Here is a 57,671-nt window from a genome sequence, read left to right as displayed (position 1 = left end):
CCTTAATACCTTGCGCCAACGTTTCATGATTAAATTCATTATTACGGACACGCAAGCTATAGCGAGGCTGTCCGGCATAAATGGCATCTGCGCCATAAGCGAATGCGTAACGCATGTTTTTCAAAGAGCCGGCAGGAGAAAGTAATTCTGGAGTAAACATAGTTTCTTAACGTTCTCGATCTGAGTTCAAGTCAGCCCTTACCCATGCATTATCATTACTAAGGGTAAGGTTTAAAGGGGGGGATTTTAACGCTTATTTTGTCGTTAGCACAAATATATTATGGGAATATAAAGAAAGCAGAAAGCGCGCCGCGGATACGGCGCGGGTCATCATTGTATCTGTTAATTTTGTTTGGTCAGGTCACGAATGCTTTCTGTTGGTCCAATTTTTATGACAGATTGCACACATTTCTTTATGCTTGCTTCATTAGTGTGAATTTCACTAATAGCAATAACTTGATGGTTTCGGGCTTTCAGGACAAAATAAGGTTTGCCCGATTTGTTCTTTTTCACTTCATGGCGAGCCTTATCGGGAGAATTAACTTGCACAGAGTGAATGCCTTTATTAGCGGCAGCTTTGGTGGTATACATTTCACTGCTCAGAATAATGTCACCATTTGCCGCGACCAGATTGAAATAAAATTGCCCGTTCTTTGCTTTCTTAAGATCATAATGCCCAGTAGCCATAAGAAATTCTCCTGATTGGGTAATTATTAGCTTAAGTTTAGCCTGAATTTTGTACAGTCAAAGGTTTGATGAGAAAAAATTATTCCTTGCCCCACTATTTTATAGGGTAGGATGACTATTTTGTCTTGGTCGAACTACTTCCCAATTGGCGGTTACACGAATATATTACAATCTCTCTCGGAGATAACGACACATTGTTGTAATCAAATTCAGCCTATTATTAGGAGTTCTCCATGCCAGTAGCTATTTTGGCTCTAGCCATAGCGACATTTGGGATCGCTACAACCGAATTCATTGTCGCTGGTTTACTTCCTGAAATCGCAACTGAATTTAGTATTTCAATACCAACTGCAGGGTATATGGTAACCAGTTATGCGCTTGGTGTATTTGTTGGCGCACCTGTGTTAATCATATTAGGGCGGCGCATAGAAAGGAAAAAGATGCTTTCCATGTTAATGATATTATTTATTATCGGAAATGCACTGACTGCCTTTTCCCCGATATTTTATCTGGCAATTATTGGCCGAATTGTAGCCTCCTTAACCCACGGCGCTTTTATGGGAATAGGGGCGATTATTGCTGCTGAACTCGTGCCAGAAAATAAAAAAACCACCGCGATCGCCTTTATGTTTAGTGGAATGACATTGGCTAATTTGGTTGGAATACCGCTTGGAACATGGATAGGAAAAGCGATTTCCTGGCGCGTGACTTTTGTAATAATTACCGTTATTGGTATTATCGCATTAGTTGGGATTTTGAAATTATTACCTAAGTTCGATCAGAAAGCGCCTATCAGTATTAAAAAGGAATTGCTGGCTTTCACCAATATCCATGTTCTTTTGGCTATGGGGATCACTGTCTTAGGCCCAGCCGCATTTTTTACAACGATTACCTATATTGCACCATTAATGATCAATATTGCAGGATTCTCTGAAAGTTCAATAACATGGCTTTTGCTGGTTTTAGGTTTGGGATTTTTCTTTGGCAATATTGTGGGTGGAAAACTTGCAGATAAAGCAATGATGCCATTGTTGTATTGGACATTAGGACTACAATCCTTAATTTTATTTATTTTCTGGCTTTATGGTAACAATCAATTCATTGCTTGTTTGAGCCTATTTTTAATGGCGGCATTAGGTTTTGCTACCGTATCGCCAATCCAGCGTCTGGTGATGGATAAAGCTCAAGAGGCTGGTGCACCTAATCTTGTCTCCTCTGTCAATATTGGATTCTTTAATCTGGGCAATGCAGTTGGTGCATGGTTGGGGGGTGTAATTATCGCCTCTCATTATGGCTATACTTCCCTTAATCTGGCAGGAGGGTTATTAGCCTCTCTGGCACTGTTATTAGCCGTCATTTCAGGTTTGCTTGATGCGACGGATTAAGATTTTTAGTGTTTTTTTATTAAGGAGACAAACCACCATGACATTCACTGAAAAACAGCAACACTGGGTGGCCATCATTAACTGACAACTTTTCCTAGTTGATAGCCTGCACAAGATTGTGGAACTACCGCCTGCCGGTGAATCCAAAAAAAGAGTGTCAGGCACTGGGGGTCTTTTTGCCTTTGTTCTGATGATGCAAATCCAAGGAAGGAATGGAATTGATTCATAGACTCTCCAAGTAAAAATCCGCCTTCATAGAAGCGGATTTTTACTCAGTAATGGTAAATTGTTCTTGGTTGCGAAAACCCGATAGCTTTCTTGGATTAAATCACTATTTATTCCAGATCTTCTTAATTAACTAATTATTATTGGCTAAATGAAAGGAGTAGGGTGAGAGCATGATTGCTTAAATTAAAAAAATGAATGACATATAGATTATTTTGATAGCGAGACACCTTTGTTTTTTAAACTTAATCACAATCTTGTGTCGATTATGTTCATAAAGCGTTTACGCTTTCTTCCAGACGAAAGGAAAAACATTATTAAAGTTAAGATATACATAACAATTAATGAGTGTTATACATTCTTTTGCAAAACAAAAATAATAATTTACAATAGATATATATTAAATTACGATTTAAATCTTGAAAGAAAAATAATCTTCTTTTATTTTAAATTTTTATCTTTGTTTTATTCATTAACAAATTAAGATTAATACATTGATTTAATTGATTCTATTATAGAACGAGATTTTTTAGTTTAATCTATACTAATGCACATGTGGATAATATTCATTAAGGTTATAGATCAAATATTCTTTTAAAAAACAACTGAATGCTATTTCAATTTATTTTAACTAGGAAATACAACATGAACAAAATAAATGAAGGTTTGGAAGGTGTAGCAATAGGGACTTCGAAAATCACCTTTATTGACGGTCTTAATGGAACATTGATATACCGAGGGTATCGAGTCGAAGACATTGCGAGTAAATATTCATTCGAAGAAGTGGCATATTTACTATTGCTAGGTAAGTTTCCTGAACCAGAAGAATTAATTGTATTTTCTAAAAAAATGTCAGAAGCCCGTAATCTACCAAAATGGGCCTATCAAATAATGGATCTCATCCCTGAAAAAGCTAGCTATATGGCTGCCTTAAGAACCATATTATCAGCTATGCCAGTGAAAGATCACAGTTATCCACCCGAGCTGGAGGAAGCTATAAAATTGATTGCCGCAGTTCCAGTGATAATTGCATATTTATTCAACAAAAGAAAAGGGAGGCAATTCAGGGAGCCTGATATGTCTCTTGGTCATGTTGAAAATTACCTTTATATGCTCTTAGGAGAAAAACCATTACCTGAAAAAATTAAGTTACTGGAAACATATTTGATACTTTCAATGGACCATTCAATCAATGCTTCTACCTTTACAGCCCGTGTAGTTACTTCTACAGAAGCAGACTTAACCTCTTCTATTGTAGCAGCAGTCAGTGCATTGATTGGCCCTCTTCATGGTGGGGCACCTTCTAAAGTTGACACCTTGCTCGATGAAATAGGATGTATTGAGAATGCCGAATTTACTATTAAGCAAAAGTTAGCACATGGTGAACGGATAATGGGATTTGGTCACCGTGTTTATAAAATATATGACCCACGGGGCGCTGCATTACGGTCTATATGTGAGAAATATAAAAAATTTGATCCCCTGCTTCAGTTAGGATTAGAAGTAGAACCTATTATTGTAAAAATATTAAAGGAGGAAAAACCTGGACGCGATTTATATACGAATCTAGAGTTTTGGGCAGCCGCTGCATTGCGTGTGTCTGGATTGGAAAGTGGTCTATATACTCCTACTTTTTGTCTTGGACGCATCGTGGGATGGAGCGCTCATATTATCGAGCAAGCAGGTAAAAACAGACTAATACGTCCAACTATTCTCTACACGGGGTCCATTCCAAAAGAGTCGTAGAGGAACAACGAAATTGGAATGGAATCCGTTATACTACACAAAAAAATCAAAACCGTGTATATATGAGAGGCATCCCTGTATGGCTATTAATTTAGGGGAACAATCTAATAATATTATAAAATCGTAAATTATCACTAAAAGCTGCAAAAGCGAATTGTGGGGTTGCCTTAGGTTCTATAGTTGAGGTTTATGCTATCAGGTAAGGCGGTGCAGGCTACTAGTGCATATTATATAAAAATAAAAGATCCTAGTAATGATAATCATAAGAAAGTATTAGAATGGCTGCGTAAAAGTTTATACTCAATACTACAAGATGTTAATTCGATAAGACTCTCAACGTAAGGGTAATTGGGGGGACGCAGATTCCCTCGAAAAGTTCACTCCCCCAACTTCTTCAGCTTCAGAATTGACCAGTGGCTCAACATGTTCCAGCATACGATACAGATTCAATAAACCGCCTTGATTTCCAAAAACATAGTTTCCTGATAATTGGATATGGCGCTAGGCTACAGGAGAGAAGCAAGCGATTTGGTTGACGGCTTTCTGATATTTTTCTATTAATGCAGACAGTAGTGCTAACTTGTAATAATACTGTTTTCTATAAGTCTGGCGCACTCGTCCCACTCATCGATTTGATAATCATTTCTACCTTTTTACGGAACGCCCCAAATGTCAATCAGGTGATCCCCTGCACGATCTGTTACCGTGGAATGTGAACATCAGCAACATCATGTAAACTGCACGGCTTAATTGAGCTTCACATCAAACGACAGATTTCCGCTTCCCAGCGATAACCCAATCCATAAATGGAACGGATAAAAGATTTGTCTCCATCCAGTTGCTCTAGTTTTCTCCGTAAATTTTTAATGTGGCTATCAATAGTACGGTCATTTACGATGCGATGATCGTTATAAAGGTTATTCAATAGTTGATCACGGGAAAACACACGCCCTGGTTGGCTGGACATAATTTTGAGCAAACGGAATTCAACGGGCGTTAATTCAAGTACTTGTTCAAAGTAACGCGCCTGAAAATGGTTTTCATCAATAGCGAGTGCACCTTGCTCACTGATGATATCTTTCGGACGGTAGCAACGGCGCAAGATTGTCTTTACTCTGGCTACTAATTCCCGTGGGCTATAAGGCTTGCAGATATAATCGTCAGCCCCGATTTCCAGGCCGAGCAGACGGTCAATTTCTTCCGTTTTTGCGGTCATCATCACAATCGGGATATTTGAAAATTTACGTAGCTCCCGACAGATCGACAATCCATCAAGACCGGGCAACATAAGATCAAGCAAGATAATATGAGGATGGTATTTTTGTACATGAGCGATGACTTCATCACCACGCTTGAGCCATTGGGTTTGGTAATCTGCGGATTGTAAATAATCAACCAGCAGTTGCCCCAACTTTGGTTCATCTTCAACGATGAGGACAGTATATTGTGTAAGGTGTGTACTCATTGTGTTTCAAGTTCAGACGATTTAATCAGCGGTAATTCTACGTGAATTTTAATACCACCTAAAGATGAGCTTTCCACGCGAATTATTCCATCATGGGCTTCAACAATGTTATAGCAAATCGCCAGTCCAAGTCCTGAACCTCCGCTTGCGCGGTTACGGGAGGATTCGCAACGATAAAAACGTTCAAAAATATACTGGCATTGTTCAGCAGTCAATCCGGGAGCACTGTCCTGCATATCCAATATCCATTTTTGCTGATTTGAATATCCACAAATGATTACCTTTCCATGCTCATTGGTGTAACGCAGGCTATTTTCCAGCAAATTATGAAATAACTGTGTTAGCCGATTTGGATCAGCAATCAGTGTTACGTTTTCTTTTAAATTCAATTCTAAAGTGATTTGCTTATCCGCAAAACGGCCATGATAATTCGCTACAGAGATTTGCAGTAATTCACTGACATTAACAGGCTCTTTTCTATAGGCTAGTGAACCACGATCAGAAAGAGATAATAAATGCAGATCGTCTACCAGCTTTGTTAGGGTTGTTACTTCCACAAGCAAGGAATAGAGAGTTTCCGGTGTTGGTTTCCGTACACCATCTTGTAAAGCCTCCAGTTCACCACGCAGAACAGAAAGTGGAGTACGCAGCTCATGGGAGATATCGGCCATATAATCACGGCGCATCTGTTCATTTTTTTCCAGAGTGCTGGCAAGTTGGTTAAAATCCATTGCCAATTTACCGATTTCATCTTTACTGGATGGAATAACACGGACACTGAAATCGCCTGCTGCAAGTTTATGTGTCCCTTCCACTAGTCGCTTAACCGGTCTTAAGAGGCCACGGGAAAGAAAAAAAGTGGCGATCAGTGCCAATAAAGTGGAAAAACCGACAATAGTCCAACTGGTGAATTGCTGCTGGTGGGCAAAGCTAATATCAGCCTGACGGGTAATTTTGTCTGATGCACTGACAATTACCCAACCAACAATATTATTTTTATAGATGACCGGCTCACGATAACTTTCCGTTGGAATGTCATTAGAATGCCCAACCAAACGATTCATATGAGTATCCACAACCCAAAATTGGGGACGCCAACCATGATGTTTGATTTTTTGATAGGGATTATCACTCTGTTCAATCGTGCGGATAATTTGGAATATCGCGCGATCATTTTGGATCAGAAAATGCCAGTTGCCATGTTGCTGGTATTGTTCTGTCAATGCTTGTGCCAGCATATTCGCCCGATTTTGGCTATTTTGTTTGATATAGCCCATAAAACCGTGCTGAAAGCTGAGGTAAATGCCCCAGTGCATTGTGATCAATACCAGCATACAAGTGGCAAAAATGGCCAGAAAAAGTTTGCTGCTGATACCCATTTTTATCCTGAATTTCATTCTGGCTCAGCTATTTTGGGTCGACTATCTGAGAGGACATTGTTTTGCGAAGGCGCCGTTTTTCACGTAATCGGTCAAAAAACAGATACACAACCGGAGTGGTATACAACGTGAGAAGCTGGCTTACCACCAGGCCACCAACAATCGTGATCCCCAGCGGGAAACGTAATTCTGCACCATCCCCATTGCTCAATACCAAAGGTAAAGCACCAAACAGGGCAGAAAGCGTTGTCATCATAATCGGGCGGAATCGCAATAAACAGGCCTGAAAAATGGCTTCTTGGGTGCTGAGTTTGCCATTTCGTTGAGCTTCAAGGGCAAAATCCACCATGATAATGGCATTTTTCTTGACAATACCAACCAATAGCATAATCCCAATCATGGCGATTAGGCTGAATGGTGTATTGAACAGTTCCAAAGCCAACAAAGCACCTATACCCGCAGAAGGCAGGGTAGAAAGGATTGTCAGAGGATGAAGATAACTCTCATAGAGTACACCGAGCACCAGATAAACAGTGACTATAGCAGCCAGGATCACCAATAATTGCGAACGTTCACTTTGTTGAAAGTCCTGTGCTGTGCCGGCAAAAGAGCTACGTACTGCTGAAGGAACGCCCAGTTCTGTTATCGTTCTTTCTATTGCACTGATTGCATCAGACAGCGTATAGCCTGGCGCCACATCAAAGGCAATGGTGGAAGAAGCCGAAAGTTCCTGGTGATAAACATCCAATGGTGCATTGGCAGGACGCCATTGGGCAAAGTAGGAAAGAGGAATGCGTTCTCCTTTGCTATTAATGACAAACATTTTCTCTAATGCACTGGGATCTTGGTTATATTGCGGTGCCACTTCCATGACCACTTTATATTGATTCAAAGGGGAATAAATCGTGGAAACTTGCCTCTGCCCAAAGGCATTGTTGAGCAGATTATTTGCCTCAGCAACATTGATGCCTAAACGGGCCATTACGTCACGATCATAGGTAATCGCTATTTCGGCGCCTTTAGCTTCTTCATCTTCATCGCCGTTGACATCCACCAATTGAGGCAATTTTTCCAATGCTTTTTTGACGATAGGACTCCATTTGCGCAGTGCGTCAAAATCATCTGACAGTAAATTAAACTGGTAAGTCGATTTGCCGCCTCGTCCTCCGCTTCTTAGATCCTGAACAGGAACTAAATATAGGCGTGCTCCCGCTTCATTGGTCAGTTTGCTTCTTAAGCGGGTGATAACTTGTTGGATACTTTCACTACGCTCTTTTAATGGCTTTAGTGAAACAAACATAAAGCCCGTATTGAGGCTGTCACCACCGGTGAAACCTACGACATTATCCACGGTTGGATCATCATCGACAACCTGCATAAAGCGTTTCATTTTTTCCCGCATGGCTTGAAATGAAATGCTTTGGTCAGCAACCACAAACCCTAACATTTTTCCGGTATCTTGTTGCGGGAAAAACGTTTTTGGAATGCTGATATAGAGCCAGATATTCAAAGCGATAATGCCAACCAATGCCAACAATACCCAGCGAGTATGATTGAGTATCCATTTCAATGAGCGGGCATAGCCTTGTTGAATTCTCAATAAAACCTTACCAAATCCCCGTGTCTGCTTCTGGACATTTTTAGGTGTAGATTTGAGCAGATGTGCACACATCATCGGGGTTAAGGTCAGTGAAACTAACAGAGAAATCCCAATGGCAGTTGCCAGGGTAACAGCAAAATCCCGGAATAATCGGCCAAGTAATTCATCGATCAATACAAGGGGAATAAATACCGCAACAAGTGACAAGCTCATAGCCAGCACAGTGAAACCAACTTCTCTGGTTCCCTTGAGGGCAGCCTGCATGGGGGTTAAGCCCGCATTCAAATGACGGGAAATATTCTCCAATACCACAATGGCATCATCGACAACAAATCCGGTGGCAATGGTTAATGCCATCAACGAAAGATTATTGAGGCTGAAACCACATAAATACATGGCGGTAAAAGTACCAATGAGCGACACCGGAACGGCAATTGCTGGAATCAAGGTGGCTCGGGGAGAACGTAAAAACAGGAACACAACCAGAATCACCAAGGCGACGGCAATAGCTAGTGCACGTTTTACTTCTTGCAAGGAAGCCTGAATAGTCGGTGAGCGATCCTGAGCGACGTTGAGCTGAATATTGGCAGGCAAGGAGGCTTGTAGGGCAGGGAATTGATCACGAATGCGTTGCACGGTTGAGATGATATTTGCACCCGCTTCGCGGCGGATAATAAGCACAATTGCAGACTTATTCCCAGACATGCCTGCGGCGCGGATATCCTCGACAGAGTGCTTAACATTTGCAACATCCTGCAACCTGACAGGTGCTCCGTTATTATAATGGACAATAATCGAACGGTAGCTGTCAGGTGTTTTCAATTCATCATTGGTGCGTAGCTGCCAAATATGGTTATTGGTATCAACATGGCCTGTCGGCAGCCGGACATTAGCATTATTGATGGCATTACTGACATCGTTAAGAGAAACACCTTGGTTGAAGAGCGCATTAGGGTTTAGTTCAACACGTATAGCGGGTAACGAACTACCACTGACACTGACTTTGCTGACTCCTTCTATCTGAGAAATCTTTTGCGCCAATCGGGTAGAAGCAAGATCATACAGTTGGCCCTCACTATAATTGTCTGAGGTGAGGCTTAAGATCATGATCGGGGCATCTGATAGATTAGCTTTATAATATCCCGGTTTTTTTGGCATACCTGAAGGCAACAAACTTTGAGCGGCATTGATGGCAGCCTGGACATCTCGTGCTGCGCCATTGATATCCCGGTTGAGATCAAATTCCAGGTAAATATAAGAACTTCCCAATGAGCTGGCAGAAGACATCTCTTTTACCCCAGCTATCCTGCCTAATGCGCGTTCCAGTGGTGTTGTCACGGAAGATGCCATTGTTTCTGGTGATGCACCAGGCATAGAAGCGTGAACCGTTATCACGGGAAAATCAACTTGTGGCAGTGGCGACACAGGAAGCAGAACAAAACTGAGTGCACCACATAGGGTGATAGCTAAACTCAGCAATGTGGTGGCAACTGGCCGCTGGATAAATAGGGCGAAGAATTTCACAACGGCTCCTGATGATTAACTGAGGATTTATCCAGTTTTACCTGATTATCTTTCTTATTCTTTCGGCCATAGTGTGCTAACTGGTCAAATAACAGATAAATCACAGGGGTTGTGAACAAGGTTAGGATTTGGCTCATGATCAGGCCTCCCACCATACTGACGCCTAACGGACGGCGCAGCTCTGCACCAATACCGGTGCTCAACATCAGTGGCAATGCGCCCAGCAGTGCTGCCATTGTCGTCATCAAAATTGGCCTGAAACGTAACAGACAGGCTTGGTAAATAGCTTCATAAGGGGTCATCCCTTTTTCCCGCTCTGCGGCCAGGGCAAAATCGATCATCATGATGGCGTTTTTCTTCACAATGCCAATTAAGAGAATGATGCCAATGATGGCGATAATATCCAGCTCGTACCCGCCAACCATCAAAGCTAACAATGCGCCAACTCCCGCGGTAGGCAAGGTTGACAAGATAGTGACAGGGTGAATAAAACTTTCGTACAAGATACCGAGTACGATATACATGGCGACGACGGCCGCCAAAATCAGCCAAAGGGTATTACTGAGCGCATCCTGGAACGCCAACGTTGCTCCCTGAAACTGTGTAATGATGTCTTTCGGCATTTGGATGGTTTGTTCTGCCTCTTTGACGGCATTGACAGCTTGTTCAAGGGATGAACCTTTCGCTATGTTGAATGAAAAAGTGGCCGCAGGAAATTGTTGCAGATGGTCGATAGACAAATTCCCTAACCGTTGTTCAACCGTGGCAATGGTATTGAGAGGTATCATTTTGCCATCATTACTGGTCAGATAAAGATTGTTTATTGCTTCCAGCCCCGATGAATTTTTCGTATCTTGCTCAAGGATAACGCGATATTGATTTGACTGAGTGTAAATAGTTGAAATCAGGCGTTGGCCAAAAGCGTTATACAACGCATTATCTACAGCGGCCATAGAGATCCCAAAGCGGCTAGCCATATCCCTATTCACATTGAGGTAGGCTACTAGCCCCTGATTTTGCCAATTGTTACCGATATCCACCAATTCTGAACGTTGTTTTAGGGCATGTTGCAATTTTGGAACCCAGACAGCGAGTTCATCGAGCGAAGTGGCTTGCAACGTAAATTGGTATTGCGTGCGCGATAACTGGGTATCAATGGTCAAATCCTGGGTGGGTTGCAGGTATAACTTGACGTCGGGAACTTTAGCAATTTGCGCTTGCAGGCGTGGGATCACCTCGTCAATACGGTCGTCACGCTCCTTGAGCGGTTTCAACGTGATTTGAAGACGTGCATTATTCAATGTTGGATTGCTACCATCGACACCAATAAAGGTGGTGACATTGTCCACAGCAGGATCTTTTAATAGCAGGGTCGTAACTTGCCGTTGCTTATCTGCCATTGCGTTGAATGAGATAGATTGTGGTGCTTCCAGTGTGCCCTGAATCAGGCCATTGTCCTGAAGGGGAAAGAATCCTTTGGGGATCATGATGTAAAGTAGGGCAGTCAAAGCCAACGTACCGAATGCAACACCAAGTGTCATCCAGGGATGGTTCAACACCCGTTTCAGGAAGACAGCATACACGGCAATCATGCGTTCAAAGAAGCGTTCGCACGCTTGCTCGAAGCGATTGTGTTTAATATTAGCTTCGGGTTTCAACATCCTTGCACACATCATCGGCGTTAACGTCAATGAGACAACGGCAGAAATTAAAATAGCGACAGCAAGGGTAATAGCGAACTCCCTGAACAGCCGGCCAACGATATCCCCCATAAATAGCAGAGGGATTAAGACGGCGATCAATGAGAAAGTCAGGGAGATAATCGTAAAACCGATTTCTCCTGCCCCTTTTAGCGCCGCTGCCAGTGGTTTTTCTCCTCGCTCAATGTAACGGGAAATATTTTCTATCACCACAATAGCGTCGTCCACCACGAAGCCGGTTGCAATAGTTAATGCCATTAAGGTGAGGTTATTGACGGAGAAGCCGAAAAAATACATCACGGCAAATGTGCCTACCAGTGAAAGCGGTACGGCGATACTTGGGATCAAGGTTGCCGTTACATTGCGCAAAAACAGATAGATCACCATGACGACCAGCGCAATAGCCAGCAACAGTTCAAATTGCACATCTTTGACTGAATGACGAATTGAAACAGTACGATCTGTCAGCATTTCCACATTGACAGATTTGGGCAGGCTTTTGATCAATTCTGGCAACATGATGCGAATATTATCTGTAGTCTCAATAACATTGGCTCCAGGCTGGCGCTGGACATTGATGACGATGGCAGGTTTTTCATTCGCCCATGCGCCCAATTTGCTATTTTCCACTCCCTGTTCAATGGTGGCGACATCACGCAAGCGGATCGGCGCATCATTTTTATAGGCCACGATTAAATTGCGATAATCATCGATAGATTTCATCTGGTCATTGGAGGATATGGTAATAGAGCGAGTGGGGCCGTCAAAACTGCCTTTTGCCGAATTCACATTCGCTTTCATGATGGCAGAACGGATAACGTCGCTGTCTAATCCTTGGGCAGCCAGTGCTTGTGCATTCAATTTCACGCGTACAGCGGGGCGTTGCCCTCCTGCCAACGTCACCAAACCGACACCACTGACCTGAGAAATACGCTGGGATATGCGTGTTTCCACCATATCTTGTACCTGGCTCATCGGCAGAGCATCAGAGGTTACGGCCAGCGTCAATATAGGTGGATCAGCCGGATTAACTTTGCTGTAAATGGGAGGATAAGGTAGATCATCGGGCAATAGATTACTGGCTGAATTGATCGCCGCCTGTACATCTTGCTCTGCCACGTCTAAGGGCAATGAGAGCTGAAATACCAACGTGATAACAGAAGCTCCACCGGAACTTCTGGATGACATTTGTTTTAAGCCGGACATCTGACCAAACTGGCGTTCCAGTGGCGCAGTGACAGCGGATGTCATCACATCTGGATTGGCACCAGGATACAGTGTTACCACCTGAATAGTGGGATAATCCACTTGTGGCAATGCAGAGACTGGTAACATCCGGTAACCCATTAGCCCGGCCAGCAAGATTGCAATCATAAACAGTGTCGTGGTAACAGGGCGCAGGATAAACAGGCGGGATGGCCCTCCGCCGGTCATTGGAGAATCAGATTGCATCAAGAGTTCTCCATCTTACCGTTTGATTGCTCTGAGTTTTTCTTATTTTGATCCGTATCAAGAGCTTCAATTGTCAAGGGTTTGACAACCTCGACCTTGGCACCTTCGGTCAGGTTATCAATACCATCAGTGACGACACGTTCGCCTGCTGACAGTCCACTATTGATGACTGCCAATTGGTTATCTTGCAGGCCTGCAATAACCTTATGTTTACTGACTTTATTCTCTTTATCCACTTTCCAGACGAAATGACCGCTATTTCCCATTTGTAATCCAGCCGTAGGGATCACGACGACATTGTTCAGTGTATTGATTTTCATCTGAATATTGACGAATTGATTAGGGAACAACACATTATCTTGATTATTGAATTGAGCCTTCATCTTGATCGTGCCAGTAGTAACATCAATCTGATTATCGATACTGATGAGTTTTCCTTGTGCCAATTGCTGCTGATTGTTGCGATCCCACGCAATAACAGCCACTTTTTTGTGATCTTTTTGTGCCTTTAATACAGCACTAATATCGTTTTCAGGTAAGGAAAAGACAACATCAATAGGATCAACTTGTGTAATGACTACGATTGGCGTTGCTCCTCCACTGGATACGTGGTTGCCGATATCAATGCGTTTTAACCCGACGCGACCGGAAATCGGTGCGGTAATACGGCTATATGCCAATTGTAGTTTGGCTTCATCGATATCTGCTTGATCGGCTTGTAAGCCGGCTTCACTCTGGCGAACCAAAGAAATTTGTTTATCCAGCTCTTGCTGAGAGATAAGTTTACTTCTCGCCAATTGCTGAAAACGGAGCAAATCTTGTTTAGTGTTAGCCAATGTTGCTTGATCTTTGGCAGATTGCCCCTGTGCCCTTGCCAGTTTGACTTGGAAAGGACGAGGATCGATTTCTGCCAGTAAATCCCCTTTTTTGACGTATTGACCTTCATTAAAATGCAGGGCGATTAACTGACCTTCCACCTGGCTAGTCACCGTGACGGTATTGGCCGCCAGAACTGTTCCTAATCCTCCTAAGTAATGGGGTATCGATTTGATTTCAGCCGTTGCTACTTGTACTGGTGGTTGAGCGGAATTAAGTTTTGATTCGGAATGCTGAGAGCCACCATCTGATGAAGGCGTGTTAAAATATTTCCACGCAAAGAAAACGACCCCGATGATCACGGCTAGCACCGCAGCAAGTCGGAAAAAGTAGGAACGGCTTTTGTTATTCATTTGCTCGACATTCTCTTAGTGTTGTGGCGGTGACAAATCATACGGCATCTTGATGCTAAATTAGATGCAAGAATATATTATTAGTGTAACCAACAGGAATTCGTCAATAATGAAGAAAATGTGGAGGTTATGTCAAAAAGATAATGTTTATGGTAGTGATTTTTCATGGTATTTGTGATGGGGTATCCAATAGGGCACAGGGAATTATGCAATAAATCATCAACATTATTAATGGTGTCAATTATAAAAACATTAGTTTCTATTATTTATATGGCGGAAACGCCCTTAATTCAATTAAAAAATGAGTTAAACCAAAAATAGCGTTGCCAATCCCAAAAAGATAAAGAAGCCGCCAGTATCGGTAATTGCAGTAATCATGACACTGGAGCCGATGGCGGGATCTCTTCCCAATTTCATCATAATAAACGGAATCAAGACGCCCATCAGTGCGGCCATCAGTAGATTCAATATCATCGCCATTGTCATGACTCCCCCCATAGCAAGGTCACCATAGAGCAGATAAGTGATGACGCCCATGATCCCTCCCCAAATAATGCCATTGATAAAGGCAACACCAAGTTCCCTTAATAGCAGGTAAGAGAAACTCCCTGTCTGGATTTGATGCAGGGCGAGTGCACGGACGATCATGGTGATGGTCTGGTTACCGGTATTGCCGCCAATGCCTGCGACGATAGGCATTAAAGTTGCAAGAGCGACAAGTTGGGATATGGTATGCTCAAATAGCCCGATAACGCGTGATGCCACAAATGCGGTGCACAGATTGATGGCAAGCCATGTCCAGCGGGTTTTGACGGCCTGGCCAACAGGCGCAAAAACATCTTCTTCGCGACTTAATCCCCCCATGCGGCGAATATTGGTATCCGTTTCTTCACTCAAGGTATCAACAATATCTTCAACAGTCAGGCGTCCCATTAGACGTCCGTTATTGTCGACCACAGCGGCAGAAATCAGGTCATAACGTTCAAATGCACTGGCGGCATCTTCACCTTTTTGCTCCGGTAAGAAAGTCACGGTATCCGTATTCATGACTTCGGAAACCAATTTATCCGGTACGTTGGTCAGCAAAGTGGTGAGAGGCAGCTCTCCCTGTAGGCGATTTTTGCGGTCAATAACAAAAATTTTATCTGTTGTTTCAGGAATGGTGTCTCGGGAACGTAAAAAGCGTTGCACGGTGCCGAGTGTCACGTTGCCTCGCACTGTCACGAACTCGAAATCCATCATCTGGCCGATGCTGTCTTTGTGATACTGCAATACTTCTCGAATACGATTGCGTTGACCCGGCTCTAAATAGGTCAGCAAGCGTCGAGTGGTGTCACGGGGAAGGTGTTCTGCGATATAGGCTTGTTCATCTACGTGCAGTTTACCGATAGCACGTAACAATTCAACGTCAGTCATATCCTTGATCAGGTTATCCCAAACAGGAATGGAGGCTTCGACTAAAACCTCACCGCGCTGGTTATTGTCAATCAAACGCCATAGAGCGAGGCGTTCATCATAAGGTAAGGCTTCCAGAATGTCGGCAATATCGGCAGTATGCAATCTGGCCAGTAGCGCACTGACTTCCTCTATTTTCTCCAATAACTGTTCGTCACTGATTGCTGAATGTTCATCAGCCTGACCTAATAATGTATCGACAAATAGCTTATCGTGGGTAAATAGGAAAAGCAGGCGTTGACGAATATGTGCCAGTTTTCGGGAATGCTGATTGGCAAAAGTTAGATGATCAGGTGTAAAGGTCGGTTGTGACATAGTAAACCTTTAAAGGTAGAAAATAGGGCTAACAATCGGCGATTGTAATAATATCGCCATAAATTTGACAGCTATTGGGTATTATATTCTATTTTCGAACCACTTAGCGGCGTCACCCATTGCTGCTGGGTTTGCTGATGATGCGCCAATGCTGCCATAAATGAATAGATAAAGCGTCCAAAGAAAATAAAGAAGCTGATAAACAGTACCAATTTTATAATTTGAACAGTTTTCTTTTTCTTTTTCATAACGCGATATCGTTAAGTCGATTCCTCTTCAATGTGTAAATGCCAGCCAGCCACATCATTCCAATAGCTTTGTTCTTGCTCCAAATCGAGCAACACAAGTGCGTTTTGTTTTAGATAGTTTTTAGGTAAGTAGAGCATCCAATGACTATGATCCGTTTTTAGCCTTAGTGTCTCCGGTGTCGTGGTAGCCTGGCGTTGGTTATTCAACAAGGTTGCCAATCGCAATATCTTAAGCATAGGAAGATACTGTTTTTTCTTAAACAGATAGAAGCGAGGGTGTTCATGTATTTTAACCGCTTTACGATGGTAACGTACCAGCGTTGCCAGCAACAGTTGCTGTTCTTGGGTAAATCCGGGTAGATCGGTATTTTGCAGGATGTAAGCTGAATGCCTTTGTAATCCACTCAGATTGATGCTTAAACCGACTTCATGCAGCATGGCCGCCCACAGTAGAATAGATTCCAGTTGAGGATGGACGCGTTTGGGATTTTGTTCTGACCATTGGTCATAAAGATTTTTGGCGGTGCTCCAAACGCGGGTTGCTTGTTCTCGATCGATATTATAATGTTCGGCAAGGCTTTTGGCCGTGCGTTGGCGAATATCTTGATGGCGGAAACGATCTTCCATTTCATACAGTACACCTTCCCGCAATGCGCCATGAGACAAGCGTAATTCCTGAATATGCAAAGCATCAAAAATACCGCACAAGATTGACAACCCAGGCACAAACGTTTGTTTACGGTCATTGGATAATCCCGGCAATTCCAGCGCATTGAAATTTTTGTATTTCAGGACACGTTTCACCAGCATGTTTAGGCGCTCTGGGGTAATCAGGCCATCTTTCTCACCCAGTTCGACCAACAGTTCATGTATTGCCTTGATCGTCCCTGACGCCCCTAAAGCAAAATCCCAGCCTTTTGCCCGAAATTGCCAGACGAGGTTTTCCAATTTTTGCGCTGCCTGGAGTCGTGCTTTGCGAAAATTATGCTCATTAATGATACCGCCGGGGAAGAACTGGCGGGAAAAACTGACACACCCCATACGACGACTTTCAATCAACAGGGGTTCAAAGTCTTCACCAATGACCAACTCCGTCGAGCCGCCACCAATATCAATCACCAGTTTCCGACCTTTTTCCGGCTGTGTATGCTCAACTCCCATGAAAATCAGGCGAGCTTCTTCATGGCCAGAAATAATTTCAATGGGATAGGGGATCACTTCTTTTGCTTGTTGCAGAAATTCTTGTACGTTGGTCGCTTCACGTAAACTATGCGTTCCCACCAAACAGACATTACCTGCGGAAAAACCTTGCAACCGTTCAGCAAACAGAGCGAGGCATTTCAGGCCTCGGTTGATGGCTTCTTCGCTTAACTCGTTCTTGCTGTTTAAACCATCGGCAAGATAAACCCGTTTCTTTAAACGCCCGATAACCTGCAATGCACCGTTTACAATACGGGCGATGACCATGTGAAAGCTATTGGAACCCAAATCAATCGTGGCAATTTCTTGCGGTTTGGGCATTGGGGTATCGTGTTTCAATGGCATAGATCAGGCCCTTGGTTCCGGTTGTTCAAGGTTTTTCAAATAATCATAAACAGCAAGCTGAGCGCGGATTTTACGCTTATTTCCTCGCGGAACATAGCGATTGCTCAATTCCTTATCAATATATCGTGCTTTGACGGTATCACTGAATTGCAGTTCAAGGATATCCATAACTTGTTGTTTTAGCCTGGGGTCGAGCAGACAAACTGCCACTTCAATGCGATAGTCAATGTTACGGGTCATCCAATCGGCTGAAGAAAGAAAAATTTTTTCGTTGCCTTTGTTGGTGAAAACATAAACACGATCATGTTCCAGAAAACGATCCACAATGCTGGTGACTTGAATGTTTTCACTAAATCCAGGTTGGTTGGGAACCAAAGAGCACATACCTCGTACCAGAATGCGGATCTTGACACCCGCTTCAGAGGCATCATACAGACGGTTCACTAATTCCTTATCCACCAGATTATTGATTTTCAAAGTGATGCCTGCCAGTTCACCGGCTTGTGCATTTTCAATTTCTTGGGTAATCAATTGATTGAGCATCGCCCGCGAATTTTGGGGCGATACCATTAAATTATCAAATGTGACAGGGCGATAAGGGTTTTCAATAAAGTTAAACACGCGGCGAACTTCATTGGTGACTTCAGGTTTGGCGGTCAGCAGAGAATAATCGGTATAGAGCCGCGCTGTTTTTTCGTTGAAATTTCCCGTACCAATATGGGCATAACGGATAATTTCTTCCCCTTCCAGACGCGAAATGATGAAGAGTTTTGCGTGAATTTTCAGGCCAGGTGCGGAGAAGATAACATGTACACCAGCTTCAGTGAGACGTTTTGCCCAGTGAATGTTAGCTGCTTCGTCAAAACGTGCCTGTAATTCAACCACGACAGTGACTTTCTTGCCGTTGTAGGCGGCGTGGATCATGGCATCAATAATGCGTGAGTCTTTTGCGACGCGGTAGATATTAATCTTAATCGAAAGCACACTGGGATCGAAAGAAGCCTGACGCAGCAATTCCAGCACATGTTCGAATGTGTGGTAAGGGTAATAAAGCAGCACATCTCTTTCACGGATAGCGTCGAACCCGTTGCGGAAATGGTCGAACCAGGTATGGCGCAGCCGCGGCATAGGTTTATTTTGCAGATTCCGATTGCCTTCATTGGGAAATTTGATGAAATCTTTAAAGTTATGATAACGGCCACCGGCAATCACCGAGTCATCATTGGATAACCCCAGCTTGCTCCGCAGTAGTTCCACCATTTCATCAGGCATATCACGCTGATAAACAAACCGTACAGGTTCCGCTGTCAGTCGCTGTTTCAGCGTGGAAGACATGAGTTCCAGCAAGCTGGATTCCATCTCTGTTGCCAGATCATATTCGGAATCGCGGGTCATTTTCATCGAATAGACGTTTAAGGTATCGTAATCGAAGAACCCTTTGAAAATTTCATCCAGTGTGTAACGCAAAATATTATCAAGTAATATCATTGACTTGCGTTTTTTTGGCATCTCCGGAGGCAGGTTGACGAAACGCGGAACTTTATCTGATGGAATTTCCAACAAAGCATATTGTGTTTCTTGCCCGCGAATAATTTCAACAGCCAGATAGGTGTAATCATCTTTGAGAAACTCAACTAAATTAGTTTCTGGATTGATGACGATTGGCGTGATATGTGGCCGCAAATGTTGGCGAAAATATTGCCGCAACCAGATCTGTTGATTCGGGGATATCTGCCGTTCATTGATCAAGAAAATCTGGTTACGAGCCATTTCCAGCAGCAAATCGTTATAGAGAGCATCGAACTCTTGATCGATTTTGGCAACCTTAGTCTGGATCTTTTTCAACAATTGGCGGGCAGCAGTGGCTGAACCTCGCTCTTCACTGATAAGAATACGCCGCTTTACATCAGCAAAGCGCACTTTATAAAACTCATCTAAGTTGTTGGAGTAGATCCCTAAAAACCTCATTCTTTCAATCAGCGGGTTACTTTTATCAGCCGCTTCCTGAAGTACACGTTCGTTGAAAGAGAGCCAACTGAGTTCTTTCTCGTTATAAAGACGATCGTGGGACATTACTACTCCTTTCTACTCCATTGGGTTTTCCACTTAGTTTAATGATTGGTGTTTAACGAGTCGATGTGCTGATTTGGGCTTCATGGGTTTTCCTGGCGAAATAGTGGTGCTGGAAAGTACACATCCTGATAGCGGTATGATAAGAGCCGTTGACGAAAAATTCATCGATTAATTCACCTTCAGTATAGAATCCCAATTTATTGTATATATGAATGGCTTTCACATTCTCTTTATCAACAATCAGATACAGCTTGTAAAGATTTAAGACAGCAAAAGCGTATTCCATCACAAGTTTGACGGCTACCGCTGCGTAACCTTGTCCTTGATAAGCAGGGGCGATGATAATCTGGAATTCTGCACGACGGTGGACATAATCAATCTCGACCAGTTCCACCAACCCGACTTTGGAGTTCAGGCTTTCGATAATAAAACGGCGCTCGCTTTGGTCATGAATATGCTTGTCATAGAGGTCGCATAATTCGACAAAGGCCTCATAAGGCTCTTCAAACCAGTAGCGCATAACACTGGCGTTATTATCGATTTGATGAACAAAAGGAAGATCTTCCCGTTCAAGAGGACGTAAATTTACCGATGGATTTTCCGAACCACTGGACATTGGATACCTCAGTGTTTTGTAGTGAAATCGATAGGGTTTAACTTCAAGATGCGTGTGATTTATCCCCGTGAAGCGGGGGAGAAATCACGTTTCATAGCGTGTCGTAAATTGCAACTTGCAGTTTAATGCGTATAAATATATTTGATATTGAATAATGTTCGAATAAATAATAATTGCAAGATAAATCAATCTAAAATAGCAACTTACAGCAAAGTGTTACTGGAATATAGCAGTTAAAAAAGATTATAACAAAATCTGCTAACACAGAGCTGTAAGTTGAAGTCAGCGGGTTAACTTATTCTGATGCATAACCTTGTGGTGGCAGAACCTTGCCATCCATCATTGCGTTATTGCCTTCCATTATCAAACGTTGATCTAAAAACCAGCTAATAACCAAAGGATAAATATGGTGTTCCTGGGTTTGTACACGCCCGATAACGTCTTCTTCTTTATCTTCCGCAAAAATGGGCACTTTAGCCTGTAAAATAATCGGGCCACCATCTAATTCTTCAGTAACGAAATGGACGGAAGTGCCATGTTCTTTATCACCATTTTTAATGGCTTTCCGATGGGTATGCAGCCCTGGGTATTTAGGCAAAAGGGAAGGATGAATATTGAGCAGGCGTCCATAATAGTGTTGGACAAATTCGGGCGATAAGATCCTCATGTAACCGGCTAAAACCACTAAATCGGGTTCATATTGGTCAATGGCTTTGAGTAGGGCGATATCATAATTTATACGATCTGCATAAGATTTTGGATTGATAAAGTGGGCAGGAATATCTGCTTGTTCAGCACGTTGCAGGCCATAGGCATCGGCATTATTACTGAAAACCGCAGCAATATATCCATTAATTCGGTTTTGCTGGCAGGCGTCTATGATGGATTGAAGATTGCTGCCATTGCCGGAGATTAAAACGACAATTTTTTTCATAACGGGTTTTCACTGAAGAAATTCATTGATTAATCTGTGCTTCATTTTTCAAGCTACAGCCCATAAAGCTGTAGCTTGAAAGCAATCAGACAAAATGTTTATTTTGTAATAACGACAGGTTGCTCATCGGCATTTAGTTCAGTAATTGTACCAATTTGCCATGCATTTTCGCCTGACGCGGTCAGATACGCAATGGCTTGTTCTGCCTGAGACTGAGGAAGGGCAATTATCATACCGACTCCGCAGTTAAATGTGCGGTACATTTCATGCTCGCTGACATTGCCGGCTTGTTGTAACCAGGTAAAAATCGCCGGCCATTGCCAACTGTTAGCATTGATTCTGGCCTGCATGTTTTCTGGCAGAACACGCGGAATATTTTCCCAAAAGCCGCCGCCAGTCAGATGTGCAATCGCATGAACATCAATTTTTTCAATCAGCTCCAGAATAGATTTGACGTAAATTTGGGTTGGGGCAAGTAAGTGATCGGCAAGGGGTTTTCCTTCAAGCTCAGTAGTTTCAGGATCTGCCTGACTGACCTCAAGAATTTTACGAATTAAAGAATAACCATTGGAATGTGGCCCGCTGGATGCAAGTGCAATCAGGGCATCACCGGTCTGAACCTGACTGCCGTCAATAATTTCCGATTTTTCAACAACACCAACGCAAAAACCCGCGACATCATAATCTTCACCGTGATACATACCGGGCATTTCTGCTGTTTCACCACCGACTAATGCACAGCCTGCTTGTTTGCAGCCTTCTGCTATGCCCGTGATGACACTGGCGGCGGTATCGACATCCAGTTTGCCGGTAGCATAGTAATCAAGGAAGAAAAGAGGTTCGGCGCCTTGTACAACCAGATCATTGACACACATAGCGACCAAATCAATGCCGATAGTGTCATGACGTTTCAAGTCCATGGCCAGACGCAGTTTGGTTCCAACGCCATCTGTACCGGAAACCAACACCGGTTCACGATATTTCTGGGGCAGGGCACATAATGCACCGAAACCACCTAATCCTCCCATCACTTCGGGGCGACGGGTCTGTTTTACGACACCTTTGATACGATTGACTAAGGCATTACCAGCATCAATATCGACGCCAGCATCTTTATAACTAAGAGAGGTTTTGTTGGTCACTGCGTAGCTCCCAGGCGGTTGCATTTTTACGAATAAACAGAACGGCGATAATTCTAACAGCCTAAGCAAACGTTTGCGATAGCTTTATATTGGTTTCCTGTTAGATCAGGATCGAAGAAAATAACTCGTTAGTGATAAAAATTGATAGATTGGTGGTGGTTTGATGCTGAAAAGGAGTTATAATCCCGCGATTTTTTTATCTACCGGCTATTAGGAGAAACCCATGAAGATCGTTGAGGTTAAACACCCGTTAGTTAAACATAAACTTGGCCTGATGCGAGATCATGATATAAGCACCAAACGCTTCCGTGAACTGGCCTCAGAGGTAGGTAGTCTTCTGACATATGAAGCAACTGCTGATTTGGAAGTCGAGAAAGTCACCATTGATGGATGGTGTGGTCCGGTAGAGATAGATCAGATTAAAGGGAAAAAGATTACGGTAGTCCCTATCCTGCGTGCGGGTTTGGGCATGATGGATGGTGTACTGGAAAATATCCCTAGTGCACGGATCAGTGTTGTTGGCGTCTATCGTGATGAAGAAACACTTGAGCCAGTGCCTTATTTTCAGAAATTAGTCTCCGATATTAATGAACGCATGGCATTGGTTGTCGATCCAATGTTGGCAACCGGTGGCTCTATGATAGCGACCATTGATTTACTGAAAAAAGCAGGATGCCCTGTCATTAAAGTGTTAGTTTTGGTTGCTGCGCCGGAAGGGGTGGCTGCTTTGGAGAAAGCTCACCCTGATGTTGAATTGTATACCGCGTCAATTGATAACCATCTTAATGAACATGGATACATCGTCCCTGGTTTAGGGGATGCAGGCGATAAAATATTTGGCACTAAATAACATTGATAGCCGGCTGGAAAGTCGGCTTTTTTTGGTTTCTAGCAAGGTGATACAAGAGGACATCAATCATGACTCGTCGAACTATTGGAGTAGAAGAAAGACCTCCTTTGGCACAGACTATTCCTTTAAGTTTGCAACATCTATTTGCCATGTTTGGTGCAACTGTTTTGGTTCCCATTTTATTTAAAGTTAATCCGGCGACAATTTTGTTGTCCAATGGCATTGGTACATTACTGTATTTAGTCATTTGTAAAGGAAAGATCCCAGCTTACTTAGGCTCCAGCTTTGCTTTTATTTCGCCTGTATTGTTGTTACTGCCTTTGGGATATGAATTGGCATTAGGTGGATTTATTGTCTGTGGTTTGTTGTTTTGTTTGGTGGCCCTGCTTGTCAAAGTTGCAGGAAGGGGATGGATCAATGTGATGTTTCCTCCGGCAGCGATGGGCGCGATTGTTGCCGTGATAGGCCTGGAGTTGGCAGGTGTTGCTGCTGATATGGCGGGGTTGCGTCCAGCGGCAGGTACTGAAATTAATATGACTAACCTGACCATATCCATGGTTACGCTGGGTGTGACTATTTTGGGATCGGTGATATTCCGTGGCTTTATGGCGATTATTCCGATTCTGATTGGTGTCTTGGCTGGATATGCGCTGTCATTTTTTATGGGGGTTGTAGATTTAACCCCAGTACGCGAAGCGCCGTGGTTTGCATTGCCGACGTTCTATACTCCGCGCTTTGAATGGGTTGCCGTTATGACAATTTTACCCGCGGCGCTGGTGGTAATTGCTGAGCATGTAGGTCACTTGGTGGTAACGGCAAATATCGTACAGAAAGATTTATTGAAAAATCCAGGTTTGCATCGTTCAATGTTTGCCAATGGTTTTTCAACGATGATTTCGGGTTTCTTTGGTTCAACACCTAATACGACTTATGGTGAAAATATTGGTGTCATGGCGTTGACCCGCGTATATAGCACATGGGTGATTGGTGGCGCTGCGGTAATGGCAATCTTGCTTTCCTGCGTTGGTAAATTGGCGGCAGCAATCCAGATGATCCCAATTCCAGTGATGGGGGGTGTTTCACTATTACTATATGGTGTGATTGGTGCATCAGGCATTCGCGTTCTGATTGATTCGAAAGTTGATTACAGTAAGGCGCAAAATTTGATCCTGACTGCCATTATTTTGATTATTGGTGTCAGCGGCGCGAAAATTCAGATCGGTGCAGTAGAATTGAAGGGCATGGCGCTTGCAACTGTTGTGGGAATTAGTTTAAGCCTGTTTTTTAAACTACTCAGTTTTATTCGGCCAGAAGAGCCATATATTAACTCTTCTGTGGAATCAATCAGAAATGATAAGAAGAGTGAAGTAGTAAGGTAAAAGATATTAATGAAAATTATTGGAAAGGGTTTTTCTAAAGCCCTGGCTATTTAAAAAATTATTTTCTCTATCATTTTACTTTGTCATTTATAACGCTAAATTTTTTCTTTACAGACAATATCTATTGTTAACTTTCATCGAAAATAAGTTAAGATGGATAATGCAAAATTTTTGGCAATATAGTCTATTTTTACTTTTGGTTTTTATTTTTTACTATTGCCAATATTGCTTATTGATAGTAATGGAATTACCAGATATATACGCATTAAACTTCAAGTTGTAATTTACAACACGCGATGAAACCTGATTTCTCCCCCGCCTCGCGGGGAGAAATCACGTGCATCTTAAAGTAAAATTGGTATAAGAATTTTTACTCTAGGTTATTCTAACTTAAGAAAGAAATAGGTGTTGTTTTGTGACTGGTCGTAAGTTATCCATTTTATGGGGAAATATGCTTTAATGATAATCTCCTACTTTAAACAAAGCATTCGTTTCATTTATAGAGACTTTTTGTGGTAGACTTAGCACTGTTCGTTATCCATTCTGTTTGAGGTGCTTCTGAATACACCGTCGCAGCTTTCATTACCATTATATTTGCCCGATGATGAAACTTTTGCCAGTTTCTTTGCAGGTGAAAATACTTCCTTATTAGCTGCAATAAAATTGGCTATTAGTCAGTCGCATGGCAGTTATATCTATTTTTGGTCCCGCGATGGCGGGGGTAAGAGTCATTTGCTTCACGCAGCCTGTGCCGAATTGTCCCAACAGGGAGAAGCTGTAGGGTATGTACCACTAGATAAACGCGCCTATTTTGTTCCTGAAGTCCTTGATGGGATGGAACATTTATCATTAGTGTGTATCGATAACATTGAGTGTATTGCTGGTGATCAGGAATGGGAGATGGCCATTTTCAATCTCTACAACCGCATCGTAGAAATTGGCCGAACTTGTCTTTTAATCACTGGTGATCGTCCTCCACGGCAAATTAATCTGACGTTACCGGATTTGGCATCTCGTCTGGATTGGGGGCAAATTTACAAATTACAGCCTCTGTCAGATGATGAGAAAATCCAGGCATTGCAACTACGAGCAAAATTACGGGGTTTTGAATTGCCTGAGGATGTGGGGCGTTTTGTGTTGAAGCGACTCGATAGGGAAATGCAAACGTTGTTCAGGACATTGGATGAGCTTGATCGGGCTTCCATTGTGGCACAACGCAAACTAACGATCCCGTTTGTCAAGGATATCCTTGAGCTTTGAGTGAATAAAACAGTAAGAAAATGAGATCAGAATAAAAAAGTGATAGAGAATATATACCAATCTCACTTTAAGATGCGTGTGATTTCTCCCCGCGAGGCGGGGGAGAAATCAGGTTTCATCGCGTGTTGTAAATTACAACTTGAAGTTTAATGCGTATATTCCTATCACGTTTTTATTAAAAAATAGTTACAGCAGAATTTCTTTAACCTGCTCAGGAGGACGTCCCAAACGAGCTTTATCACCGACAACAACAATCGGGCGTTCTATCAATTTAGGATTTTCAGCCATCGCCTGGAGCAATGCGTCTTGGGATAACGTGGCATCGTCCAGGCTCAATGTCTTGTAGAGATCTTCTTTAGTACGCATTAATTGGCGAGCATCGTTGAAACCGAGTTGTTGCAAGAGTATGGCAAGCTGTTCTGCTGTAGGGGGAGTATCAAGATAGTGAACGATTTCTGGTGTAATACCGAGTTCTTCAATCAGCTTAAGAGTTTCACGGCTCTTTGAGCAGCGGGGGTTGTGGTAAAAAGTCACTTTTTTTGTGTCAAGATGTTGCATGTAAAAAATCCTTCATTTTTTATATTGTTCATAACTTTGTTGCAGTTGGCGTAATTGATCAATACGGGCATCATATCGCGCTTGTTCATAACTGCCCAATTTGGCCAATGCACTGGCTTTACTCAGTTGTTCGATAGCGGAATCAAAATTGCCTTGCAATGCCATGATTTCCGCATAGGCGGTGAGTTCATCATTATGTTTTCCCTGTGCTCCGGCAGTTTTTCTTAATAATATCCAGCCATTAAGATCGTCAGGATGATTGAAAGTATAACGAAACAGAAGTTGTGATGCCTGAGAATACTTTTTATCCATAAAATAGGCATTGGCGAGGTTAATTTGTAATACTGAATTGTTTTTCAATTTCTTGAGAGCATCCTGCAAGCGAACGATGGCGTTGGTATACTGTTTTTGTCCAATATCGATATCAGTCATCATATCAATAAACCAGATGTTGTCTGGTTGTTTATCTAGCAATGGAGAGAGTATTGCTTTGGCCTCGGCATACTTTTTATCGTCAGAAAGCAAAATAGCGCGTCCATAGGCAGCAGCCCGCTGTTCTTTGGCGGTTCCCTGGCTATATTTCTTTAGCCATTGATCAATGTAGGGACGTTGATCAGTTGAATACATGGTTAGAATACGGACACGGGCGAACAGAAAATCCTGGGATTCTGAAACGGCTTTAGTTGAATATTGATTGGCCCGATTACGGGCGTCAGCCAAGCGGCTGGCAGGTAATGGGTGAGTATATAGCATTTCAGGTAGTTTGGAGCTATAGCGAGATTGATCGACCAATATTTGCATGAAATCAGGCATACCGTGCGGATCAAATCCCGCTCGACTAAGTGTTTGCATTCCAATACGATCAGCTTCTTGTTCATTGGATTGGGTAAAACTGATCATGCCTTGTTGGACGCCTGCAAGTGTGCCGCTGAGTGCAGCCATGCCGGCTTGTGGATTGGCTATCATAAGCAAAATAGAGCCTAATGTGCCGGTCCATGCCAGAGGGCTGGTCCGTTTTTGTTCTTCTATCCATCGTGCTAAGTGTCGCTGGGTAACATGGGAAATTTCATGAGCCATGACAGATGCCAGTTCACTTTCATTGTTACTATAGCGAAACAGGCCCGAATGAAGAACAACATTACCACCGAAAAATGCAAGGGCATTAATATTAGGGTTATCTATCAGATAGAAGTGGAAAGGCGTTTTGACTGAATCGGCGTGATTGACTAATTTTTGCCCTAATTGATTAATGTATTGAGTCAGCAGCGGATCATAAATCAGGGGAGCTTGGGATCTCATTGAGCGGATATATAAATCACCCATAGCCATTTCCTGATTGATGCTGAGAGCTGCTCCCGCTGTGGTACCGATATCAGGTAGCGAATCTTCATCCGGTGCAGAGAATACAGGAGGATTCCCCAATAATAACAGGCTAATAAAAAGCGTTATCAAAGATTTTCTGGGCGTTTTTCTCATAAAGCGATTCTCATAAAATAGTGTGCTCCGTTTTAGCTATCAATTTCATGAATACTTTTATGAACAAAAGAGTACCTTAAAACCATTAATCATAATAAATTTTAGTGAAAAATACTCATTAAGTATTATCGCAAAGGAGTGGTATTTATGTTGGATATGATCATGCAGTGGTATCGTCGCCGTTTCGCTGATCCACAAGTTGTTGCATTATCGGTCATTTTATTGGTTGGTTTTGGGATCATCTACTTTTTTAATGGAATTTTGGCACCTGTCCTTGTAGCTATTGTGTTGGCTTATTTGTTGGAATGGCCTACGACACAATTAAGCAAGTTGGGATGTAGCCGTACCCTCTCTGTTGCTATTATATTAACAGTATTCATGGGAATCAGTGCGTTGATGATCTTGATTGTAGCCCCAACCGTCTGGCAACAAGGTTTAAATTTGTTTTCCGATCTTCCCAATATGATTAATCGGTTTAATGAGTACGCGCTTACTTTTCCCTCCCGTTATCCTGCGCTGGTTGATGCCGGTATTGTCGATATGGTTGCTGATAGCCTGCGTAGCAAACTCTCTTTGGCGGGTGAGTCTGTTTTTAAGTTTTCGGTTGCCTCTCTGATTGGATTATTGACTCTGGCGATTTATCTGATCCTTGTTCCCTTGATGGTGTTCTTTCTATTGAAAGATAAAGACCAAATAGTGGCGGCATTGCGGCATGTATTACCACGTAATCGTAGTTTGGCCGGAAAAGTGTGGCGTGAAATGAATCAGCAGATTACCAATTATATCCGCGGTAAAGTGACAGAAATGGTTATACTGACTATCTGCACGTATGCTGTATTTGCCTTCTTTGGATTGCATTATTCTTTGCTACTTGCGGTTTTGGTTGGTTTGTCTGTACTCGCTCCTTATATCGGTACCGTACTTGTTACTATTCCAGTTATTGTTGTGGCTTTGTTTCAGTGGGGCTTTGGGGCTGATTTCTGGGGGCTGTTTGTCGCATATTTGGTCGTACAGGGGTTAGATGGTAACTTGCTTGTGCCAATCTTATTTTCGGAGGCAGTCAATCTTCATCCGCTTGCCATCATCCTTTCTGTCATTATTTTTGGTGGATTATGGGGATTTTGGGGCGTTTTCTTTGCTATCCCACTCGCTACGTTAATCAAAGCAGTTATTCATGCCTGGCCAGAAGAAAAAGAATGATAACGACCAATATCATAACTGATTGTAGCGAAGGATGTTTAGGTTCGCTTTGAGCGACAATGCAATAAATACCAAACAAATAAACTAACGCGATGCTCGACTTTTATGGTGAGTTGAAATGACATAGCCGCTCCTTTATAACTTTAAGTCGCCAAACTGAGAGAAATAAAGGAACAAAGGCTATGTCACAGCAAGATTTTATCATTTGGGTGTTTTGTTGGGTAGACGATAATTTAACGGCGTTACAGCAAAGCTCTCGATTCAGAAGCCGGGGATACCCACCTAAGCTGAGCGATGCGGAAGCCATCACGATGGAAGTGGTAGGTGAATTCTTAGGCTTTTCAACGGATAAAGGAATTTGGACGTACTTTCGTGATCACTGGTGCGAGTGGTTTCCGGGACTGGGTTCACGCGCCAATTTTGCTAAACAGGTTGCGAATCTTTGGGCTGTTAAACAAAAGCTGCAAGAAAAGCTGGCGAGGTTATTGGGTGCGTTCGATAGGCCGGTACATATTGTCGACGGATTTCCGTTGCCCATCTGTGGATTCAAAAGAGCGAAAGGCAGTGCCAGCTTTAAAGGACAAGCTGATTATGGGTACTGCGCCGCCAAAAACGAAACTTACTACGGCTTTAAAGGGCATCTCATGATAGATGAAACTGGCGTAGTAACGGGATTCACATTGACGCCCGCCAATGTCAGTGAGCGTGAAGCGGTCTGGGACTTGACTAGCCCAATAAAAGGCTGTTTGCTCGGCGATAAAGGTTATTTAAGTTTTGAATTTCAAGAGGAAATGAAGCAGTCGGGTATTGAAATGATAGCCCCGGTGCGTGCCAATATGGATGACCCAGTCCCCAGAGAAACAAGAAAGCGCATTAATGCCAAACGGCGCTTAATTGAAACCGTCATTGGTCAACTCGCTGGGCAATTTGCTATCGAGAAGTGCTGGGCACGGGATTTGTGGCATTTGAGTAATCGAATAGCCAGAAAACTGCTTTCTCATACACTGGGTATTTTTGCCAATTTTAAACAAGGTAAAAGTCAACGCGACTGGCTTCAACAAGCCCATGTTATAGGGAGCTAAAGTTGAGCATCGCGTTAAACTAAGTTGCCGCCTTATTGATTGAGCGGCAACTCAAAACTTATTGTGCCTATACTGACAATTAATGCTGGTTTAGGTAATCAAGTACAACTTGGTGATGATCACTGGTTTTGAATTTATTAAAAACGTGTTCAATCTCACCTTGTGGGTTAATTAAAAAACTGATGCGGTGAATACCGTCATAGATTTTTCCCATAAACTGCTTTTCTCCCCAAACACCAAACTGTTCGGCAACTTGGTGGTCAATATCAGAAAGCAGTGTGAAATTCAGCATCTCTTTTTCTACAAAGCGGGATAGCTTTTCAGGTGCATCTGTGCTGATACCCAGGACTTCAACATTGGCGTTTTTTAGCTCATCCATAGCATCACGTAAGCCGCAGGCTTGGGTTGTGCAGCCGGGTGTCATTGCTTTGGGATAAAAATAAACTAAAACACGTTGACCTTTGAAGTCAGATAAATTAATGGGTTCGCCATCTTGGTCAGGAAGGCTGAATTGTGGGGCCTTGTCTCCGGCTTTCAATGGACTCATCACTTATTCTCCGTTTAATCGTTTTGATTTAAATGATCTTGTACGATAATACTGCCTTGTGCATTTAATTCTGTACATAGGTGATGAAAATTTTCTTTAAATATCGTGCCATTGTCATCAACTGGGTTGTGACCTGTAATTTGGATTTGCAGGCGAGCTGGGTGATTTCCTTCGGCTGGGTGAGTTTTTGATACCAGTTCTGCGATATTAAGATCTTGGGTCGTGAATAAACTGGTGAAACGCTCAACAATGCCCGGTGAATCATCTACATCCACTTTAACGGTGATGATCGAAGGAAATTTTTTCTGGATACCGCATCGGGTACGTTTCATCACTATGAGTAATTCAAGTTCTGCACCCTTCTGCGGCAAGGTAGATTCGATCAAGGTAATGGCGTTCCAGCTACCAGATAGCAACATGATGAAAGTAAATTCTTCGCCAAACATAGCTAAACGGCTGTCTTCAATATTACAGCCGCATGTACTGACGAGGCGGGTAATGGTATTGACAATGCCGGGACGATCGGTACCTAAGGCAGTGATCACTAAAAAATGCGGTTCTGATGTTGGCAAAGCGATTTTCCTTTAATTTTAGTCAGTGTGTGCTGTCTATAGTTGTGTTTTAACATAAAAAATGATCAAGAGAAGGTCAATCGCATTTGTTTAAGAGAGCAAAATTATAATTTATGTTTAATCGGCTACACTTGATATTAACAAAATTCATTGAAATCGTGTGGTTAAAGAGTTTTCTTCCGTATAACAAGAAAGTACCATTAACTTCTTATTTGCAGTTTTAGGTTTAACTAAGGGGAAATGGCAATGGTAAGCAATCATTCTGGTTTTACAGGCAGTATAGTTGCATTGATAACTCCGATGGACTCAGATGGTCAGATTGATAAGACCAGTTTGAGAAAATTAGTTGACTATCATATCGCCAGTGGCACGTCTGCGATTGTATCTGTTGGAACAACAGGCGAGTGTGCAACACTTAACCATGACGAACACGTTGATGTTGTACTGACAACACTGGAAATGGCTGATGGGCGTATTCCGGTGATTGCAGGAACAGGGGCAAACGCGACAGCAGAAGCTATCTCTCTGACCAACCGTTTCGAAAATACGGGGGTTGTGGGTTGCCTGTCAGTCACACCTTATTATAATAGACCCTCACAGGAAGGTTTATATTTGCACTATCAGGCAATCGCTGAGAATACTGACTTACCACAAATTCTGTATAATGTACCATCTCGTACCGGATGTGATTTATTGCCACCGACAGTCGCTCGCTTAGCGAAATTGAAAAATATTGTTGCGCTTAAGGAAGCGACAGGGAACTTAAGTCGTGTTAGTCAGATCCAAGAATTGGTTAGCGATGAAGATTTCATTCTTCTGAGTGGTGATGATGTAAGTTTTGTCGATTTCATGCAGCTTGGTGGTAAAGGGGTTATTTCTGTCACGGCAAATGTTGCGGCAGCGGAAATGGCACGGATTTGTGAATTGGCTGGGCAAGGTGAGTTTTTGCAAGCTCGTGAACTGAACAGCCGACTGATGGAGTTGCATCATCAATTATTTGTTGAACCTAGCCCGACACCAGTGAAGTGGGCGTGCCGTCAATTGGGGTTGGTTGCCGATGATACATTGCGTTTGCCAATGGTTCCGCTAACGCAGGAAGGGCAAATTCCAGTTGGTAGTGCCTTAAAAATAGCTGGATTACTGTAAAATTTTAGGGAATTTTAATGGCAACATTATTGCAAAAATCGAAGGTTATGAAGATTGCTGGTTTGTCGTTGGTGGTTTTTTTAGCTGCCTGTACCAGCGATCAGCGCCATAAACGTGAGGTAAATGGGGATCAATCCTATCTTGACATGCCACCTCTGAAACTATTGAACGTCCCTGCGGGAATGACATTACCACTGCAAAATGGTGAGTATAATATTCCGACAACGACTACCGCGGGGGCTGTGGGTAAAGATTTGGATATCCGTCCCCCACTGCAAGCTCTTGCATTGTTGACGGGTTCCCGCGTTGAAAATAGCGCTAACAGCAGTAAGTTGTTGCTTGAAAACACGCCAGAACACCATAACTTATGGTCTCAGATAAACAAGTTGTTGACGGAAAAAGGGTATAAGATCAGCCAGAAAGATGATGCTGCACAAACCTTAACGACAGATTGGATTACATGGCAACGGGCGGATGAAAATGTTCCTTATCAGGGACGTTACCGTATTTCAGTGGCCAAACAAGATTACCAAATAGCACTATCTGTTGCGAACGAAGGTTTGAAACAGGGAGAAAAGGAAATTACCGATCCGGTAAAAATCCAGCGTTACAATGTCGTAATGCTTAATAAATTGGCGAGTGACTTAAGCCAGCAACAAGAAGCCGCGGGCTTGAGTAATGCTAAAAATTCAGGCCCACTATCGGTACAAAGTGGCAGTGATAATACCGGATTACCGCAAATTATCGTGCGTGCACCATACAATATCGTCTGGAACAGATTGCCATACGTGTTGGAAAGCATCGGTATGAAAGTCACGGATCGTACTCGTTCTACCGGAGCGATAGAGGTGACTTATGAAGAACTTAGTTCCTCTGACTGGAAAGCGCTGGGAGTCGAAGCGCCTTCCATCCGCGGAGGAAATTATAAGTTACAGGTGGGTGATTTGGACAACCGAAGCAGCCTGCAATTTATCAGCGACAAAGGTAAGCCGCTGACTCAATCTGAAAATGATCAAATGGTGGCTGCGCTGGAAGCTGCGTTTAGCCAATCCAAAGATAAGTAATCTATATAAAGGGGCCTAGGCCCCTTTATATTTTGGGTACGTTTTTTGTTTAATTAGTTACGTTTAAAGACGTTATATTTCTGGAGTGTAAAATGCAGAAAAAAGCTGAGCTGTATCGTGGAAAGGCAAAAACAGTGTATACCACTGATAATCCTGACTTACTTGTGCTGGAATTCCGTAATGATACATCAGCATTGGATGGTGAACGTATTGAACAGTTCGATCGCAAAGGAATGGTGAATAATAAATTCAATCATTTCATTATGAGTAAACTGGAAGAAGCGGGCATTCCGACACAAATGGAACAACTGTTGTCAGATAATGAATCCTTGGTGAAAAAATTGGATATGGTGCCTGTTGAGTGTGTTATTCGTAACCGTGCCGCAGGCTCCCTTGTGAAGCGTTTGGGGGTGGAAGAGGGAATAGTGCTTAATCCGCCACTGTTTGATCTGTTTTTGAAAGATGATGCCAAACACGATCCTATGGTTAATGAATCCTACTGTGAGACATTCGGTTGGGTGAGCAAGGCGCACTTAGCTGAGATGAAACGTCTGAGCTACAAGGCCAATGAAGTATTGAGCAAACTGTTTGATGATGCAGGCTTGATTCTGGTGGATTTTAAGTTGGAATTTGGTTTGTTCAAGGGCAAGGTTATCTTGGGGGATGAGTTTTCACCGGATGGCAGCCGTTTATGGGACAAGCAGACGATGGATAAAATGGATAAAGATCGTTTTCGCCAAAGCCTCGGTGGCCTGATCGAAGCGTATGAGGAAGTTGCACGCCGTATTGGCGTTATTTTGGACTAGTGACGCAAACGATTACTTAAAGAATATAATATAAAATAGGCAGGATGCTCCAATAATCAAAAGGGCATCCTGTCACTTGTCTTGCAGGTTGGATAAACTTTAAAGTAGGGATTTGGTTATTTGCTTCCAGCCTTTTTGGTGCATACAGCCGTAATAAAATTCGCTTCTAGAACCCTCGTTGACATCCGTCACATAGCTTTCGATCATGGGAACATTTTGACTGTAGTAACCGTTTTTTCCACATTGCTCTTTATTGAAACAAGGTTGCTGCACCATTTTCAGTGTTGATCTTTGGGCAACTTCATTTTTGATAGGAAATTGTTGTAATGCTGATAATCTGCATTCAACTTTTGCTTCACTGAAAGGAACAGGATTACTACTTGCAGGGACCCATTGAGTGGTGCAACCCGCTAAAGAGAGACAGATTATCATGGAAGAGGTTAATTTTTTCATATTCATATCGCTTATACGCACGCATATTAGCTGCAAGGCACTTCTTACAACCTTTCTGCATTTCCCTTGGTAAAAAGGCGTTGGTGTTTAAAAGGTTAACTCTCAAGAAACAGGAGTTGTATCTTGGTTTATATGGTTAATTATTTATTAATGTGATTGTTTAAGACAAGGATGTTAACAAACTACCCGTTGTTGCGCTATTACCCAATTTTGGGATGGCTCTTTATAAATATTTTTGATTAAGTGCAAAAATTTTAAGTTATCATCTTTTCCATGCCAGAATTTATATTGCCTGGCCTAAAAATTCTATCGGAGTTTACAGGAAATAAAAACTCATGAGTCATATCGATCCTACTTTACTTATTTTGCTCGTGCTTGCCGGGCTTGGCATCATCAGCCATAACATGACAGTGACACTTGCCATGTTATTTCTATTGGTAGTGCGTATTACGCCATTGAATCAATTTTTCCCTTGGGTGGAAAAGTACGGCTTGACGATAGGTATCCTGATTCTGACTGTAGGAGTCATGGCACCTATCGCAAGCGGGAAAATCTCCGCACAGGAAATTTTTAGCTCTTTCTTAAATTGGAAATCACTGCTGGCTATTGTTGTGGGTGTCCTGGTGTCATGGCTGGGAAGCCGTGGTGTGGCTCTGATGTCTGGTCAGCCTTCTACCGTGGCTGGATTATTGGTCGGCACTGTATTGGGCGTGGCCTTATTTAAGGGAGTTCCGGTAGGCCCTCTGATTGCCGCTGGCATTTTATCACTTATGATTGGTAAGTCGTGATCATGCGGGTAGCCATTTTAACCACCAGATATTTCACCTGTTATACAGTTCACTTTATGGATAGTTCGTACTATGTATAGCGTATGGGCAATGTTGCAGGCACAGATGCAACAACAGGGACAGCGCCGTTTAGTTGTTTTGAGTGGTGATCCGCAATGGAGTGAATGGATTGTCAATCAGCTAACAAAACAGTTTCAAGGGGACTGGTTAACGGTTTCAGCTCATGTGTCTGGGGCCATTGAGCCAACAAAAGCCGCCAACTTGCTTGGCCGTGAATTCTTGCATGGTGTTTTTGATGCGACTCAAGGGCTTAATGCTGAAGCATTGGCGATACTGGCTGGCACACTAAAAGCGGGAAGCTGGTTGGTGATGCGCGTACCAGCCTGGTCACAATGGCCAGAACAGCCTGATGAAGATAGTTTGCGCTGGAATGAATCGGCAGATGTTATTTCGACACCTCATTTTATTCGTCATATTCAGCAGCAAATCCTGGCCTTTCCTGAAGTATTATTATGGCGTCAGGAAATACCTTTGCAGCTATCTCAGATATCACCATTGCCTGCAACCGGAGCGTGGCAGAGGCCTGATGGCAAGCCTACGGTAAGCCAGCAATCTATTCTTGACGAATTGTTACAGGCCACACGAGGCGTTTGGGTGATCACCGCACCACGGGGACGGGGAAAATCGGCTCTGGCAGGAATGTTAGTGCGATATTGGCAGGGGAAATGCTGGCTATGTGCCCCTGCCAAAATAACCACAGAAGTTATTCGACGTTACTCTGCTATCACAGATTCTGTTGAGCAGAAATCGTCAGAGCAAGAAACGCCTTTTTGGTCAGTTGACAATTTGTTGAAATATTGCCGAGCGAAAAAAGGTCACTCGGAAAATAAAAGTGATGCTGATTGGTTATTGATTGACGAAGCAGCCGCGATCCCAACGCCACAATTAGCCGAATTAATTCGCCATTTTCCACGGGTATTGTTGACTTCAACCGTTCAGGGCTATGAGGGAACGGGACGTGGTTTTTTATTGAAACTTTGTGCTGAATTGCCTGACTGCCATATTCGTGAATTGAAAACCCCTATGCGCTGGGCTGAACATGATCCATTGGAAACGTGGCTGGATAGTGCGCTGTTATTCGATGATAAATCGTTCGTTTATGACACACGATTAAACGCAGAAGAATTACATTTTCACGCGATCTGTCAGCCTGAATGGTTACAACAGGCTACATTACTGCGCCAATTTTATGGCTTATTAACCAGCGCACATTACCGTACCTCTCCCCTTGATCTGCGGCGATTAATGGATGGTAACGGAATGACATTTTTGGCAGCCCTTTCTGGTTCTCCAAAACATGATCAACGATTGATTGGTGTTTTGTGGATGGTGAACGAAGGTGGTTTGTCACAGACATTAGCACATGAGATCTGGGCAGGACGTCGGCGACCAAGAGGTAATTTAGTGGCTCAATCCCTGGCGGCACATGGCGGTTTTCCGCAGGCGGCAACTTTGCGATCGCAGCGAATCAGCCGTATTGCTGTGCAGGCTCAATATCGCCGTCGTGGTATCGCACAACATTTGATAATCCAACAATGTCAGGAAGCCAGTAAACAAAAGCTGGATTTTCTCTCTGTCAGTTTTGGTTATACCGCTGATTTGTTGGCTCTTTGGCAAAAATGTGGTTTTCGCTTGGTGAGAATGGGAACTTATCGAGAAGCAAGCAGTGGTTGTTATACCGCAATGGCTGTTTTGCCTTTGAGTGAACAGGGAAAACGATTTACCCAACTCGCACAACTGCGATTAGCCAGAGATGCCAAAGGATTGGAATCGTTACTCGGTTTTACCTTGCCGGTTGAGCATGATAGTGACGAACAGCTCAATGACAGTGATTGGCAGGAATTGGCTGGGTTTGCATTTGCTCATCGTCCTTTGTCAGCGTCCTATTTTGCATTACAGAGATTACTGTTGAAGAGCAGCTTGACCTTGCCTGCGCTGAGAAAGCATCTTCAACAGCGGCTAAGTATCGAACAATGTGTTAGCGACTTATCGTTAAATGGCCGTAAGGCCCTATTAAAACAGTGGCGTGAAGAGACTGCTGATGCATTGGCAAGCATTGATAAAATACTTGCCAAGCACTGGAGAGACTGGGTTATTTCTTACGATCCTGCTGCGGCCAATCATCCTCATCATCCCATTGAGCATTAAGATCTCGGTGCGGGGGCAATTCGGGTTTGTTATCTAAGAAAGATTTCTTATCGACGCGGCTTAGTGCTTTTACTGCATTAACAATAATGCCGACGAGCACTAACAGAACAATCCACCAATAATCTATCAACCATTGCATGGTATTTTCCTCAGAGTGTTTGGAGCCTCTTCCATGAGGCTCAGGAGCCTAATGAATTATTTTTATACCAATCCAACTTTAAGTTGCAGCTTGCAAATCAATGTGATTATTTATATCTCCCCGCTATGCGGGGAGATATAAGACGCATCTTGAAAGGTGGTTGGTATATCTGCTAATTATTTTCATAACCAGCTGTTCTGCTATTTTCCTGATTTATCGTTTTCTTAATCTATTGTCCTGATGTATTTTTCAAATATATAGGATAGATTGGTTTTTAACCAGTTTATGCCGGCAATATCACGACCTTCCCAGGCACTCAATAGAACTCGTTCATCGAATAAATTTTCGGCTTCATGGGATAATGGCCAATAGCTGATATGCCACGGTTCATAAGCTACACCTGCATCGTGGCGCGTAAAAGGACGGTAGAAATCATATTGGGACATATTTTCTGTCAGCCAATGGGTTAATGGCTCAAAGTATCCGCCGTTTTCATACTCCCACGGTTCTAGCTGCAATTTGTTACCTTCTGGTAGCAGAAAGGGATCATAAATATCCAGCTCCGTACCCCAATGATGACGGCTTGCTCCTGGCAAGGCTGACCAACGAAGAATGGCTTTACAACGTTCCCCTTCATCCATTTTCAAGATATCAAGGGGCTGGCTATTTTCATCTAATACTGGCCGCTGACCGCGGAATTTTTCATTCCAGATAGTTTGTTGGCGTGTGAAATCGCGAAACGAACTGGCAGGTTGCAGCTTAAAACCTGCTTTGGCAGCGGCTTTTTGCATGGCAAGAAACGCTTTGGTGGCATTAAACTGCAAACGGTGATTGCCGGTCAGCGTAACCAGGTGATCCGTGGACAGGCCAGTCAAAGTTTCAGATGTCATCATTGGATTAATTGCTCCATGATACGTTGATAAATAAGGCTCAATGTTTGTAAATCAGTTACTTTGACACATTCATTGGTTTTATGGATGGTGGCATTAATTGGCCCCAATTCCACAACCTGAGCTTCCATTCTGGCAATAAAACGCCCATCTGATGTACCGCCACTGGTTGATAGCTCGGGTTTATAACCACAATAGTGCTCAATGGATCCCACTACAGTGTCAACAAGCTCCCCTTTGCAGGTCAGGAAAGGCTGGCCTGATAACCACCAGTCAATCTCATATGTTAGATGATGCTTTTTCAGCATATCTTCAACCTGTTGGCGGATCTCGCTATCTGTCAGTTCAGTGCTGAAACGGAAATTAAATTGCACCCACAGTTTACCGGGAATAATGTTATTACTGCCGGTTCCTGCCTGAATATTGGCGATTTGCATACTTGTGGCAGGGAAAAATGCATTGCCGTTGTCCCACTGAGTATTGACGAGTTCTTGCAGAAAAGGCATGGAACGATGGATAGGATTATCTGCTAACTGTGGATAAGCAACATGCCCTTGGGTGCCAAAGATAGTTAAGCTGGCAGTGAGTGATCCCCGTCGTCCATTTTTGATCATATCTCCAAGGTATTTCTGGCTGGATGGTTCACCCACCAGGCAATAATCCAAACGTTCATGGCGGGACATTAACGCTTCAACCACCTTAACTGTCCCATTGGTGGCTTTGGCCTCTTCGTCGGAGGTGATCAGAAAAGCCAGACGACCTTTATGCGCAGGATTTTCTGCGACAAAACGTTCAGCGGCAACCACCATTGCCGCCAGAGAGCCTTTCATATCTGCGGCGCCACGGCCATACAGCATTCCATCACGGATAGAAGGTTCGAAGGGCGGGGTTTGCCATTGTGAGATATCGCCAGCAGGCACCACATCGGTGTGTCCAGCAAGAGCAAAAGTCACTCCGGTGCCACGATAAGCCCAAAAGTTCTGGGTATCGCCAAAAGGCATTCGTTCTATTGTGAAACCGATGTCTTGCAGGCGCTGGATAAGCAGTTCCTGACAACCTTGATCATCTGGGCTGACAGAAGAACGCTTGATTAACTGCTGAGCAAGGTCAATTACCGGACAAGTCATGATGCTCTCCTCATCTAGTCATGCGAGAAAAATTGTTGATATTGTTCTGCCTTGAAACCGAGTAAATACTTTTCTGTTCCTGCGCTTTTTGAATTTTCTGAGCCTGAAACCAATAGAGGGCGTTTTATGATTGAAGGGTGCTCCAGCATGAGCGCCTTGGCAGCATCTGCATTGTTAATCGTGGCTTTTTGCTCATCGGGCAATTTGCGCCACGTTGTGCCACGGGTATTCAGGAGCGATTCCCAGCCAACTTGCTCAATAAATGATTGAAGTAATTCAGGGGATAGACCATCCACCCGATAATCATGGAATTGATAAGGTATTTTTTGATCGTCTAACCAACGACGCGCTTTTTTTATGGTATCGCAGTTTTTGATACCGTAGAGAATGGCTATTTTGTGAGAAAGGGTATCTGAATGAACAGGGGTATTTGACATGATGAGAGCCTTGATTTTGTCTTGTTCAACATATCCGACATAATGCGGGAAATTGGCCATTTTATCCAGATAACGCGTTTTTTGCGCATACTTTCTGCCTGCTTTTCCTGGCATTGCTGCTTCGGGTGTTTAAATTATCGACAAATGTGTATTTTCTTCATTGAAAGTAATAAATTTATAGATAATACCCTTATTTATTATATGTAAAATTAATTTTATTCTAATTAATTTATAATTCTTGATAACTCACAATTTCCCCATCGGTAAAAATGAGGGAAATTGTGTTTCGTATTGGGGCGTTAAGCAACAAGCCAATGTTAAATGAACTCTGTTTTTCTGTGTTTTAGATAGATGATAGTGGCTTCGAGGCGGGAACGTGATTTAAGCTTTTTCAATAAGTTACGGGTGTGGACTTTCACCGTTTCTTCTGAAATAAAAAGGAAATCAGCAATTTCTTTATTTGTCATTCCTTCTGCAATTTCTTTTAAAACATCTAATTCACGTTTGGTTAATTTTGATAACGGATCAACATAAAGATGGCGAGTGGATAAATATTGATGGGCTTTTTCACTGAACACAGCATGACCATCGATAGCTTTTTTTATGTTGTTCAATAAAGAGGTAAGCTCGATATCTTTTAATAAATAACCATTCGCACCGGCATCAACTGCGTCGTAAATATCACTTCTGTGATCTGAATCGGAGAGTACGAGGATATAAGAAGTAAGCCCTTTACGGCGAAGAGATTTAATCGTATCAATCCCTGAAAGGCCATTGATTTTCAAATCCATCAGAATAATATCAGGTTTTATTTGGCAAGCAATATTAATTGCGTCTTCACCATTGCCAGTTTCGGCAGTCACAATGAGTTCTCGTTCTAATTCAATCAACCCTTTTAAACCGTGACGAATGATTGGGTGATCATCAACTATCATGACTGAATGATTATGCATATTCTTTCTCCCCACATAGAAATGCAGATTTATGTTTAATAAAACATAAAAGACAGATTTCTGTTTTATGTTAAATTGCTGTGTAATTTTTATGGAGTATATTGAATCATCGTTAATGAGATTCTGGAAATATATCCTGATATAAAAATAGAAATGTCGCAAACAGGTTTAACCACTTAGATGAAATGAAATTCACTTTCATAATAAAATGTGTTTCCTTAATTGCTAATCATTTTCCAAATAAATTTGGAGGAATATTTTATAGATTAAGTTTTGTTTTTGTAAACTTATTTTAAATATTAATTTAAAAATATATCATTAATTAATTTATCAGTTTATTAATTGGCGGTAAAATACCTCAATGTGGGTATCCATGGATAATATCCATATAATATTAATTAACGTAAGGCCAATCATTTGTTTGTTTTTTGCACCTTGATTTTAAGAGGGATGAACAAAATGCTGCTGACATCATGATTTAACTTTCCGTAACTATTATACTGGAGCGGTTTTTACTAAGACATGACGCGTAAGGGATCTGATGATGGATGAAAAATTAAAACAAAGCGCTCTTGATTTTCATGAGTTTCCACAACCTGGAAAAATCACGGTTACACCAACCAAGCCACTGACAACGCAACGTGATTTGGCATTGGCATACTCACCGGGTGTTGCTGCACCTTGTCTTGAAATAGCAGAAGATCCTTTGGCGGCGTATAAATATACAGCACGTGGCAATCTTGTTGCGGTTATCTCTAATGGCAGCGCTGTATTAGGATTGGGTAATATCGGTGCATTAGCCGGTAAACCTGTTATGGAAGGGAAGGGCGTTCTATTTAAGAAATTCTCTGGTATTGATGTTTTTGACATCGAAGTGGATGAATCCAATCCTGACAAATTGATTGATATCATCGCAGCGCTGGAACCTACTTTTGGCGGAATCAACCTCGAAGATATTAAAGCACCGGAGTGTTTCTATATTGAGCAGAAGCTCCGTGAGCGCATGAAAATTCCGGTGTTCCACGATGATCAACATGGTACAGCCATTATCTGTACCGCCGCCGTGCTGAATGGATTGCGGGTAGTTAATAAAGATATTGGCAAAGTGCGCATGGTGGTATCGGGGGCTGGCGCCGCCTCAATTGCTTGTATGAACCTGCTGGTAGCATTAGGTTTGAAACGTGAAAATATTGTCGTCTGTGACTCAAAAGGGGTTATTTATCGTGGCCGCGAAGAGAACATGGAAAAGACCAAGGCGGATTATGCTATTGAGGATAATGGCAGCCGTACATTGGCAGATGTGATCCCTGATGCTGATATTTTCCTGGGATGTTCCGGGCCAGGCGTATTGACACAAGACATGGTGAAAACCATGGCAAAAGCTCCGCTCATTATGGCACTAGCCAATCCAGAGCCAGAAATTTTGCCACCATTGGCAAAAGCAGTACGCCCTGATGCCATTATTTGTACTGGCCGTTCTGATTTCCCTAATCAGGTGAATAACGTTCTTTGCTTCCCATTTATTTTCCGGGGCGCATTGGATGTTGGGGCCACAACCATCAATGAAGAGATGAAACTTGCCTGTGTGCACGCCATTGCTGATCTTGCACTGGCTGAACAAAGTCAGGAAGTTGCTTCCGCTTATGGCGATCAAGACCTGTTCTTTGGTCCCGATTACATCATTCCAAAACCCTTTGATCCGCGCCTGATTGTAAAAATTGCACCGGCGGTAGCGAAGGCGGCGATGGAATCAGGTGTGGCAACCCGACCTATTACCGATTTCGGGGCATATATTGAGAAACTCAATGAGTTTGTCTATAAGACCAACTTATTTATGAAACCAATCTTTTCCCAAGCCAAAAAAGAGAAGAAACGGATTGTATTGGCAGAGGGGGAAGATGTTCGTGTGCTGCATGCGACCCAAGAACTTGTCTCCCTTGGGCTGGCATTCCCTGTCCTGATTGGCCGTCCTAGCGTTATTGAAATGCGGATTAAAAAGCAGGGACTGCATATTGAAGCGGGTAAAGATTTTGAAGTGGTGAATAATGAAAATGATCCACGTTTCAAAGAATATTGGCAAGAATATTATCACATGATGAAACGCCGTGGTGTCTCGCAAGAGCAAGCACGTCGGGCAGTGATTGGTAATCCAACGCTGATAGGCGCAATCATGGTACACCGTGGTGAAGCGGACGGCCTGATTTGCGGTACTGTTGGCAGTTATGGTGAACATTACCAGATTTTGAAAGATGTGTTTGGTTTCCGCCAGGGAGTGCATACGGCAGGCGCTATGAACGCCTTGATGTTACCGACAGGAAATACATTCATTGCCGATACTTATGTCAATGAAGATCCAAGCCCAGAAGAGTTGGCAGAAATTACGTTGATGGCGGCTGAAACTGTTCGCCGTTTTGGTATTGAACCTAAAGTAGCCCTGTTATCACGTTCAAGTTTTGGCTCTTCGGACTGTGATTCTGCGCAAAAAATGCGTAAGGCACTGGCATTGGTTCAGCAGATAGCTCCATCACTTGAAATTGACGGTGAAATGCACGGTGACGCTGCGTTAGTGGAAAGTATCCGCCGCGATATCATGCCAGACAGTCCGTTGAAGGGAGCTGCAAACCTGTTAATTATGCCAAATATGGAAGCGGCGCGTATCAGTTATAACTTGCTGCGTGTCACCAGTTCAGAGGGGGTAACAGTTGGCCCAGTCTTGATGGGGGTTGCGAAACCTGTTCATATCCTAACACCGATTGCTTCTGTACGCCGTATCGTGAATATGGTGGCGTTGGCGGCGGTTGAAGCACAAACAGCACCGCTGTAAAAATAACATTTGTCAATTCCCTGCCTACCGTGAGTTTGGGATAAGTGAGTAAACTACCCTGTTAGGTTTGTGCTTAACAGGGTAATTTTTTATAAATGATTCTCATTATCTATAATATGCGGGCAATTTTTCTTTGAATGATTAATAGTTATGCAAATGTTTACCCGTATAAAATCGACTCTTTTGATCGGTTCTCTTCCGTTTTGAGCGTGAATATGCTGATTTTGTCTGGTTTATACCCAACGTAAGTAAAAATATAACTAAATAATAGTAAGTATCACAAGGAAGTGGACTTACCAACAAATAAAAATAGTTTTCATTTATATATTGAATTGATTATCATTCACTTCCATTCATTATTGACATAATGTGCTATAAGCGATGTTGACGTACACCACGTATCAAAATGCTCACTCTGGTCATGCGGCAAAATCTTTTCTCGCTGCGATTACACTTCATGCCTTGTTCGTAGGATGGCTGGTCTACAAACCAAAGGATGTGGATTTTGAGGAGTTTCTTCCTCCTCCGGCGGTGATGGTGGAACTGTCAGTGCAGACAGAAGCGTTGCAAAAAATACAAAAACAACCAATTGGCATTGAGCAGCAGCTATCTGTTGCCAGCAAGCCGCAGGAGAGCAAAGTTGACAAAATTAACATGCCAAAATTGGATGTAAATGAAAATGCCCTGCTGTTGGTGGATAAGCAGAAGAAAAACAAGAAAGAACAAGATGCACCGAAGAAAATTCAGCCTGTTAAGCGAGTGAAAGCGAAAGAGCAAGAAAGTGAAAAATCCCACAGTAGTGCTGCGCCAGCAACCAGCCATGCGATGGCCGATAATGTGACTGAACGTACCGCTGCATCCTATGAGAGCAATTCTGATGCCATTGCCGATGCCAAAGTCGTTTGGCAGGCAGAGGTAGCCGGACACTTAAACCGTTATAAAAAATATCCAGAAGATGCCCAGAGAAGAAGACGAACAGGGCGCCCGATGGTGAAATTTACGGTTAACCCATTGGGTGTTGTGATTAATAGTGAACTTACTCGACGTTCAGGAACTAATTCACTGGACAAGGAAGCCAGGATGGTGTTGGAAAGGGCACAGCCTTTGCCTAAGCCACCTGAAGCCATTTTAACTAATGGCAGTGTTACGGTTGAACTGCCAATAGATTTTTATTTATCTCAATAAAAATATAGTGTTAACGGCATATCACAGCATATATAACGCTGATCTAAACGGGGCGCGTAATATTTTAGTGGCAGGGCATACCGTGCTAGCTGGTGGAGGAGCGGTGCGGCCAAGCCGTTCGTTGAAGCAGGAACCCACCGAAGTGAGTCAGATTTCCGTCTAAACACCGTAGGGATCCTCGTCCTTCAGGGCGAGGAGGGTGTCAATCATTGATAATCAACTATAACTTTCATTTCACGCCTTACTGGACAAGGAGTGTGATTTCTTTCACGTTTTATGTTCGAATAAGGTAAAAATAGGAAATATTCCTAGTTCAATTAGGACCATAGCTCAAGCCAATCTTCCTCTAGTTTTCTAAACTGGCCAGATAATAACTATATCTGCAAAATTATATTTACGAAAACTATAACTACGAAAATTTCTGCTTTCATGCGATTTGCCTTTTTCATTCTCACCTGCTTCAAAAAAGGCTCTTTTTCTCGTAGTTATCTAAGGATTTCAAATGCTTAAGATTCTAGAACAAATTCGTAAGCCAACACTGGATCTGCCAGTGGAAGTACGGCGTAAAATGTGGTTCAAGCCCTTTATGCAGTCGTATTTGGTCGTTTTTATTGGCTATATGGCTATGTATTTGGTACGTAAGAACTTTAACATAGCCCAGAACGATATGATCTCGACTTATGGTCTGTCGATGACGCAGCTTGGGTTGATAGGGTTAGGTTTTTCTATTACTTATGGTATTGGTAAAACTGTCGTTGCTTATTATGCTGATGGCAAAAATACCAAACAATTTTTGCCATTTATGTTGATCCTGTCTGGCATTGCCATGTTAGGGTTTAGCATGAGCATGGGAAATTCTGGCATCAGTATTTTCCTGATGGTGGCATTTTATGCGTTGAGTGGCTTTTTCCAAAGTATAGGTGGGCCGGCCAGCTATTCCACCATTACGAAATGGACGCCCCGTAACAAGCGTGGAACCTATCTGGGTTTGTGGAATATGTCACATAATGTGGGGGGAGCTGCTGCGGCTGGGGTTGCACTCTTTGGGGCCAATTATTTCTTTAATGGTCATGTGATAGGGATGTTTATTTTCCCTTCAATTATTGCCCTGATCATTGGTTTCATTGGATTGCGTTATGGTAGCGATTCTCCAGAAAGTTACGGCTTGGGTAAGGTAGAAGAGTTATTTGATGAACCTGTCAGCGAAGAAGATATCGCGGCAGAAGAAAACCAGATGACTAAACGTGAGATCTTTGTTGAATATGTATTAAAAAACAAAGTCATTTGGCTACTCTGTTTTGCCAATATCTTCCTTTACATCGTGCGTATTGGTATCGACCAATGGTCAACTGTGTATGCGTATCAGGAACTGGGACAATCAAAAGAAACCGCCATCACGGGTTTTACCATGTTCGAAATAGGGGCGCTGGTAGGGACATTAATGTGGGGATATTTGTCAGACTTGGCGAATGGCCGCCGTGCCTTGGTTGCTTGTGTCTCGTTAGGGTTGATTATTGTTTGTCTTGAATTCTACCAACATGCAACCAGTGAATACATGTATTTGGGTTCCCTGTTTGTGCTCGGTTTCTTGGTATTTGGTCCACAGTTATTGATTGGTGTGGCGGCTGTTGGCTTTGTACCGAAAAAAGCGATCAGTGTGGCTGATGGTGTTAAAGGAACATTTGCTTATTTAATCGGTGACAGCTTTGCCAAGCTCGGTTTGGGAATGATTGCTGATGGTGTACCTGTCTTTGGTTTAACAGGGTGGAAAGGGACATTTGTTGCCCTGGATACTTCAGCATTTGTATGCCTCTGTTTGCTTGCTTTGGTGGCTATTGCGGAAGAGAGAAAGATCCGAAAAGCTAAGAAAGCACATTAAACCAGACTAAAAACTTACTGATGCTGCTGTATATCCACAGTAGCATCTTTTCATCATTTTTTACCCTAATTTTCTATCTATTACGTACTATTGCGAAGCCATATCAATAAGAGTAGTTTAGTCGAATGCTTAACTCGATAATAAATGATGATGATTAAAGTCGCATTAGTTGATGATCATGTTGTTGTACGTTCAGGATTCGCGCAGTTGCTGAATTTAGAGCCTGATATTGAAGTCGTGGGAGAGTTCAGTTCATGTGCTGAAGCCAGACAGGGTTTACCGGGATCGGGTGCAACGGTTTGTATTCTTGATATTTCCATGAAAGATGAAAGCGGGCTTTCACTGCTGAAAGATCTTCCCTCAGGTATTAGCTGTATTATGCTGAGTGTGCATGATTCTGCCACTATGGTGGAAAATGCCTTGAAAGCAGGTGCGCGTGGTTATCTTAGTAAACGTTGCAGCCCGGATGAACTGATTCAAGCGGTGCGGACGACCGCCAATAATGGCTGTTATCTCACGCCGGACATTGTACTCAATTTAACGTCATCAAAGAGTAATCCGTCTTCATTAGAATACCTGACTAAACGAGAACGACAAGTTGGAGAGATGTTGGCGAGTGGTATGGATGTTAAAGCTATAGCAGCTGAATTGGGATTAAGCCATAAAACCGTACATGTCCATCGAGCCAATGCGATGAGTAAATTAGGGGTAACGAATAACGTTGGTTTGGCGAATTATTTTGCCACTAGTGATCTTTAATGCGTCAATATCTGATCAATTCATTTTGCGGCTGGCTATTGTTTTCTTGTTGGTGGTTCTGCTTATGGGTCATTGCCTACTATTTTGTCAATGATTCTGAATTGGCCATCCTATTTTTTCCTTTTGCTTTACGCCTCGGTATTGTTCTCCATACCCCCAAGCGTTATTGGACGACTATTTACAGCGCAGAATGGGGGCTTACCATTTGTTTGACGATCCTAATGGGACAACTACAATGGTTGACGGTGTTAACGGCTAGCATGGCCAGTTTTCCTCTTGTCTGGTTTGCCAGTCGCTATTATTGTGGCAATCAATGGCAGCGATTTGCAGTCATGGCTGGTATTATTCTGACAACATCCATGATTAATGTGGTGGCGATCAGTAATCATAATTCTGCTTTGAATATTGCATTTTTGGTGAGTTTAACCGGTGGTGTCATGTTAGTTCCTTTGTGCTATTTAGTATGGCACTATTTGTTCCAAAATATTTGGTTTCCTCTGACTGCTAATCTTGTATCACATCGTATTCAGTTTCACCTGAAGCACATTATTCTTTATAGTTCATTGTTTATAATAAATATTTTTCTTCAAGTCGGTCTGCCGAATGAGTTGCGTTATTTTGCCCCGTTTTGTCTGGCCATTCCTATTATCTTGTTGGCTTTTCGTTACGGCTGGCAGGGGGCGGTGGTTGGCACTTTGCTAAACAGTATTGCCTTGATTGCCGCGCGCAATGGTGTCTCAAATAATGGTATTTCGAATATAGAGATCACGGATCTCTTGTTATCATTGTTGGCTCAAACGCTAACGGGGATCATGCTGGGAATGGCGGTGCAGCGTCAGCGTGATCTTAATGCACAATTAAAGCGTCAACTTCATTGCAATCACAGCTTGTCCCGTCAATTGGTGAAAGCAGAAGAATCGGTAAGGCGGGAAATTGCGCGTGAACTGCATGATGAAATTGGCCAGAATATTACCGCTATTCGTACTCAGGCCAATATTATCCAGCGGGTAGAAGTTGCACCGATTAGCGCTAATTGTGCGAAAACTATCGAATCGTTATCCCTCAATGTTTATGATACAACTAAAGGGTTACTTAGTCGGCTGCGGCCTAAAATTCTTGATGACCTCGGTTTGAAAGAGGCTATTGAACAATTATTGCGGGATATGGAATTTGCATCCCATGGCATATTGGTAAATGTTTATTGGGAAACGGATTCAGCTATGGCAATTGCGCAACTAAGTGACACCACCCAAATTACGTTATATCGCCTTTGTCAGGAAGCGCTGAATAATGCCATGAAATATTCTCAAGCGGATCGTATTGAATTACATTTTTCCATCAACGGGATGATCCATGTATTAATCAGAGATAATGGTATTGGCTGTAAGTCTGAGGATCATATGAAAGGGTTTGGCTTACGTGGTATGCGGGAACGTGTGCAGGCGCTGGGTGGAACGTTCTCAATTCACAGTGAAAAACGACACGCTGATTCGACATCTTCGGGGACGGACTTGTCTATCACTTTGCCTAAACTTTAAAATACGCTTATGACAGCTTTTTCTCAATCCAGGCCGATACATGACGAGCCGCTATCTGCTGAAGAAATCCGGCAACAGTATCGCTACTGGCGCTTGCATATCATGCTGAGTCTTTATGTGGGATATGCGCTGTTTTACTTTACCCGTAAAAGTTTCAACTATGCGATGCCTGCCATGATAACCGATCTCGGCCTTGATAAAGGTGAGATTGGCCTGATTGGAACCCTGTTTTATGTCACTTATGGTTGTTCCAAATTTCTTTCCGGCATTATCTCTGATCGCTCCAACCCGCGTTATTTCATGGGAATCGGGTTAATTGCGACAGGGATCATTAATATCTTTTTTGGTCTGTCCAGCTCGATTGTGATGTTTACCTTTTTGTGGATATTAAATGCGTGGTTTCAGGGCTGGGGTTCGCCACCTTGTGCTAAATTGCTCACCAGTTGGTATTCTCGCTCAGAGCGTGGTTTTTGGTGGTCTTTATGGAATACATCACACCATACAGGCAGTGCTTTGGTTGCGTTGTTTATCGGTTTCTTAACATTACATTTTAGCTGGCGAGAAGGGTTTATTGTGCCGGGCTGTTTAGGTATTTTGGCCGGAATTTTTTTATGCTGGCGGTTACGTGACAAACCTACAACAATGGGGTTACCGACCATTGGCCAATTTCGTGATGATCATTTAGAAAAAATACAGGAAAATCAAGGGCAAGGGCTAACGACCAGAGAAATACTGAAAACCTATGTTTTTGGCAATAAATATATTTGGTTGCTTTCATTGAGTTACGTTTTGGTCTATCTCGTCCGTACGGTTATTAACGATTGGGGAAACCTCTATCTGACAGAATATCACCATTATGATTTAGTGAGCGCGAACGCTGTATTATCACTTTTTGAAGTGGGGGGATTTATGGGTTCGCTGGTGGCAGGCTGGGGATCGGATCGCGTGTTTGGCGGTAATCGTGGGCCGATGAATTTGATATTTGCGATGGGTATTTTCTTATCGGTGGCTGCCTTATGGCTGATGCCTATGACTGATTTGATTTTTCAATCCATTGGCTTTTTCGCCATTGGTTTTTTTGTTTTTGGCCCACAATTGTTGATTGGTATGGCTGCGGCGGAATGTTCCCATAAAGATTCAGCGGGGGCGGCGACGGGGTTTGTCGGCCTTTTTGCGTATACGGGAGCTGCACTTGCTGGTTATCCTTTTGCCATTATTTTAAAATATTATCATTGGAAGGGGGTATTTATCACTATTTCTGTTTGTGCTGTATTGATAGGTTTATTATTACTGCCATTCCTGCAAGCCCAGTTTCCCAGGCAGAAAATGCAGGATTAATGGGTAGTTAAAATTTATTAAGAAGGTGCATGTCGATTACACCATTCTTCCCTGGTTATTTCCCAGAACTCACAAGCATATTTTCCTGAAACGTACTCTTTTTCTTCCACTTTTATCAGCTTTTCACCTTGTGCTAATGAGATTTTTTTCGAACCGTGGTTAATACTGGCTTTTTGTGTTCTAAGAACGGATTTCCCCAGTACGTGAAACCAATAATCAGTCACTTTCTCACAGGCTTCGCGCATCAATCCTTGGCCTTGATGCTCCAGGGAAAGCCAAAACCCTCGGTTATTATCTTGCCGGTCATGTAACCCGATCACTCCGATGAGTTCATCGGGATGTTTTTTTATCCGAATAGACCATAGCCAGGCTTTTCCTGATTGTATGGCGGGAAAAGCCACCTTTTTAACAAAGTATTCTGCACCATCATTGGGATAAGGCCAGGGGACTGCACTGCTATCTAAGTATTTGACAACATCCCAATGAGGAAATTTTTGCTGAATTTGAATAGCGTCGTCATAAGCGAGTTTTTTTAATAGAAGCCGTTTGGTCTCTAGATTATCGTATGGCATATCATCCCCATTTGTAATGAAAGTGTTATTAGATGGTAAAAATAAATAGGGTGTTGAGAATAGTCAATATAATTTCTTTAACGCAGTCAGGCAGTGGAGTGTCACGTTTAAATTTCAAAAGCATGGAGTTTAAAAACGTATATATCAGAAATATGGTATAGTACGCCCCCTGATTTTCCCTATCCGTCGGAATGTTATGTCTTATCAATGTCCTTTATGTCACACACCTTTACTGTTTACTCACCACCAATGGCGTTGCGAGAATAATCACCAATTTGATTGTGCAAAAGAAGGGTATGTCAATTTACTGCCCGTTCAGCATAAACGCTCAAAAGAGCCTGGGGATAGTGTGGAGATGATGCAAGCGAGAAGGGCATTTTTGCACTCAGGCCATTATCAGATCCTGCAACAAAAAACGGTTGAGTTGCTTGATGAATATTTACCAGAAAAGGCTGAAACGTTGCTGGACATTGGTTGTGGTGAAGGTTATTACACCGCTGCGGTTCAAGAACAGCTGAATCTTCAGCGGAAATTGGCAGTGTTTGGATTGGATGTGGCGAAAGTCGCAATTCGTTATGGTGCCAGGCGTTATCCCGACGTTAATTTCTGCGTAGCATCTAGTCACCGGTTGCCATTTGCGGACAGTTCACTGGATGGTATTTTGCGGATTTACGCTCCCTGCAAAGCGGCAGAATTGGCCAGGGTAATGAAAACAGAGGGGATCGTCCTGACAGTAACACCAGGGCCTCGTCATTTGTATCAATTGAAAGAGCTTATTTATCAGGAAGTGCATTTACATCCTGAGAATCAGGAACAATGGGAAGAATTTGAATTAATTTCAACCGAAACGTTGGCCTATACCATGTCATTAAATGGTGAACAAGCACATAATTTATTGCAGATGACCCCTTTTGCCTGGCGGGCATCAGAAGAGGTTAAAACGCATTTGATATCAAGAGAACAGTTTGCTTGTGAAGCAGATTTTACGTTAAAAATATATCGACGTATTTGATAATAAAATAATTGCTGTCATCTTATAAACCCTATAAGTATGATGACAAGGGAACAAATCTCCGGAATATAACGAACTATACCAATCTAACTTCAAGATGCGTGTGATTTCTCCCACTTTGCGGGGGAGAAATCAGGTTTCATATTGTGTTGTAAATTGCAACTTGAAGTTTAATGCGTATATATCCGGAGTAAATTGAGTTAATAAAATAATAACCTTATTCCGCATACCAGAATAATTTAAGATGTTCGAATAATATATTGAAGCCAATGGCAATTAAGACCAATCCCCCAACTAACTCGGCTCTTTTACCCAATAGCGGGCCAATATAACGACCAATTAACATGCCTAATGTGGCCATAATCATAGTCATCAGGCCAATTGTCATGGCTGTGTGGAGAATATCAACTTGTAAGAAGGCAAGGCCGACACCCATTGCCATAGCATCCAGACTGGTTGCAATTGCAGTGAGAACCAATGCCGTTGAACTATGGCGTTGAGGAGTCGCTTGATAAGGCGTTTCAGGTTCACGTTTGAAACTATCAATTATCATGCGGCAACCAAGGATCAGGAGCAAGAAAAAGGCAATCCAATGATCCCATTCCATAATATATTGGCTGGCATACAGGCCCAATGACCAACCGATTAAAGGCGTACAGGCTTCAACCAAACCAAAGATGATACCTGTACGGATAGCTTCGCGAAAATGAGGGCGGTGAAGGGCGGCCCCTTTTCCTACAGCAGCGGCAAAAGCATCCATGGAAAGGGCAAGCGCGAGAATAAGTGTTGCATAGAGATTCATCAAAATAGCCTCGGTTGGGTGATTCCATACACACACAACACACCCCCAACCAACGGCGCTGTTATGTGTCTATGGTCTTGCCAACCGATTTATCCCCGTATCTTTCAAGCTGCGAATTTGTTAATTGTCACTTGAAATATAACGGGAATATAAAAACCTGGATGTTATTAGGTTCTTTAGGTATTCGTACCACGTTTTATTTTAAACGAGTATGTTGATACGAATTTTCCAGAGATTTTCTGGAACAGGCTACTCCCCAATGACTGCGACGGACAATATCATATTAAGAATAAAAGGCAAAAATATTTTGCCATAATTTTAAATATGAAAATGATAATGCTTATCGTTATCTATATCTGTTTTAGGAGGAAAATAAGACCAATATGAATTATTGATCTTATTTAATCGAATCTGCCAAGTTTAATCATCTGTTGTTAACCAGAAATTGATAAATTTTTTCTAAGTCATCCAGCTTTGTGACGGATATATATATTTTGTTTTGCCCTAAATCCATCATCAGAATGCCGTCTTCAGATAAATTCATTGCGTTAATCTTTTCATAAGAAAAGAAACGGTTGGCATAATAAAAACCCTGTTTTTTGAATATTAGTTTTGGTGAGCGAATATAACCTAAATATAATGTCACCAGGATGATAAATGTTAATAAATAGGTCGTGAACTGACTGCCATGTGATGTGACATTATTGTAAATAATAATAGCAATCAAAATGATAAATATCAGTGCATCAAGCCGCTGTTTTCTTTTGAGTTTGATATTTAACAGCGTTTTTCCTTTGAGCTGATTGATAATAAATTCATCATAAATCGCAAAAGCGAGCATTAATACAATTAAAACTATTAGAATAATATCATTCAAACTCATTTTTAATCCCTATTCTCTCACAAAGAAAGGGGAGGCAAAACCTCCCCCGAATATTCAAGTCATGCAGGAATATCAGCTCTAACCGAGGAAACCAAAACGGAAACCGACGATCCCCAGCACGAAAAAGCCGATGATAATCCATAACGGATTGACTTTCTTCCGCAGTAGCCACATACAGCCAAATGTTAACAACAATGGCATGAGGCCAGGCATTAACTGGTCAAGGATGGTTTGAACAGTAGTCACTTTCATCTCACCCGTGATTGGATCAGGCACTTCAGAAACCACGAGCGGAATATTCACTTTGGTCCATTTGTTGACGAGGGCACCCATGACAAACAAGCCGAGAATGGACGCACCTTCCGTCATTTTCTGCAAGAAGCCACCGCCCATATCTTTAACGATATCTAACCCTTTTTTGTAGCCATAAGCGACACCCAAGTAACGGGTAATTAATCGCACTAAATTAAACAGGATGAAAAACAGAACAGGGCCTAACAGACTGCCACTCATGGCAATACCGGCTCCCAGAGCGGCAAATACCGGACGAACAGTTCCCCAGAAAATAGGATCACCAACCCCTGCTAAAGGCCCCATCAAACCCACTTTGATACCGTTGATAGCCCCGTCATCAATGTCAGCTCCATTGGCCCGTTGCTCTTCCATTGCCATAGTGACACCCAGGATAGGCGCTGCAACATAAGGATGGGTATTAAAAAATTCCATATGTCGTTTGAGAGCTTGCTTCCTTTCTTCGGTATTCTCCGGGTACAGACGACGAATGGCAGGTATCATCGAAAAACAGAAACCGAGTGCCTGCATCCGTTCAAAGTTCCACGACCCTTGAAATAGGTTAGAGCGGAGGAATACACCACGAATATCGCTTTGTGTCAGCTTCTTCTGACCCATATTTGTTGCTTCTGACATGTTGTTCATCCTCTTAATCTAATTCGTTATCAAGGTCGTTTGGCGTATTGCCAGCAGAAGTGGCTGCCTGTGATTGATTATATTTAGGGCTAAGCTGGATATACAGGATTGCCATCACAATACCAATCACACCTAATGCCACAAGGTTGAAGTTAGTGAAGGCTGCCGTAACGAAACCAAGGTAGAAGAACGGCATCAGATAACCTGCACGCATCATGTTAATCACCATTGCATAACCGACAACCACGATCATACCACCGGCGATATTCAGGCCGCTGGTGACCACTTGTGGAATGGAATTTAACATATGCTGAACTTCAGATGTTCCTACGGATATTGCAACGATCAGGGCAGGGATGGCGATTCGCATAGCTTGAAGCAGCAAAGCTGAAATGTGAATGACGCTAATTGCACGAAGATTACCGTTTTCTGCGGCCTTATCGGCTGCATGTTGGAAACCCACAGTCAAGGTACGGACGATGATAGTCAGAACCTGGCCTGCTGCTGCCAGTGGAATAGCCAGTGCGATACCGGCACCGACATCTTGCCCACCAGCGATAACCAGGATGGTTGAAATGATGGAAGCTAATGCTGCATCGGGGGCGACTGCTGCACCGATATTCATCCAGCCAAGGGCAATCATTTCCAGTGTACCGCCGATGATAATGCCGGTTTTCATATCACCAAGCACTAAGCCGACTAATGTACAAGCAACTAATGGACGGTGGAATTGAAATTCATCGAGAATTGACTCCATACCTGCGATACAGGCAACGATGAATATCAACACAAGTTGAACAACGGTAATTTCCATTGTTTTTCTCCTATAACCAAATGTAATTTGGTAAGAATTTTGTTATTGACTAATGGTTAATAAAATGACATCTGTTCTGATGGCTAAACTTTTTTCAGTAGATCCATCATGTTCAAACGGGTATCACTGGCAACTTTACGGGCTTCAAGTTCTATGCCGCGTGAGTTCAGTTTTTCAAAGGCTTCAATGTCAGTTTTATCAACGGAAATCGCGTTGTTGATTTGGGTTTTTCCTTGGCGGAAAGCCATGCCACCGATGTTGATGGATTCGATAGCGACGCCGCCTTCGACAATACGCAGAACATCTGTTGGGTTGGTAAAGAGCAACATGACGCGTTCGTTAGCATATTTGGGGTTGTTATAAACCCGAACGCACTTAGCAACGTCTATGACATGTGCGCTAACGCCGGGAGGTGCGACTTGTTTCAATAAGGTAGAACGAACCGTATCCTGGGCAACTTCATCACTGACGACAATGATACGCTTGACGTTAGTTTCCTTAGTCCAACGGGTAGCAACCTGGCCGTGGATAAGGCGATCATCAATACGTGCGAGGGCAATCTTCATATGGCCACCCGCAGAGATTGCTGAAGCTGGAACGGCGGAGACAGGTGCAGCGGGTTTTACGGGTTCAGGTTTGGCAGGCTCTTCATCTTGTTTTGCTTTAAGGGCTCGAATACCTTCTTTGCCGGTTTCTAGTGCTACAGCAACCAGCTCTTCCATCGTTGGATCATCATCACGGCACATGAAAGCTTCAACCAGCATCGGAACATTGACACCCGTGACGATTTCGTAGTTGTCTTTATCAACCACGATGCGGTTTGCAGCATTGAATGGACTGCCACCCCAGGTATCGACGAAAAACAGTACGCCTTGTTCTGTATCAAGCGATTCCAGCTTGTGGTTGTATTTCTCGAATAACGTATCAGCATTTTCACCGGGCACAAAGTCGATGTAAGAAACATTTTCCTGTTCCCCAATCAACATCTCTGTAGTACGAAGCAGCTGTTCCGCCGCAGCCCCGTGTGTGCCAATCATAATGGCTATACTCACTTGTTTTCCCCTTTCTATCACAATTGAACTCAGACTACTGCAAGCTCATACTCAATATTTCTAATGTATTTAACTTCCTATTCAATCAATAGGATGGTAGTGAACATAAAACGGTCATGGTTTTATATTTTGTTACATAAGTAAATATATAGTTAGAGTATCATTTGCAGCCTTCAAGAAAATTGCTATTAGTCAGAAAAATTAAGATAGACTGTTTTGACAGGATAAAACAATATTTTATTCTGCATTTAAATAAATTTGTTTTTTAAAATTCTTTAAATTGGTTATTTTTTGGTGTTTATTTTTGTTTCCGGTAACATTTTATTAATTTTCTTATAAAAAAATTGCGATGTATTTACCGTAAAATGGAAAATAATGTACTTTAGTCACTCGTTTCAGCCAAAAAAATATCCCTACCAAATGGCAGGGAT

At 42.7% G+C, this 57,671-nt stretch carries 49 protein-coding genes and 1 riboswitch (1 of these 50 only partly in view); of the genes, 19 read left to right on the top strand and 30 right to left on the bottom strand.

From position 1 onward, the window contains the following. On the bottom strand, positions 1 to 160 hold the start of the coding sequence (gene trhP, locus AAC853_RS14295; RefSeq protein ID WP_340614931.1) for a prephenate-dependent tRNA uridine(34) hydroxylase TrhP. 1,205 nt of this gene lie to the left of the window's left edge; only the first 160 of its 1,365 coding nucleotides appear in the window; it begins with the start codon at positions 158 to 160; its stop codon lies off the left edge, out of view. Between the two features lie 182 nt (positions 161 to 342). Next, complete coding sequence (locus AAC853_RS14290; RefSeq protein ID WP_338882625.1) at positions 343 to 687, bottom strand: YegP family protein; 345 nt, start codon at positions 685 to 687, stop codon at positions 343 to 345. A 233-nt stretch (positions 688 to 920) separates the two neighbouring features. Between AAC853_RS14290 and AAC853_RS14285 the strand changes: the two genes are divergently transcribed. Then, positions 921 to 2,072 carry an MFS transporter gene (locus AAC853_RS14285; RefSeq protein WP_340614930.1) on the top strand — a complete coding sequence of 384 codons (1,152 nt, stop codon included), beginning with the start codon at positions 921 to 923 and terminating at the stop codon, positions 2,070 to 2,072. Positions 2,073 to 2,942: 870 nt separating this feature from the next. Beyond that, complete coding sequence (locus AAC853_RS14280; RefSeq protein ID WP_340614929.1) at positions 2,943 to 4,043, top strand: citrate/2-methylcitrate synthase; 1,101 nt, start codon at positions 2,943 to 2,945, stop codon at positions 4,041 to 4,043. A gap of 757 nt (positions 4,044 to 4,800) precedes the next feature. Here the strand turns inward: AAC853_RS14280 and baeR are convergent. From baeR to purM, 12 genes are all read right to left on the bottom strand, one after another. Further along, positions 4,801 to 5,508, bottom strand: a complete 708-nt coding sequence (gene baeR / locus AAC853_RS14275) for an envelope stress response regulator BaeR (RefSeq protein ID WP_338882619.1) — start codon at positions 5,506 to 5,508, stop codon at positions 4,801 to 4,803. Beyond that, positions 5,505 to 6,893 (bottom strand): envelope stress sensor histidine kinase BaeS, encoded by a 1,389-nt coding sequence (gene baeS, locus AAC853_RS14270; RefSeq protein ID WP_340614982.1) that lies wholly within the window; start codon positions 6,891 to 6,893, stop codon positions 5,505 to 5,507. Before baeS ends, baeR begins: the two co-directional genes overlap by 4 nt. A gap of 22 nt (positions 6,894 to 6,915) precedes the next feature. Then, the gene (mdtC, locus tag AAC853_RS14265) at positions 6,916 to 10,011 is read right to left on the bottom strand and encodes a multidrug efflux RND transporter permease subunit MdtC (protein ID WP_338882617.1); all 3,096 of its coding nucleotides are present in this window, start codon (positions 10,009 to 10,011) and stop codon (positions 6,916 to 6,918) included. Next, positions 10,008 to 13,163, bottom strand: coding sequence for an MdtB/MuxB family multidrug efflux RND transporter permease subunit (locus AAC853_RS14260; protein WP_340614928.1), 3,156 nt, complete (start codon positions 13,161 to 13,163; stop codon positions 10,008 to 10,010). The genes mdtC and AAC853_RS14260 overlap by 4 nt, the downstream gene beginning before the upstream one ends. Next, positions 13,163 to 14,392 carry an MdtA/MuxA family multidrug efflux RND transporter periplasmic adaptor subunit gene (locus AAC853_RS14255; RefSeq protein WP_340614927.1) on the bottom strand — a complete coding sequence of 410 codons (1,230 nt, stop codon included), beginning with the start codon at positions 14,390 to 14,392 and terminating at the stop codon, positions 13,163 to 13,165. The genes AAC853_RS14260 and AAC853_RS14255 overlap by 1 nt, the downstream gene beginning before the upstream one ends. 306 nt (positions 14,393 to 14,698) lie before the next feature. Then, complete coding sequence (gene mgtE, locus AAC853_RS14250) at positions 14,699 to 16,162, bottom strand: magnesium transporter (RefSeq protein WP_338882613.1); 1,464 nt, start codon at positions 16,160 to 16,162, stop codon at positions 14,699 to 14,701. A gap of 71 nt (positions 16,163 to 16,233) precedes the next feature. After that, positions 16,234 to 16,410, bottom strand: a complete 177-nt coding sequence (locus tag AAC853_RS14245) for a YfgG family protein (RefSeq protein WP_340614926.1) — start codon at positions 16,408 to 16,410, stop codon at positions 16,234 to 16,236. Between the two features lie 12 nt (positions 16,411 to 16,422). Then, positions 16,423 to 17,955, bottom strand: coding sequence for an exopolyphosphatase (gene ppx, locus AAC853_RS14240; RefSeq protein WP_340614925.1), 1,533 nt, complete (start codon positions 17,953 to 17,955; stop codon positions 16,423 to 16,425). 3 nt (positions 17,956 to 17,958) lie between these two features. Further along, complete coding sequence (ppk1, locus tag AAC853_RS14235; RefSeq protein WP_338882610.1) at positions 17,959 to 20,028, bottom strand: polyphosphate kinase 1; 2,070 nt, start codon at positions 20,026 to 20,028, stop codon at positions 17,959 to 17,961. Positions 20,029 to 20,080: 52 nt separating this feature from the next. Continuing rightward, positions 20,081 to 20,644: a spermidine N1-acetyltransferase gene (gene speG, locus AAC853_RS14230; RefSeq protein ID WP_273558020.1), complete on the bottom strand. Its 564-nt coding sequence runs from the start codon at positions 20,642 to 20,644 to the stop codon at positions 20,081 to 20,083. 295 nt (positions 20,645 to 20,939) lie between these two features. Continuing rightward, positions 20,940 to 21,578 carry a phosphoribosylglycinamide formyltransferase gene (gene purN / locus AAC853_RS14225; RefSeq protein ID WP_338882608.1) on the bottom strand — a complete coding sequence of 213 codons (639 nt, stop codon included), beginning with the start codon at positions 21,576 to 21,578 and terminating at the stop codon, positions 20,940 to 20,942. A 98-nt stretch (positions 21,579 to 21,676) separates the two neighbouring features. Further along, on the bottom strand, positions 21,677 to 22,720 hold the full coding sequence (gene purM / locus AAC853_RS14220) for a phosphoribosylformylglycinamidine cyclo-ligase (RefSeq protein WP_340614924.1): 1,044 nt from the start codon (positions 22,718 to 22,720) through the stop codon (positions 21,677 to 21,679). A 223-nt stretch (positions 22,721 to 22,943) separates the two neighbouring features. Between purM and upp the strand changes: the two genes are divergently transcribed. The 3 genes from upp (at position 22,944) to hda (ending at position 26,209) form a co-directional block, all read left to right on the top strand. Beyond that, positions 22,944 to 23,570, top strand: a complete 627-nt coding sequence (gene upp, locus AAC853_RS14215; protein ID WP_338882605.1) for a uracil phosphoribosyltransferase — start codon at positions 22,944 to 22,946, stop codon at positions 23,568 to 23,570. A gap of 68 nt (positions 23,571 to 23,638) precedes the next feature. Then, positions 23,639 to 24,949, top strand: a complete 1,311-nt coding sequence (gene uraA, locus AAC853_RS14210) for a uracil permease (RefSeq protein WP_340614923.1) — start codon at positions 23,639 to 23,641, stop codon at positions 24,947 to 24,949. A 552-nt stretch (positions 24,950 to 25,501) separates the two neighbouring features. Beyond that, on the top strand, positions 25,502 to 26,209 hold the full coding sequence (hda, locus tag AAC853_RS14205; protein WP_074019532.1) for a DnaA inactivator Hda: 708 nt from the start codon (positions 25,502 to 25,504) through the stop codon (positions 26,207 to 26,209). Positions 26,210 to 26,395: 186 nt separating this feature from the next. Here hda and arsC read toward each other — a convergent pair whose 3' ends face one another. Further along, the gene (gene arsC / locus AAC853_RS14200) at positions 26,396 to 26,767 is read right to left on the bottom strand and encodes an arsenate reductase (glutaredoxin) (protein ID WP_338882601.1); all 372 of its coding nucleotides are present in this window, start codon (positions 26,765 to 26,767) and stop codon (positions 26,396 to 26,398) included. Positions 26,768 to 26,779: 12 nt separating this feature from the next. Continuing rightward, positions 26,780 to 28,243 (bottom strand): beta-barrel assembly-enhancing protease, encoded by a 1,464-nt coding sequence (bepA, locus tag AAC853_RS14195; RefSeq protein ID WP_340614922.1) that lies wholly within the window; start codon positions 28,241 to 28,243, stop codon positions 26,780 to 26,782. Positions 28,244 to 28,390: 147 nt separating this feature from the next. Here bepA and AAC853_RS14190 point away from each other — a divergent pair, with 147 nt between their 5' ends. Then, positions 28,391 to 29,443 carry an AI-2E family transporter gene (locus AAC853_RS14190; RefSeq protein ID WP_340614921.1) on the top strand — a complete coding sequence of 351 codons (1,053 nt, stop codon included), beginning with the start codon at positions 28,391 to 28,393 and terminating at the stop codon, positions 29,441 to 29,443. 182 nt (positions 29,444 to 29,625) lie between these two features. Further along, positions 29,626 to 30,525, top strand: coding sequence for an IS982 family transposase (locus AAC853_RS14185; RefSeq protein ID WP_340614596.1), 900 nt, complete (start codon positions 29,626 to 29,628; stop codon positions 30,523 to 30,525). 79 nt (positions 30,526 to 30,604) lie between these two features. On the opposite strand, the gene bcp is transcribed toward AAC853_RS14185, so the two are convergent. Together bcp and AAC853_RS14175 are read right to left on the bottom strand one after the other, a co-directional pair. After that, the gene (bcp, locus tag AAC853_RS14180; RefSeq protein WP_340614920.1) at positions 30,605 to 31,072 is read right to left on the bottom strand and encodes a thioredoxin-dependent thiol peroxidase; all 468 of its coding nucleotides are present in this window, start codon (positions 31,070 to 31,072) and stop codon (positions 30,605 to 30,607) included. A 14-nt stretch (positions 31,073 to 31,086) separates the two neighbouring features. After that, the gene (locus tag AAC853_RS14175; RefSeq protein ID WP_338882593.1) at positions 31,087 to 31,644 is read right to left on the bottom strand and encodes a glycine cleavage system transcriptional repressor; all 558 of its coding nucleotides are present in this window, start codon (positions 31,642 to 31,644) and stop codon (positions 31,087 to 31,089) included. Between the two features lie 246 nt (positions 31,645 to 31,890). Between AAC853_RS14175 and dapA the strand changes: the two genes are divergently transcribed. The 3 genes from dapA to purC all read left to right on the top strand — a co-directional run bounded on the left by dapA (position 31,891) and on the right by purC (position 34,660). Next, the gene (gene dapA, locus AAC853_RS14170; protein WP_340614919.1) at positions 31,891 to 32,790 is read left to right on the top strand and encodes a 4-hydroxy-tetrahydrodipicolinate synthase; all 900 of its coding nucleotides are present in this window, start codon (positions 31,891 to 31,893) and stop codon (positions 32,788 to 32,790) included. Positions 32,791 to 32,807: 17 nt separating this feature from the next. Then, complete coding sequence (bamC, locus tag AAC853_RS14165) at positions 32,808 to 33,854, top strand: outer membrane protein assembly factor BamC (protein WP_340614918.1); 1,047 nt, start codon at positions 32,808 to 32,810, stop codon at positions 33,852 to 33,854. 92 nt (positions 33,855 to 33,946) lie between these two features. Continuing rightward, positions 33,947 to 34,660 (top strand): phosphoribosylaminoimidazolesuccinocarboxamide synthase, encoded by a 714-nt coding sequence (gene purC, locus AAC853_RS14160; RefSeq protein WP_340614917.1) that lies wholly within the window; start codon positions 33,947 to 33,949, stop codon positions 34,658 to 34,660. Positions 34,661 to 34,759: 99 nt separating this feature from the next. Here the strand turns inward: purC and AAC853_RS14155 are convergent, their stop codons facing one another. Then, on the bottom strand, positions 34,760 to 35,113 hold the full coding sequence (locus tag AAC853_RS14155) for a hypothetical protein (protein WP_273558003.1): 354 nt from the start codon (positions 35,111 to 35,113) through the stop codon (positions 34,760 to 34,762). 335 nt (positions 35,114 to 35,448) lie between these two features. On the opposite strand from AAC853_RS14155, the gene AAC853_RS14150 reads away from it, so the two are divergent. Beyond that, positions 35,449 to 35,901 (top strand): DUF441 domain-containing protein, encoded by a 453-nt coding sequence (locus AAC853_RS14150; RefSeq protein ID WP_273558002.1) that lies wholly within the window; start codon positions 35,449 to 35,451, stop codon positions 35,899 to 35,901. A 72-nt stretch (positions 35,902 to 35,973) separates the two neighbouring features. Continuing rightward, positions 35,974 to 38,109 carry a tRNA(Met) cytidine acetyltransferase TmcA gene (locus AAC853_RS14145; protein WP_340614916.1) on the top strand — a complete coding sequence of 712 codons (2,136 nt, stop codon included), beginning with the start codon at positions 35,974 to 35,976 and terminating at the stop codon, positions 38,107 to 38,109. On the opposite strand, the gene AAC853_RS14140 is transcribed toward AAC853_RS14145, so the two are convergent. The 5 genes from AAC853_RS14140 to AAC853_RS14120 all read right to left on the bottom strand — a co-directional run bounded on the left by AAC853_RS14140 (position 38,054) and on the right by AAC853_RS14120 (position 41,655). Next, entirely contained in the window at positions 38,054 to 38,248 is a 195-nt protein-coding gene (locus AAC853_RS14140; RefSeq protein ID WP_340614915.1) for a YpfN family protein, read from the bottom strand. The two genes, AAC853_RS14145 and AAC853_RS14140, sit on opposite strands and share 56 nt — an antisense overlap. Positions 38,249 to 38,472: 224 nt before the next feature. Continuing rightward, positions 38,473 to 39,141 carry a M15 family metallopeptidase gene (locus AAC853_RS14135; RefSeq protein WP_340614914.1) on the bottom strand — a complete coding sequence of 223 codons (669 nt, stop codon included), beginning with the start codon at positions 39,139 to 39,141 and terminating at the stop codon, positions 38,473 to 38,475. Then, positions 39,138 to 40,265, bottom strand: coding sequence for a succinyl-diaminopimelate desuccinylase (gene dapE / locus AAC853_RS14130; protein ID WP_338882579.1), 1,128 nt, complete (start codon positions 40,263 to 40,265; stop codon positions 39,138 to 39,140). The genes AAC853_RS14135 and dapE overlap by 4 nt, the downstream gene beginning before the upstream one ends. A 14-nt stretch (positions 40,266 to 40,279) precedes the next feature. Then, positions 40,280 to 40,702: an ArsC family reductase gene (locus AAC853_RS14125; protein WP_340614981.1), complete on the bottom strand. Its 423-nt coding sequence runs from the start codon at positions 40,700 to 40,702 to the stop codon at positions 40,280 to 40,282. A 317-nt stretch (positions 40,703 to 41,019) separates the two neighbouring features. Next, positions 41,020 to 41,655: a response regulator gene (locus AAC853_RS14120; protein WP_338882577.1), complete on the bottom strand. Its 636-nt coding sequence runs from the start codon at positions 41,653 to 41,655 to the stop codon at positions 41,020 to 41,022. A 544-nt stretch (positions 41,656 to 42,199) separates the two neighbouring features. Here AAC853_RS14120 and maeB point away from each other — a divergent pair. The 6 genes from maeB (at position 42,200) to uhpC (ending at position 51,178) form a co-directional block, all read left to right on the top strand. Beyond that, positions 42,200 to 44,479: an NADP-dependent oxaloacetate-decarboxylating malate dehydrogenase gene (gene maeB, locus AAC853_RS14115; RefSeq protein ID WP_338885576.1), complete on the top strand. Its 2,280-nt coding sequence runs from the start codon at positions 42,200 to 42,202 to the stop codon at positions 44,477 to 44,479. A 381-nt stretch (positions 44,480 to 44,860) separates the two neighbouring features. Then, positions 44,861 to 45,664, top strand: coding sequence for an energy transducer TonB family protein (locus AAC853_RS14110; protein ID WP_340614913.1), 804 nt, complete (start codon positions 44,861 to 44,863; stop codon positions 45,662 to 45,664). A gap of 502 nt (positions 45,665 to 46,166) precedes the next feature. Next, positions 46,167 to 47,543 carry a hexose-6-phosphate:phosphate antiporter gene (gene uhpT / locus AAC853_RS14100; RefSeq protein ID WP_338882574.1) on the top strand — a complete coding sequence of 459 codons (1,377 nt, stop codon included), beginning with the start codon at positions 46,167 to 46,169 and terminating at the stop codon, positions 47,541 to 47,543. A 150-nt stretch (positions 47,544 to 47,693) separates the two neighbouring features. Beyond that, positions 47,694 to 48,302 (top strand): response regulator transcription factor UhpA, encoded by a 609-nt coding sequence (uhpA, locus tag AAC853_RS14095; protein WP_340614980.1) that lies wholly within the window; start codon positions 47,694 to 47,696, stop codon positions 48,300 to 48,302. Next, a complete protein-coding gene (uhpB, locus tag AAC853_RS14090; protein ID WP_340614912.1) occupies positions 48,302 to 49,840 on the top strand; it encodes a signal transduction histidine-protein kinase/phosphatase UhpB in 1,539 nt (512 codons plus the stop codon). Before uhpA ends, uhpB begins: the two co-directional genes overlap by 1 nt. Before the next feature lie 9 nt (positions 49,841 to 49,849). Further along, entirely contained in the window at positions 49,850 to 51,178 is a 1,329-nt protein-coding gene (gene uhpC, locus AAC853_RS14085; RefSeq protein WP_340614911.1) for an MFS transporter, read from the top strand. A 17-nt stretch (positions 51,179 to 51,195) separates the two neighbouring features. Here uhpC and AAC853_RS14080 read toward each other — a convergent pair whose 3' ends face one another. Next, positions 51,196 to 51,750, bottom strand: a complete 555-nt coding sequence (locus AAC853_RS14080) for a GNAT family N-acetyltransferase (RefSeq protein ID WP_340614910.1) — start codon at positions 51,748 to 51,750, stop codon at positions 51,196 to 51,198. Positions 51,751 to 51,946: 196 nt separating this feature from the next. On the opposite strand from AAC853_RS14080, the gene rlmA reads away from it, so the two are divergent. Next, on the top strand, positions 51,947 to 52,762 hold the full coding sequence (rlmA, locus tag AAC853_RS14075) for a 23S rRNA (guanine(745)-N(1))-methyltransferase (protein ID WP_340614909.1): 816 nt from the start codon (positions 51,947 to 51,949) through the stop codon (positions 52,760 to 52,762). Positions 52,763 to 52,979: 217 nt separating this feature from the next. On the opposite strand, the gene mntP is transcribed toward rlmA, so the two are convergent. The 5 genes from mntP to manX form a co-directional block, all read right to left on the bottom strand. Then, a complete protein-coding gene (gene mntP, locus AAC853_RS14070) occupies positions 52,980 to 53,564 on the bottom strand; it encodes a manganese efflux pump MntP (protein WP_338885574.1) in 585 nt (194 codons plus the stop codon). Positions 53,565 to 53,693: 129 nt separating this feature from the next. Continuing rightward, positions 53,694 to 53,836: riboswitch (yybP-ykoY riboswitch) on the bottom strand. A 152-nt stretch (positions 53,837 to 53,988) separates the two neighbouring features. Then, positions 53,989 to 54,447, bottom strand: a complete 459-nt coding sequence (locus AAC853_RS14065; RefSeq protein WP_338882568.1) for a DUF986 family protein — start codon at positions 54,445 to 54,447, stop codon at positions 53,989 to 53,991. A 78-nt stretch (positions 54,448 to 54,525) separates the two neighbouring features. Beyond that, positions 54,526 to 55,374 (bottom strand): PTS mannose transporter subunit IID, encoded by an 849-nt coding sequence (locus AAC853_RS14060; RefSeq protein WP_338882567.1) that lies wholly within the window; start codon positions 55,372 to 55,374, stop codon positions 54,526 to 54,528. Positions 55,375 to 55,387: 13 nt separating this feature from the next. Continuing rightward, positions 55,388 to 56,188: a PTS mannose/fructose/sorbose transporter subunit IIC gene (locus AAC853_RS14055; protein WP_340614908.1), complete on the bottom strand. Its 801-nt coding sequence runs from the start codon at positions 56,186 to 56,188 to the stop codon at positions 55,388 to 55,390. A gap of 83 nt (positions 56,189 to 56,271) precedes the next feature. After that, positions 56,272 to 57,240, bottom strand: coding sequence for a PTS mannose transporter subunit IIAB (manX, locus tag AAC853_RS14050; protein ID WP_338882566.1), 969 nt, complete (start codon positions 57,238 to 57,240; stop codon positions 56,272 to 56,274). Between the last annotated feature and the right edge of the window lie 431 nt (positions 57,241 to 57,671).

Source organism: Xenorhabdus thailandensis (assembly GCF_037996785.1).
Lineage (GTDB): Bacteria > Pseudomonadota > Gammaproteobacteria > Enterobacterales > Enterobacteriaceae > Xenorhabdus > Xenorhabdus griffiniae.
The sequence above is the reverse complement of the archived record's forward strand: the minus strand, read 5'-3'. Positions and strand labels throughout refer to the sequence as shown.

What these genes read in the sequence shown, in the direction of transcription:
- AAC853_RS14260 (WP_340614928.1), bottom strand. Translation starts at nt 13,163, where the DNA reads ATGCAATCTGATTCTCCAATGACCGGCGGAGGGCCATCCCGCCTGTTT.
- baeR (WP_338882619.1), bottom strand. Translation starts at nt 5,508, where the DNA reads ATGAGTACACACCTTACACAATATACTGTCCTCATCGTTGAAGATGAA.
- purN (WP_338882608.1), bottom strand. Translation starts at nt 21,578, where the DNA reads ATGAAAAAAATTGTCGTTTTAATCTCCGGCAATGGCAGCAATCTTCAA.
- arsC (WP_338882601.1), bottom strand. Translation starts at nt 26,767, where the DNA reads ATGCAACATCTTGACACAAAAAAAGTGACTTTTTACCACAACCCCCGC.
- rlmA (WP_340614909.1), top strand. Translation starts at nt 51,947, where the DNA reads ATGTCTTATCAATGTCCTTTATGTCACACACCTTTACTGTTTACTCAC.
- AAC853_RS14110 (WP_340614913.1), top strand. Translation starts at nt 44,861, where the DNA reads ATGTTGACGTACACCACGTATCAAAATGCTCACTCTGGTCATGCGGCA.
- AAC853_RS14280 (WP_340614929.1), top strand. Translation starts at nt 2,943, where the DNA reads ATGAACAAAATAAATGAAGGTTTGGAAGGTGTAGCAATAGGGACTTCG.
- AAC853_RS14255 (WP_340614927.1), bottom strand. Translation starts at nt 14,392, where the DNA reads ATGAATAACAAAAGCCGTTCCTACTTTTTCCGACTTGCTGCGGTGCTA.
- speG (WP_273558020.1), bottom strand. Translation starts at nt 20,644, where the DNA reads ATGTCCAGTGGTTCGGAAAATCCATCGGTAAATTTACGTCCTCTTGAA.
- AAC853_RS14135 (WP_340614914.1), bottom strand. Translation starts at nt 39,141, where the DNA reads ATGATGACATCTGAAACTTTGACTGGCCTGTCCACGGATCACCTGGTT.
- AAC853_RS14285 (WP_340614930.1), top strand. Translation starts at nt 921, where the DNA reads ATGCCAGTAGCTATTTTGGCTCTAGCCATAGCGACATTTGGGATCGCT.
- maeB (WP_338885576.1), top strand. Translation starts at nt 42,200, where the DNA reads ATGGATGAAAAATTAAAACAAAGCGCTCTTGATTTTCATGAGTTTCCA.
- AAC853_RS14055 (WP_340614908.1), bottom strand. Translation starts at nt 56,188, where the DNA reads ATGGAAATTACCGTTGTTCAACTTGTGTTGATATTCATCGTTGCCTGT.
- AAC853_RS14290 (WP_338882625.1), bottom strand. Translation starts at nt 687, where the DNA reads ATGGCTACTGGGCATTATGATCTTAAGAAAGCAAAGAACGGGCAATTT.
- ppk1 (WP_338882610.1), bottom strand. Translation starts at nt 20,028, where the DNA reads ATGTCCCACGATCGTCTTTATAACGAGAAAGAACTCAGTTGGCTCTCT.
- bepA (WP_340614922.1), bottom strand. Translation starts at nt 28,243, where the DNA reads ATGAGAAAAACGCCCAGAAAATCTTTGATAACGCTTTTTATTAGCCTG.
- AAC853_RS14190 (WP_340614921.1), top strand. Translation starts at nt 28,391, where the DNA reads ATGTTGGATATGATCATGCAGTGGTATCGTCGCCGTTTCGCTGATCCA.
- bcp (WP_340614920.1), bottom strand. Translation starts at nt 31,072, where the DNA reads ATGAGTCCATTGAAAGCCGGAGACAAGGCCCCACAATTCAGCCTTCCT.
- AAC853_RS14060 (WP_338882567.1), bottom strand. Translation starts at nt 55,374, where the DNA reads ATGTCAGAAGCAACAAATATGGGTCAGAAGAAGCTGACACAAAGCGAT.
- uraA (WP_340614923.1), top strand. Translation starts at nt 23,639, where the DNA reads ATGACTCGTCGAACTATTGGAGTAGAAGAAAGACCTCCTTTGGCACAG.
- AAC853_RS14080 (WP_340614910.1), bottom strand. Translation starts at nt 51,750, where the DNA reads ATGCCATACGATAATCTAGAGACCAAACGGCTTCTATTAAAAAAACTC.
- mntP (WP_338885574.1), bottom strand. Translation starts at nt 53,564, where the DNA reads ATGAATCTCTATGCAACACTTATTCTCGCGCTTGCCCTTTCCATGGAT.
- AAC853_RS14245 (WP_340614926.1), bottom strand. Translation starts at nt 16,410, where the DNA reads ATGAAAAAGAAAAAGAAAACTGTTCAAATTATAAAATTGGTACTGTTT.
- AAC853_RS14065 (WP_338882568.1), bottom strand. Translation starts at nt 54,447, where the DNA reads ATGAGTTTGAATGATATTATTCTAATAGTTTTAATTGTATTAATGCTC.
- upp (WP_338882605.1), top strand. Translation starts at nt 22,944, where the DNA reads ATGAAGATCGTTGAGGTTAAACACCCGTTAGTTAAACATAAACTTGGC.
- uhpT (WP_338882574.1), top strand. Translation starts at nt 46,167, where the DNA reads ATGCTTAAGATTCTAGAACAAATTCGTAAGCCAACACTGGATCTGCCA.
- AAC853_RS14120 (WP_338882577.1), bottom strand. Translation starts at nt 41,655, where the DNA reads ATGCATAATCATTCAGTCATGATAGTTGATGATCACCCAATCATTCGT.
- AAC853_RS14145 (WP_340614916.1), top strand. Translation starts at nt 35,974, where the DNA reads ATGTATAGCGTATGGGCAATGTTGCAGGCACAGATGCAACAACAGGGA.
- ppx (WP_340614925.1), bottom strand. Translation starts at nt 17,955, where the DNA reads ATGCCATTGAAACACGATACCCCAATGCCCAAACCGCAAGAAATTGCC.
- uhpA (WP_340614980.1), top strand. Translation starts at nt 47,694, where the DNA reads ATGATTAAAGTCGCATTAGTTGATGATCATGTTGTTGTACGTTCAGGA.
- dapA (WP_340614919.1), top strand. Translation starts at nt 31,891, where the DNA reads ATGGTAAGCAATCATTCTGGTTTTACAGGCAGTATAGTTGCATTGATA.
- AAC853_RS14155 (WP_273558003.1), bottom strand. Translation starts at nt 35,113, where the DNA reads ATGAAAAAATTAACCTCTTCCATGATAATCTGTCTCTCTTTAGCGGGT.
- AAC853_RS14150 (WP_273558002.1), top strand. Translation starts at nt 35,449, where the DNA reads ATGAGTCATATCGATCCTACTTTACTTATTTTGCTCGTGCTTGCCGGG.
- mgtE (WP_338882613.1), bottom strand. Translation starts at nt 16,162, where the DNA reads ATGTCACAACCGACCTTTACACCTGATCATCTAACTTTTGCCAATCAG.
- AAC853_RS14125 (WP_340614981.1), bottom strand. Translation starts at nt 40,702, where the DNA reads ATGTCAAATACCCCTGTTCATTCAGATACCCTTTCTCACAAAATAGCC.
- bamC (WP_340614918.1), top strand. Translation starts at nt 32,808, where the DNA reads ATGGCAACATTATTGCAAAAATCGAAGGTTATGAAGATTGCTGGTTTG.
- uhpC (WP_340614911.1), top strand. Translation starts at nt 49,850, where the DNA reads ATGACAGCTTTTTCTCAATCCAGGCCGATACATGACGAGCCGCTATCT.
- purC (WP_340614917.1), top strand. Translation starts at nt 33,947, where the DNA reads ATGCAGAAAAAAGCTGAGCTGTATCGTGGAAAGGCAAAAACAGTGTAT.
- AAC853_RS14185 (WP_340614596.1), top strand. Translation starts at nt 29,626, where the DNA reads ATGTCACAGCAAGATTTTATCATTTGGGTGTTTTGTTGGGTAGACGAT.
- AAC853_RS14140 (WP_340614915.1), bottom strand. Translation starts at nt 38,248, where the DNA reads ATGCAATGGTTGATAGATTATTGGTGGATTGTTCTGTTAGTGCTCGTC.
- dapE (WP_338882579.1), bottom strand. Translation starts at nt 40,265, where the DNA reads ATGACTTGTCCGGTAATTGACCTTGCTCAGCAGTTAATCAAGCGTTCT.
- uhpB (WP_340614912.1), top strand. Translation starts at nt 48,302, where the DNA reads ATGCGTCAATATCTGATCAATTCATTTTGCGGCTGGCTATTGTTTTCT.